52 protein-coding genes and 2 pseudogenes (2 of these 54 cut by a window edge) are annotated in these 57671 nt (G+C 64.3%); 29 read left to right on the top strand and 25 right to left on the bottom strand.

From position 1 onward, the window contains the following. The 3 genes from WKW80_RS16545 to WKW80_RS16555 form a co-directional block, all read left to right on the top strand. Positions 1-584, top strand: the 3' portion of a protein-coding gene (locus tag WKW80_RS16545; protein ID WP_340364661.1) for a cytochrome b/b6 domain-containing protein. 43 nt of this gene lie to the left of the window's left edge; the window shows 584 of its 627 coding nt (coding positions 44-627); its start codon lies beyond the left edge, outside the window; its stop codon occupies positions 582-584. After that, positions 581-1381: a molybdopterin-binding protein gene (locus tag WKW80_RS16550; RefSeq protein WP_340364662.1), complete on the top strand. Its 801-nt coding sequence runs from the start codon at positions 581-583 to the stop codon at positions 1379-1381. The genes WKW80_RS16545 and WKW80_RS16550 overlap by 4 nt, the downstream gene beginning before the upstream one ends. Positions 1382-1468: 87 nt before the next feature. Beyond that, positions 1469-1723 (top strand): pentapeptide MXKDX repeat protein, encoded by a 255-nt coding sequence (locus WKW80_RS16555; RefSeq protein WP_340364663.1) that lies wholly within the window; start codon positions 1469-1471, stop codon positions 1721-1723. 151 nt (positions 1724-1874) lie between these two features. Here the strand turns inward: WKW80_RS16555 and WKW80_RS37320 are convergent. Next, a pseudogene (locus WKW80_RS37320) lies at positions 1875-2183 on the bottom strand (substrate-binding domain-containing protein); the annotation flags it as partial. 57 nt (positions 2184-2240) lie between these two features. On the opposite strand from WKW80_RS37320, the gene WKW80_RS16560 reads away from it, so the two are divergent. Then, positions 2241-2876 carry an antibiotic biosynthesis monooxygenase gene (locus WKW80_RS16560; RefSeq protein WP_340364664.1) on the top strand — a complete coding sequence of 212 codons (636 nt, stop codon included), beginning with the start codon at positions 2241-2243 and terminating at the stop codon, positions 2874-2876. Between the two features lie 206 nt (positions 2877-3082). Beyond that, positions 3083-3748, top strand: coding sequence for a M48 family metalloprotease (locus WKW80_RS16565; protein ID WP_340364665.1), 666 nt, complete (start codon positions 3083-3085; stop codon positions 3746-3748). Between the two features lie 149 nt (positions 3749-3897). On the opposite strand, the gene WKW80_RS16570 is transcribed toward WKW80_RS16565, so the two are convergent. Both WKW80_RS16570 and WKW80_RS16575 read right to left on the bottom strand, forming a co-directional pair. Continuing rightward, the gene (locus tag WKW80_RS16570; protein WP_340364666.1) at positions 3898-4242 is read right to left on the bottom strand and encodes a hypothetical protein; all 345 of its coding nucleotides are present in this window, start codon (positions 4240-4242) and stop codon (positions 3898-3900) included. 36 nt (positions 4243-4278) lie between these two features. Next, on the bottom strand, positions 4279-5001 hold the full coding sequence (locus WKW80_RS16575; RefSeq protein ID WP_340364667.1) for a hypothetical protein: 723 nt from the start codon (positions 4999-5001) through the stop codon (positions 4279-4281). Between the two features lie 117 nt (positions 5002-5118). Here WKW80_RS16575 and WKW80_RS16580 point away from each other — a divergent pair, with 117 nt between their 5' ends. Next, positions 5119-6774, top strand: coding sequence for an ATP-binding protein (locus WKW80_RS16580; RefSeq protein ID WP_340364668.1), 1656 nt, complete (start codon positions 5119-5121; stop codon positions 6772-6774). Between the two features lie 273 nt (positions 6775-7047). Further along, entirely contained in the window at positions 7048-7263 is a 216-nt protein-coding gene (locus tag WKW80_RS16585; RefSeq protein ID WP_340364807.1) for an AsnC family transcriptional regulator, read from the top strand. Positions 7264-7511: 248 nt separating this feature from the next. On the opposite strand, the gene WKW80_RS16590 is transcribed toward WKW80_RS16585, so the two are convergent. The 6 genes from WKW80_RS16590 to WKW80_RS16615 all read right to left on the bottom strand — a co-directional run bounded on the left by WKW80_RS16590 (position 7512) and on the right by WKW80_RS16615 (position 12527). Next, positions 7512-7883, bottom strand: coding sequence for a hypothetical protein (locus WKW80_RS16590; RefSeq protein WP_340364669.1), 372 nt, complete (start codon positions 7881-7883; stop codon positions 7512-7514). A gap of 129 nt (positions 7884-8012) precedes the next feature. After that, the gene (locus tag WKW80_RS16595; protein WP_340364670.1) at positions 8013-9167 is read right to left on the bottom strand and encodes an ABC transporter substrate-binding protein; all 1155 of its coding nucleotides are present in this window, start codon (positions 9165-9167) and stop codon (positions 8013-8015) included. A gap of 82 nt (positions 9168-9249) precedes the next feature. Continuing rightward, positions 9250-9588, bottom strand: a complete 339-nt coding sequence (locus tag WKW80_RS16600) for a non-heme iron oxygenase ferredoxin subunit (protein ID WP_340364671.1) — start codon at positions 9586-9588, stop codon at positions 9250-9252. Between the two features lie 8 nt (positions 9589-9596). Next, entirely contained in the window at positions 9597-10067 is a 471-nt protein-coding gene (locus tag WKW80_RS16605; RefSeq protein ID WP_340364672.1) for an aromatic-ring-hydroxylating dioxygenase subunit beta, read from the bottom strand. Positions 10068-10069: 2 nt separating this feature from the next. Further along, on the bottom strand, positions 10070-11314 hold the full coding sequence (locus tag WKW80_RS16610) for an aromatic ring-hydroxylating oxygenase subunit alpha (protein WP_340364673.1): 1245 nt from the start codon (positions 11312-11314) through the stop codon (positions 10070-10072). 67 nt (positions 11315-11381) lie between these two features. Next, complete coding sequence (locus tag WKW80_RS16615) at positions 11382-12527, bottom strand: NAD(P)/FAD-dependent oxidoreductase (RefSeq protein ID WP_340364674.1); 1146 nt, start codon at positions 12525-12527, stop codon at positions 11382-11384. 114 nt (positions 12528-12641) lie between these two features. Between WKW80_RS16615 and WKW80_RS16620 the strand changes: the two genes are divergently transcribed. Both WKW80_RS16620 and WKW80_RS16625 read left to right on the top strand, forming a co-directional pair. Beyond that, complete coding sequence (locus tag WKW80_RS16620) at positions 12642-13559, top strand: LysR family transcriptional regulator (protein WP_340364675.1); 918 nt, start codon at positions 12642-12644, stop codon at positions 13557-13559. A 318-nt stretch (positions 13560-13877) separates the two neighbouring features. Beyond that, entirely contained in the window at positions 13878-15119 is a 1242-nt protein-coding gene (locus WKW80_RS16625; RefSeq protein WP_340364676.1) for a D-alanyl-D-alanine carboxypeptidase family protein, read from the top strand. A 305-nt stretch (positions 15120-15424) separates the two neighbouring features. Here the strand turns inward: WKW80_RS16625 and WKW80_RS16630 are convergent, their stop codons facing one another. After that, positions 15425-19015: an indolepyruvate ferredoxin oxidoreductase family protein gene (locus WKW80_RS16630; protein ID WP_340364677.1), complete on the bottom strand. Its 3591-nt coding sequence runs from the start codon at positions 19013-19015 to the stop codon at positions 15425-15427. Positions 19016-19106: 91 nt separating this feature from the next. Here WKW80_RS16630 and WKW80_RS16635 point away from each other — a divergent pair, with 91 nt between their 5' ends. After that, positions 19107-19604: an Lrp/AsnC family transcriptional regulator gene (locus tag WKW80_RS16635; RefSeq protein ID WP_340364808.1), complete on the top strand. Its 498-nt coding sequence runs from the start codon at positions 19107-19109 to the stop codon at positions 19602-19604. 208 nt (positions 19605-19812) lie between these two features. Here WKW80_RS16635 and WKW80_RS16640 read toward each other — a convergent pair whose 3' ends face one another. Both WKW80_RS16640 and WKW80_RS16645 read right to left on the bottom strand, forming a co-directional pair. Then, entirely contained in the window at positions 19813-20025 is a 213-nt protein-coding gene (locus tag WKW80_RS16640; RefSeq protein ID WP_479694157.1) for a cation efflux transmembrane domain-containing protein, read from the bottom strand. Between the two features lie 281 nt (positions 20026-20306). Next, entirely contained in the window at positions 20307-20783 is a 477-nt protein-coding gene (locus WKW80_RS16645; RefSeq protein WP_340364809.1) for a DUF3606 domain-containing protein, read from the bottom strand. A gap of 181 nt (positions 20784-20964) precedes the next feature. Here WKW80_RS16645 and WKW80_RS16650 point away from each other — a divergent pair, with 181 nt between their 5' ends. The 4 genes from WKW80_RS16650 (at position 20965) to WKW80_RS16665 (ending at position 24235) form a co-directional block, all read left to right on the top strand. Beyond that, entirely contained in the window at positions 20965-22053 is a 1089-nt protein-coding gene (locus WKW80_RS16650) for a cyanophycinase (RefSeq protein WP_340364679.1), read from the top strand. A gap of 60 nt (positions 22054-22113) precedes the next feature. Beyond that, positions 22114-22788, top strand: coding sequence for a UdgX family uracil-DNA binding protein (locus WKW80_RS16655; protein ID WP_340364680.1), 675 nt, complete (start codon positions 22114-22116; stop codon positions 22786-22788). A 174-nt stretch (positions 22789-22962) separates the two neighbouring features. Next, on the top strand, positions 22963-23580 hold the full coding sequence (locus WKW80_RS16660; RefSeq protein WP_340364681.1) for a LexA family protein: 618 nt from the start codon (positions 22963-22965) through the stop codon (positions 23578-23580). A gap of 364 nt (positions 23581-23944) precedes the next feature. After that, positions 23945-24235, top strand: coding sequence for a hypothetical protein (locus tag WKW80_RS16665; RefSeq protein WP_340364682.1), 291 nt, complete (start codon positions 23945-23947; stop codon positions 24233-24235). A gap of 232 nt (positions 24236-24467) precedes the next feature. Here the strand turns inward: WKW80_RS16665 and sorU are convergent, their stop codons facing one another. From sorU to WKW80_RS16680, 3 genes are all read right to left on the bottom strand, one after another. Next, positions 24468-24800, bottom strand: a complete 333-nt coding sequence (gene sorU / locus WKW80_RS16670; protein ID WP_422822917.1) for a SorU family sulfite dehydrogenase c-type cytochrome subunit — start codon at positions 24798-24800, stop codon at positions 24468-24470. A gap of 17 nt (positions 24801-24817) precedes the next feature. Then, positions 24818-26062, bottom strand: coding sequence for a SorT family sulfite dehydrogenase catalytic subunit (gene sorT, locus WKW80_RS16675; RefSeq protein WP_340364683.1), 1245 nt, complete (start codon positions 26060-26062; stop codon positions 24818-24820). Positions 26063-26190: 128 nt separating this feature from the next. Next, positions 26191-27288, bottom strand: a complete 1098-nt coding sequence (locus WKW80_RS16680; RefSeq protein ID WP_340364684.1) for a rhodanese-like domain-containing protein — start codon at positions 27286-27288, stop codon at positions 26191-26193. 574 nt (positions 27289-27862) lie between these two features. Here WKW80_RS16680 and WKW80_RS16685 point away from each other — a divergent pair. Beyond that, a complete protein-coding gene (locus tag WKW80_RS16685) occupies positions 27863-28483 on the top strand; it encodes a GAF domain-containing protein (protein ID WP_340364685.1) in 621 nt (206 codons plus the stop codon). Between the two features lie 44 nt (positions 28484-28527). After that, positions 28528-28593 (top strand): annotated as a pseudogene (locus WKW80_RS37325) (transposase domain-containing protein); the annotation flags it as partial. Positions 28594-28640: 47 nt separating this feature from the next. Here WKW80_RS37325 and WKW80_RS16695 read toward each other — a convergent pair. From WKW80_RS16695 to WKW80_RS16710, 4 genes are all read right to left on the bottom strand, one after another. Continuing rightward, the gene (locus WKW80_RS16695; RefSeq protein ID WP_340364686.1) at positions 28641-29708 is read right to left on the bottom strand and encodes a Cj0069 family protein; all 1068 of its coding nucleotides are present in this window, start codon (positions 29706-29708) and stop codon (positions 28641-28643) included. A 28-nt stretch (positions 29709-29736) separates the two neighbouring features. After that, on the bottom strand, positions 29737-30753 hold the full coding sequence (locus WKW80_RS16700) for a DMT family transporter (protein WP_340364687.1): 1017 nt from the start codon (positions 30751-30753) through the stop codon (positions 29737-29739). A 386-nt stretch (positions 30754-31139) separates the two neighbouring features. Continuing rightward, complete coding sequence (locus WKW80_RS16705; RefSeq protein ID WP_340364688.1) at positions 31140-32027, bottom strand: LysR family transcriptional regulator; 888 nt, start codon at positions 32025-32027, stop codon at positions 31140-31142. 50 nt (positions 32028-32077) lie between these two features. Then, on the bottom strand, positions 32078-33454 hold the full coding sequence (locus WKW80_RS16710) for an L-dopachrome tautomerase-related protein (RefSeq protein WP_340364689.1): 1377 nt from the start codon (positions 33452-33454) through the stop codon (positions 32078-32080). Positions 33455-33668: 214 nt separating this feature from the next. Here WKW80_RS16710 and WKW80_RS16715 point away from each other — a divergent pair, with 214 nt between their 5' ends. After that, complete coding sequence (locus WKW80_RS16715) at positions 33669-34862, top strand: ABC transporter substrate-binding protein (RefSeq protein ID WP_340364811.1); 1194 nt, start codon at positions 33669-33671, stop codon at positions 34860-34862. Between the two features lie 208 nt (positions 34863-35070). Here the strand turns inward: WKW80_RS16715 and WKW80_RS16720 are convergent, their stop codons facing one another. After that, a complete protein-coding gene (locus WKW80_RS16720; protein ID WP_340364690.1) occupies positions 35071-35247 on the bottom strand; it encodes a hypothetical protein in 177 nt (58 codons plus the stop codon). Positions 35248-35699: 452 nt separating this feature from the next. Here WKW80_RS16720 and WKW80_RS16725 point away from each other — a divergent pair, with 452 nt between their 5' ends. Continuing rightward, complete coding sequence (locus WKW80_RS16725) at positions 35700-36653, top strand: AEC family transporter (RefSeq protein ID WP_340364691.1); 954 nt, start codon at positions 35700-35702, stop codon at positions 36651-36653. 15 nt (positions 36654-36668) lie between these two features. Here the strand turns inward: WKW80_RS16725 and WKW80_RS16730 are convergent, their stop codons facing one another. Genes WKW80_RS16730 through WKW80_RS16740 form a run of 3 tightly spaced genes read right to left on the bottom strand, consistent with a single transcriptional unit; the run spans position 36669 to position 40609 of the window. Continuing rightward, positions 36669-38765, bottom strand: coding sequence for an acetate--CoA ligase family protein (locus WKW80_RS16730; RefSeq protein WP_340364812.1), 2097 nt, complete (start codon positions 38763-38765; stop codon positions 36669-36671). A 23-nt stretch (positions 38766-38788) separates the two neighbouring features. Further along, a complete protein-coding gene (locus WKW80_RS16735) occupies positions 38789-39592 on the bottom strand; it encodes an enoyl-CoA hydratase/isomerase family protein (RefSeq protein ID WP_340364692.1) in 804 nt (267 codons plus the stop codon). An 18-nt stretch (positions 39593-39610) separates the two neighbouring features. Further along, positions 39611-40609 carry a tripartite tricarboxylate transporter substrate binding protein gene (locus WKW80_RS16740; protein WP_340364693.1) on the bottom strand — a complete coding sequence of 333 codons (999 nt, stop codon included), beginning with the start codon at positions 40607-40609 and terminating at the stop codon, positions 39611-39613. Between the two features lie 175 nt (positions 40610-40784). Between WKW80_RS16740 and WKW80_RS16745 the strand changes: the two genes are divergently transcribed. The 11 genes from WKW80_RS16745 (at position 40785) to WKW80_RS16795 (ending at position 54623) form a co-directional block, all read left to right on the top strand. Next, on the top strand, positions 40785-41576 hold the full coding sequence (locus tag WKW80_RS16745; RefSeq protein ID WP_340364694.1) for an IclR family transcriptional regulator: 792 nt from the start codon (positions 40785-40787) through the stop codon (positions 41574-41576). An 844-nt stretch (positions 41577-42420) separates the two neighbouring features. After that, positions 42421-42816 (top strand): type 2 periplasmic-binding domain-containing protein, encoded by a 396-nt coding sequence (locus tag WKW80_RS16750; protein ID WP_340364695.1) that lies wholly within the window; start codon positions 42421-42423, stop codon positions 42814-42816. Between the two features lie 258 nt (positions 42817-43074). After that, entirely contained in the window at positions 43075-45192 is a 2118-nt protein-coding gene (locus WKW80_RS16755; protein WP_422822920.1) for a type VI secretion system Vgr family protein, read from the top strand. Positions 45193-45208: 16 nt separating this feature from the next. Continuing rightward, a complete protein-coding gene (locus WKW80_RS16760) occupies positions 45209-46318 on the top strand; it encodes a DUF2169 family type VI secretion system accessory protein (protein WP_340364696.1) in 1110 nt (369 codons plus the stop codon). Further along, positions 46315-47421: a DUF2169 family type VI secretion system accessory protein gene (locus WKW80_RS16765; RefSeq protein ID WP_340364697.1), complete on the top strand. Its 1107-nt coding sequence runs from the start codon at positions 46315-46317 to the stop codon at positions 47419-47421. Before WKW80_RS16760 ends, WKW80_RS16765 begins: the two co-directional genes overlap by 4 nt. A gap of 5 nt (positions 47422-47426) precedes the next feature. Continuing rightward, entirely contained in the window at positions 47427-47834 is a 408-nt protein-coding gene (locus tag WKW80_RS16770; RefSeq protein ID WP_340364698.1) for a hypothetical protein, read from the top strand. A 15-nt stretch (positions 47835-47849) separates the two neighbouring features. Next, the gene (locus WKW80_RS16775; protein ID WP_340364699.1) at positions 47850-48665 is read left to right on the top strand and encodes a hypothetical protein; all 816 of its coding nucleotides are present in this window, start codon (positions 47850-47852) and stop codon (positions 48663-48665) included. A 3-nt stretch (positions 48666-48668) separates the two neighbouring features. Continuing rightward, positions 48669-52130 (top strand): RHS repeat-associated core domain-containing protein, encoded by a 3462-nt coding sequence (locus WKW80_RS16780; protein WP_340364700.1) that lies wholly within the window; start codon positions 48669-48671, stop codon positions 52128-52130. A 25-nt stretch (positions 52131-52155) separates the two neighbouring features. After that, complete coding sequence (locus tag WKW80_RS16785) at positions 52156-52734, top strand: hypothetical protein (RefSeq protein WP_340364701.1); 579 nt, start codon at positions 52156-52158, stop codon at positions 52732-52734. Between the two features lie 21 nt (positions 52735-52755). After that, positions 52756-53931 carry a cysteine desulfurase family protein gene (locus WKW80_RS16790; protein ID WP_340364702.1) on the top strand — a complete coding sequence of 392 codons (1176 nt, stop codon included), beginning with the start codon at positions 52756-52758 and terminating at the stop codon, positions 53929-53931. Next, entirely contained in the window at positions 53928-54623 is a 696-nt protein-coding gene (locus tag WKW80_RS16795; protein WP_340364703.1) for a hypothetical protein, read from the top strand. The genes WKW80_RS16790 and WKW80_RS16795 overlap by 4 nt, the downstream gene beginning before the upstream one ends. A 498-nt stretch (positions 54624-55121) precedes the next feature. On the opposite strand, the gene WKW80_RS16800 is transcribed toward WKW80_RS16795, so the two are convergent. Beyond that, positions 55122-57293, bottom strand: a complete 2172-nt coding sequence (locus WKW80_RS16800; protein WP_340364704.1) for an ATP-binding protein — start codon at positions 57291-57293, stop codon at positions 55122-55124. Between the two features lie 102 nt (positions 57294-57395). Then, positions 57396-57671 carry the 3' portion of a circadian clock KaiB family protein gene (locus tag WKW80_RS16805; protein WP_340364705.1) on the bottom strand. The gene runs 60 nt beyond the window's last position, so only the last 276 of its 336 coding nucleotides appear in the window; its start codon lies beyond the right edge, outside the window; the stop codon is at positions 57396-57398.

Consider the following 57671-nt stretch of genomic DNA (forward strand, 5'->3'; position numbering starts at 1 on the left):
CGCTGTGGATGCGCATCACCCATTGGCTCAACGCCCTCGCGGTGCTGGTGCTGGTCACCAGCGGCTGGCGAATCTACGACGCTTCGCCGCTTTTCGACTTCGAATTTCCCGCCTCCATCACACTGGGTGGTTGGCTGGGAGGTGCGCTGCAATGGCACTTCGCCGCGATGTGGCTGCTGGCGATCAACGGCCTGATCTACCTCGCGCTCAATGTGGCGAGCGGACGGCTCTGGCGCAAGTTCTTCCCGCTGTCACTCGCCGGCATCTGGCGCGATGCGCTTGCGGCTCTGCGCGGCAAGCTGTCGCACGATGACCCGCGGCGCTACAACCACGTGCAGCGCCTGGCGTACCTGTTCGTGATGGTTGACATCGCGGTGCTCGTTCTCTCGGGCCTGGTGCTCTGGAAGTCGGTCCAGTTTGCGGGCCTGCGCGAACTGCTCGGCGGCTACGAGTTCGCTCGCCGCATCCATTTTTGCGCGATGGCCGCGCTCGTCGCCTTCGTGGCCGTCCACCTCGTGATGGTGGCGCTGGTCCCCCGCACGTTGCTCACGATGCTGAGCAGTCACGGCAAGGAAGCAACGTGAAAATCTTCAAGCGCCCCTCCATGGCAACTCTGGCCGACGTGGACACTGACGCGGCCCTGGCCGAGGCACGCAAGCTGATCGGACGCCGCATCGAGCAACCTGCGCGTCGCGCCTTCCTTCAGCGCTCGCTGACGCTGGGCGGTCTTTCCCTGCTGAGCGGCTGCAGCATCAGCGACAACGCGACGGTCGAGGCAGCCCTCATGCGCATCTCGCGCTTCAACGATGCCGCCCAGGCCTGGATCTTCGACCCGACCAGGCTTGCGCCGACCTATCCGGACGCGATGATCACACGGCCGTTTCCGTTCAATGCGTTCTACGGCGAGGATGAAGTCCGCGAAGTGGCGGAGGCCGGCTACCGGCTCGAAGTCACCGGCCTCGTCGCCGACAAGCGAAGCTGGACACTGGCGGATCTGCGCGCGATGCCGCAGCAAGACCAGGTCACGCGCCATATCTGCGTTGAAGGATGGAGTGCGATCGGCAAATGGGGCGGCGTTCCTTTCGCCGATTTCCTGCGCAGGATCGGCGCCGACACGAGTGCCAGGTACGTCGGCTTCAAGTGCGCCGACGACTACTACACCAGCATCGACATGCCGACGGCACTGCACCCGCAGACCCTTCTCACGCTCACTTACGACGGCCAGCCGCTTCCTCCGAAGTACGGATTTCCGATGAAGCTGCGCATGCCCACCAAGCTGGGCTACAAGAACCCGAAGCACATCCGGGCGATTTTCGTCACCAACACGTACCCTGGCGGTTACTGGGAAGACCAGGGCTACAACTGGTTCGGCGGCAGTTGAGTCAGTCTCGACTCGGCGCTGTTGAAAACGCGCGGCCGTGTTCTCTCGAACCGTGCCATCGAAACTTCCACTCACAAGGACACTGAAATGAACAAGCTCACCGCAACGCTCCTCGCCGCCTTCATGGCGGTCGGCTCCGCATCGACATTCGCCGCCGACGACATGAGCAAGGACTCCATGTCGAAAGATGCCATGGGCAAGGGTGGCGCCATGGCCAAGGACGGCATGAAGAAGGATTCAATGGCGAAGGACGGCATGTCCAAGGACGGAATGAAGAAGGATTCGATGTCGAAGGACGGCATGGCCAAGGACGGCATGGCGAAGGACGAGATGAAGAAGTAGTCGCCGGCGCGCTCCAGCGAGATCTACCAGGATTCTGTTCAATCTGTCGCGCCCGTGCTCGCGGGCATGAACCCGATTCTCGCGAGGATGGACCGCCGGCCGCGCGCGCAGCCGCGCGTCCATGCGGCACCGTATGGCTGGTCGAGCTCCGGACAACGAGGGTGGGCATCAGCAGCCGGGTGGATGGCAGGACATCGGGACTGCGAAGGCTCTCGACGAACAGTTGCGCCGCATGCCGACCCATCTGCTCGACCGCGACTTTCACGATCGTAAGCGGCGGCGACACCAGGTCCGCGAAAGGCATGTCGTTGTGCCCGACCAGTGACATCTCGCGCGGCACGTCGATGCCAGCCGTGCGCAGGGTGTCCAGCGCGCAGAAGGCGATGAGGTCGTTGGCGGCAAGGATCGCGAGCCGACGCCGTGCGACCAAAGACGTCGTCGATCCGAGCGGCGGCGACACGACGCGGCAGAATGGTCCATCCCGCCCTCCATCTGATCGCGCCGAGGAGTTCTTCCCGTGGAATCCGAGAAACCCACCGTGTCGTTCGACCAGCGCGACTCATCGCTTCGAAGCGCCTCGCTCGCCGAGGTGTCGGCCCGCAGCCTTCCCCGGCCCGAGAGTGTGACAGTGGTCATCAAGCACCACGTGCGCGCGCAGGCCGTTGCGGACTATGAGCAATGGCTCAAGCGCATAGTGCCCATCGCGCAACGGTTCCCGGGACATCGCGGAGTGCACGTCATCCATCCTGTGCCGGGCTCGACGCTCTACACGGTGACGGTTCGGTTCGACACGCTGCAACATGCGGAGGACTGGTTTCAGTCGGCCGCGCGGCAGAGTCTGGTCAATGAGGTGATGCCGTTCCTCGCAAGCGACGAGCAACGCCAGACGGTGACGGGGCTGGAGTTCTGGTTCCACCCGGAGCCCGGGCAGAAGCCGGCCAAGCGCTTCAAGCAGTTCCTGCTGACACTCTCGGTGATCTTTCCCCTCACCATGCTGGTTCCCGTTCCCGTTCAATGGCTGGTGCGGCAGCAGCCCTGGCTCGGCAACACCATCCTGGAGCACCTGGTGATCGCGGCGATCATCGTGGGGCTGATGACCTACGTCCTCATGCCGCGCGTCACCCGGCTGGCCGCGCATTGGCTGTACGAATGAAAGATCGGCGTCGGCGTGGGACAGCTCTGCCGGCGTGGGCAGGCGCTTCTCGGCAAACTGGTGTTCGTCGAAGCCGCCCACCACGCGCAGCCATTGTGGGGCCGGTGTGATCGCAGTCCGGCGTCCAGTGGCCAGCCAGTGGCTGGCATGTTTGTTGCAGCGCAACACAAAGGGCCTCTGCGACTGGAGCGCCCCGGAGTGTGCCCATGCGATGGTTGCTGATGATGTGGATGGTCCTAGCCTGTGGCGCGGCTCGCAGCGATGAGGAACGCCCGACGCCGGATATCGTTGGTGTGTTGCAGATCTCGCAACAGAAGCAACTCGACGCCCTGACGCCGGCCGATGCCACGAGCGCGCGGGCCGTGAAGGTGCGCGAGTCATTCGAAAAGCTTTTGCGCAGCCTTCACAATCCCGTCCTCTCCCAGGTCGAGCTACGCGTCGTGCGCGACGATATCCTGAGCGAGACGCTGCAAGGCCGCATCGTGGTGGCCAATGTCGGCTTGGCAGATCTGCCGGAAGGCGAGCGGGTCTTCATTCTGGCGCACGAACTGGGACACGTGATGCTTGACCACTGGTCGCAGATGGGCCTGCTTTACGCGAAATGGGTGCCGGGCCCCGTCGTGCAGCAGCACACTGACGCCATTGCGGACCGCCTGGGCCGTGACGCATCGGCACTGGCCCATCGTCAGGAATTCGAAGCCGACGCCTTTGCCCTGAGCACGCTGCGCGCCTTGGGCCTGCCGGATCAGCATGTCGTCGCGGCCTTCATGGATCTGGGCTGGCGCAACGACACCGCGACGCACCCCGGCACGCGCAAGCGCCTCGCAGCCTTGCGCGCCCTGGCGCCCGACTGGCGTACGGTGCAGCCTTGAGCGTCGCTGCCCTGGTCCGACACCGCGGAAATTCCACGTATCTACCCGGCCATTGCATCGCCGAAAGGGCGCAGGTTTCGCAGGTGGTCATGCGGCACCGCCTGGGCGACGAGGTCGGTCGGTCATTTCGCGGACCCTATTGATCAACATCAAGCCCGGGCCCGGCGAAACAGGTGGATGAGCGCTCCGACGCCAGCCAACGTCACCAACGTGCTGAGAAAGTCGATCCCACCCATGTCTTTGAACCGGCTCGTTTGAATGTCCTGGCGCACCGGCTCGGCCGTGGCCCGGGCGAACGGGCTGTAGAGCGCGCCACCAGCGCTACCTTCGCCCTCGGCGCGAGGCGTCGCCAAGGACTCCTTCGACCCGCTATCGACGACCAAGGCGCCGCGGGCACGCTCATCGTTGACGGCTCGCGTCGTCATGGGAAAGGAAGCGGCCCTGGCAGGTTGCACCATTGCGGTGAATGCCGCGAGGGCCAGCGGGATCAGCACGCCGTGTCTCATGCCCTGACTTTCGAATGGGGTGCACTATCGCGACGACACCGGCACGACGTCAAGGTCGTAAGTGACGTTCACATTGATGTTGAAGTCGGGAATTGCCGCCGTGAAGTGCAACAGGTGCTTTCCTGCCTTCAGCCCTTCGATTTTTGCGTAGTAGCCGTCGTCGACGGATGGCGAAAAGACGCCCGGTGGTTGGCCGTGGGGGAGAGGCAGCTGGGGATCGTTGCACGGCTCGACAAAGATGTTGTCCGCGGGCAAGGCGCTCACGAACGGGACCGAAGTCACTCTGCGCGTTCCGCGCAGCGCGATGCTGTCGAGCGTCAAGGTCGTCTTCGTAACCTTATCGATGAAACCTGCGTTGTTGACTCGCATGAACGCAACTGAGTACGGCCCGGTTTGCCCGCAGGCATTTGGCGTATTCACTTGCACGCTGTTCACGATCGGGAAAAAGAGAGTGACACCTTCCGGCACGGAGCAATGGCGCGTGACGGCAGTGAAATCAAATAGTGTCGGGCCGGCGAGAAACCAGATGGACCCTCGTTGTCCAACCATGCAATTGGCGCCTGAGAGATCCTTTAGCGGATTGACGCCTGTCGGTATGGAGAGCGCCCACTGCCACCACTGCGCAGTCAACTCCCGAATTGGTGGATCGTCATCGTCGTCGTTGCCATTGGCGATGCCGATGGCCGGCGCCATCACCATCGATGCGGCCGCGAGGACTTGCAATGCACGTCGGACTCCGTTGTTCATGCTGAACTCCTTTGCGTTGGGGTTGAGGCCGAGCGACCCTCCACGGGGCGCTGCACAGACTTCGTCACAGCGCGATGCACTCGCGCGGTGCGCGTTGCAAGCCGCATCTCGCCTCCCATGACTCACTCTGCTCCCCCACGCCATTTGCGGTCTTCAAAACTTCTCAAATCTTCTATAGGATCACGCACCCCAACGCCGGCCACGAGTTGCCTCGAACAAGCACAGCCCGGCGGCTGCATCACCGCAGCGTGGGCCCTCGGAGGGGAACCTTTGTTACTCGGTCACCGATTCGGCCCGTTCGAAGTCCGTCCTGCGCAACGACTGTTGCTCAAGAACGGCCTGCCGATGGTGATTGGCGCGCGCGCCTTCGATGTGCTCGCCGTGCTGATCGAGCAGCGCGACCGCGTCGTGACCAAGCTCGAACTGTTCGATCGTGCATGGCCCGGCTTGATCGTCGAGGAGAACAATCTCGCGACACAGGTGTCGTCGCTTCGGAAGTTGCTGGGTGCGACCGCCATCGCCACCATTCCGGGTCGCGGCTACCGTTTCGTGGCGCCGGTCGTCGATCGGACAGCGGATGATGAAGCGCCAACCCTGGCAGGCGACATGACGGATGCGTCCTTCGCGCATTTCCCCGGCAACCTCGCCGCCGAGTTACCGCCGCTGTACGGACGCGACGACGACCTGGGCGCGATGCGCGCGTTCATCGATGCCCACAGGCTGGTCACGATCGTCGGCCCCTGCGGTATCGGCAAGACACGCCTGGCCCAAGCAGCGGCCCATTCCTTGCGCCAACGTTTTCGCGACGGGGTTTGGCTGGTCGAACTGGCCCCGTTGGCGGATGGCGCCTTGCTGCCGAGCCGTGTGGCGCTCGCGTTGGGTATCACGCTCAGCGGTATGCGCGAGCCATTCGACGAACTCGTCGCGGCGCTTGAACCTCGGCACATGCTGCTGGTCCTCGACAACTGTGAGTATCTGGCCGCCGGTGTCGCGGCACTGTCACAAGCGCTGCTCGATCGCGCGCCGGGCGCGCGACTGCTGGTGACCAGCCAGTCGCCGCTCGGCCTGCCGGCCGAATGGCTGCTGCGACTGGCGCCGCTAGCGCTGCCGCCGTCGCTGGACGCCGCGCGGGCACTCGACTTCGGCGCTGTGCGGCTGCTCAGCGAGCGCGTGACCGCGCTGGACAGGCACTTCACGCTCGATGCGCACAACATCGCCGCGATGGTCGAGATCTGTCGCCAGCTCGATGGATTGCCGTTGGCGATAGAACTGGCGGCGGCACGCATACCACTGCTCGGTGTGCAAGGCGTGCAGGCTCGCCTCGCACATCGCTTCCAGATCCTCACGTCGGGCCTGTGCTGTCGCCCCGAGCGCCATCGCACGCTGCGCGCCGCGCTCGAGTGGAGCCATGGCCTGCTGTCCCACGAGGAGCGGATCGTGTTTCGGCGACTCGGCATGTTCAGCGGCGCTTGCACGATAGAGGCCGCGATACACATGGCCAGCGATGAGCACCTCGATGAATGGGTCGTGCTCGAGACGCTGGGACGACTCGTCGACAGGTCGCTCGTGGTAGCCGACGAAGGCGAGCGACCATGCTTGCGCCTGCTTCAGAGCATGCGCGCCTACGCGATCGTGAAGCTGGCCGAGGCCGGCGAACTGTTTGCACTTCGACGCCGGCACGCCGAATACTTTGCGGATTCCTCATCGGGCGGGCAAGGCGATGCGCGGACCTCACTTGGCCTTCGCGTGGCGGCCGGGCCGATGCGCAGTTGAAGATGCACGCAACCAACCCTGCACGCGCCCTCGGCCGTTCCTGCGCCTGCTGGCACGGCTGGCATTGGGCATCGCCGCGCTCGGCGCTGCGCTGGTCGCGCCGTCTGGGCCCAAGCCCAAGACGTCTTGCGACTACGACCTCATCGCCAACCCGGCCGAGCCGTTGGCTCCTTGAGCACTGCGACGTCGCGCTGTACCGCATCGAGCTGGGCCTGCGTGCGGAATAGCTGCAGCGTGCCTGCATTATTGCGGCGCGCTCAGGCTACACGCCGGGTGCGAAGCAAAACGCCTGACCTCGACCGAACCGACCGCAAAATCCTGGACATCCTGCAGCGCGATGGCCGCATTTCGATCGCTGAGCCACTGGGCCGGCTCCTGTGCGTCGATCCCACGACGCAAGTCATTCGCGGAAGGCAGGATGTGCCAAAGCGGCCTCGATGGGCACTTGTTCCCTGGCATCGAATGCTGGCATCGCACGCAAGAAGTTGAGCGTTCGAGTCGTCCTGTCTCGCTGGACTACAGGACGTTGAGCGCACAGCGCAGACCCCAACGACGGCGCAGCGCCTCCGATTCCGACGGATCGCGGCGTCCGGGCCCGGTTGACAGGAATGCGAAGGAGCAAAGGACTCAGGGGCTCTGCCTGGCCGTTCAGGGGTACGAATGGCGTGCAAGCGTTGGACTCGGCGACTTTGAACAGGGCGGGCCTCTGAGTAGATGTTGCATCGGCGTTCCAGAACTCAAACAACCAAGGCGGGGTCGACCATTCGGACGCGGTGATCCACGTAGTAGCCCCCGTACTCCGTGTAGCGCAAGAACACGCTGCGGCATGTGCTGCACGCGTACACGTCGCTCCGGTTGAAGGGGAACCACGAGACGGCTATCGGCGCGCCGGCCGACTCGTACCGGGTGCCATCAGGGTGAAATTCCTCGAAAGTGGGTTCATCGATGTCCGGGGGGCGCAGCGTGCCGACCTGCCGCACCCCGGCAGGCCAGCGCTCGTCCGTGATGCTTTCCCAAGATCCCGACTGCAGCACCTTGCAACTGCATTGCAGGGCTTCGGACTTGATCTTCTGCGAACTCAAGTCGCGCAACTTCGCAGCATCTATCATGGATTGGCGTCCGTCTGGTTTCAGTCAGCCACCCATTGTGACGCGCCGCGCTTCTCAGACGGACCCGCGTCAGTTCTTCAAGCCAGGGGTCAGGGCGCGGTACTGCAGTTCGGTGCGGTTCAGCCCGGCCTAGTTCACGATTCCGACCTTGTCGTTTTCAATCTTCACAAGGTAGGTGTTCGGCGTACTTTGCCCGCTTTCGCGCCCTTGCGGCCCGACCTTCTCGAACTTGATCCTGCCCGTCAGGCCGGCTATGTCGATGTCCCACAGCGCGGCGCGAATCTTCTCTGGGTCGGCTGCGCCGGCCTTGGCGATCGCCGCGGCGATCGTGCGGATACCGTCGTAGCCGCGGAAGCCCTCGGTCAGGCCCGCCTTGTCGTAGTTGCGCTTGCTCCACTCCGCGACGAAGGCCCTGGCCGTTGCCGGATCGGCGGACGCGTCGGGCACCCACGGCGCGAACATCATGTTGTGCATGGTGCCGGCGGCGGCCGAGCCTGCGTGCTCGATCAACTGGTCCGGGCTTTGCGAGCCGCCCAACGTGATGATCTGGCGCTTCAGGCCCAGCGATTGAATCTGCTTGAGCACCAAGGTGAGTTGCTCGACGGCGGTCGTCACGAACAACGTGTCGGCATCGGTGCCTTTGAGTTGCGACAGCTGCGAAGTCATGTCCTGCGCCGTGGCGTCCATCGTCACCACGCGGCCGACCTTCACGCCCTTGCCCTCCAGCATGCGTTGAAAGGACTCGGCCGAGCCGCGCCCCCAGTCGTTGTTCACGACCAGCAGGTCCGCCTTCCTGATGTTCAGCGGACCGACATGGCGGGCGAAGCTCTTGGCCTCCATGTCGTTGGTCGGGCAGATGCGGAACACATAGGGATTGCCGGACGTGGTGATCTTGTCGGCCCCCGAAGTTTCGACAACCATCGGCACCTTGTATTCCATCAGCTTGGGCATGGCGGCCAGCGTATAGGTCGAACTCCAGGCGCCGAGGATCACAGGAACCTTGTCGCGCACGATCAGCTTCTCGGTGGCGTTGGCCGCTTCGGTAGGGTTGCTCTTGCTGTCTTCGATGACCAGCTGAACCTTGGCGCCATTGATTCCGCCCTTCGCATTGATCTCGTCGGCAGCGATCCTTGCACCGTCGGTGACGAAGTTTCCGGACGCGGCCACAACGCCGGTGAGCGGCTGGTTGACGCCGATCTTGATGACGTTGGACTGAGCCGCGGCGGCAACGGAAAAACATGCGGCCGCGACGAGCAGATTGAGTTTGAGCCAGCTTTCCTTCATCTTTGTCTCCTTGGGGTGGGTTGATTCGTCCGCTGGGATACGGGCGCATTCAAGCTATCGATCCAGGCAACGCGGGGGCCTCTCAGGGTGTAGCCTGCACTTTCACAAGAATGTCCTTGCCGACGATCCTGACCGGATACACCGCGACCGCCTGGGTGGCCGGCCGGCAAGTGGCAAGGCCCGTGCGTATGTCGAAGCGCGCCTGATGCAGCGGGCATTCGATCTCGCAGCCCTCCAGGTAGCCCTCGGAGAGATGCGCATGCTCGTGCGAGCAGATGTCGTGGGTGGCGTACACCTCGCCTTCGACCCGGTAGAGCGCAATGGGGCGGCCGCCGGCGCGGACGCCGGTGACCTCGCCCTCCGCCACGTCATCCACACCGGCAGCACGCTCCCAATGCGAATCCAGTACTTCATGTTCCATGCCTGACCTCAGATCGGATAGACGATCGAATTCGGGACCAGCTCCCCGTCGAAGACGCAGATGCGCTCCTTGAACTTCATGCGGCCGTTCTCGGTGACGATGGTGTCGATGTAGCGTCCCGTGTTGAACACCTCGGAGAAGGCGTCGAGCTTGGTGCGCAGCACGACATAATTGGCTTGTGCGCGGATTGCTCCGTTTTCGGCACCAAGGATCTTCGGAATACCCACCACGTGGCGCTGCAGGTAGGGCGCGTGGTAGATCGTCTCGTTCATGCCGTACACGCGGTCCTTCAGCATGGCCTTGCTCTCGAGCGCCAGCGCGGACATCTGCATGCCGGCGTCGAAGTTCTCGCGCGACACGACGCGGTACATGCACTCGTCAGTAAAGAAGTCGGGCCATTCTTCGTACCTGGTGTCGTCCACGCACCGGACATAGTCGGTGTACAGGTCTTGAACGGCGAAGCGAATCGTTGCATCCATCGTCAGATCTCCATGACCTTTCGGTAGTACTCGTACATGCCGCGGATCAGGGTCTCCGAGATATGGGTGTCGGTGTCCGCAATCTCACGACCGCCCAGTTCGCACAGGGACTCGGCTTCCAGGTTCTGGGTCATTCCTTCTTCCACCAGGCCGATGATCTCGCTGTCGTCCACCGACACGAATCCGGCCGGACCGAAGAGATTGGCCTGGCGCAGGCGGCGCTGGTTCATCTCCGCCGAATCGTCGGCAAAACCGAGATGGGTCCAGATGTAGTCGAAGTTGCGCGGGCCGCGCGGGATGACCTGGCGCACCGCGACCGAGTTGATCTGCTGCTGCATGATCACGCTCGGAAAGATGCTCTGGATGACAGCTGTCGGACCGTCCCACCAGGCTTCTTCTTCGACGTCGAGAAAGCGGCCGTCGTTGAGCTCCATGTTCTCGCGGTAGCTGCCGATGCCGGAAGTCGCCTCGCCCTTGCCGCCCTGGTTCCGCTTGGTGACCATGGCCGAATGACGATGCTCGGCGTCCATGACGTTCGCCGATTCATTGTCGGCTCGCCACAGGCCGTAGTTGACGAACCAGGTGTGCAGCAGGCCCGGGTGGTAGCAGTCCTTGAGGTTCTCGTGGATCAGCTTCCAGTTGCCCGGCACGCGCTGACGGTTGTAGCCGAGGACCTTCAATTCGCGGCCGTTGAACACACGCTCGAAATACTTGAGCATGGTCGGACCGAGGAACTCCTTGAAGTCCGGCACCTCCGGGTGAAAGCTGGCGAAGATCACGCCGTTGTGCACCGCGACGTGCAGCTTGGTCAAGCCGTGGTTCTCGCGCTTGAAGTCGAGCGGCATGCCGCCCTTGCCCTTGATTCCGCGCAAGAAGGGCACACCCTGCAGGTTGCCCTTGAGGTCATAGCTCCACTGGTGGTACGGGCACACGAAGTCCTTGCGGTTGCCGGAATGCGTCTGGCAGAACTGTGCGCCGCGGTGGGCGCAGCGGTTTTCGACCACGTTGATGCTGCCATCCTCGTCGCGCACCACGATCACGGACCGCTCCCCGATCCAACTGCGCTTGTAGTCGCCGGTGCCGGGTATCTCGGCCGTCAAGGCAACGTAGCTCCAGTGCGGTCCATTGAAGATCCGCTCCTGTTCGCGCCGGTAGATCTCCTCGTCGGTGTAGAGCCAGAACGGCATCCGGGACGAGCCGGGCTCGCGCCACCGGCGCAGAAACGAAATCGGGCGGGTTTCGCTCATCGTGTGATCCTTTCAGTGCTTCGGCACATGCCGGCGTCTGGTCGGCGGGATGGGGGACAAAACTGGATCAGGCCAAGAGCATCGGCATCGCCTGCGCCAGCACGATCGCGCGTTCGGTGTGCGCGCCGTTCAGCGCGAAGCCGCGCAACAGGCCGGCGGTGTCGTGAAACAGCGATTGCACGCCCGCGTCGTCGGACTCGGTGTCCCAGGCGCCGTGCACGCCGATCGGCGGCGGGCACACGATGGATGGACATGCCGGGGTCTTCACGATGACCGGCATCGCCGCATAGCGCACGACCGAGGCGTCGCCCGTGAGATTGGCGGCCACTACCTTGGCGGCCGGTCCGATGGGTGCGATGTACGGCAGCCACAGCCCGTGCACCTCGGCGCAGTCGCCCAGCGCGTAGACGTGCGGGTCGCTGGTGCGCAAGGCGGCATCCACGCTGATGCCGTGCGCCACCGCCAGACCGGCTTCGCGTGCCAGCAGGGTGCGTGGCCGCAGGCCGATCGCGGACAGGACGATATCGGCATCGAAGGACTCCCCATCGGTGCAGCGGATTTGCACCCCTTCATCACGGCCTTCGATGGCCTGCACCCCGGTGCCGAGATGCCACTCGACACCGGCCAGCTGCAGCGCGGCGTGCATGTACACGCCGTTCGGGCTTGGCAGCAGGCGACTGAGCGGCGCGTCGGCGATGTCGATGACCTTGACGTGGAAACCGGCATCCACCAGATCGTTGGCGAATTCGCAGCCGATGAGGCCCGCACCGAGAATGGCGACCACCTTCTTGCCGTTGGCTGCTTCGCGAAAGCGCCGGTAGTCGCAGAGGTCATTGACCGTGAACACATGTGCGAGCGAAGCTGCGTCCAGTGGCATGCGCACCGGCTCCGCGCCCAATGCCAGCACCAGTTTGTCGTAGACCAACTCGCCTTTCGAGGTGTCAAGAGTGCGGGACGCGAGATCGAGACACTCCGCGCGTGCGCCGGTCAGCACCTCGCCTTTGAACTGCACGGCCATGCCCTCGGCGGTGCGTGAACTCAGTTCGGAAACGGGGGCGCCGAGCCGGAAAGCCTCGGACAGTGTGGGCTTCGAATAGAAGTGGCCGTCGTCCGCCGTCACCACCACCAGTCGAGCCGCCCGGTCGCGCTTGCGCACTTCACGAGCGACCGAATAACCGGCGAGTCCGCTACCGACGATGACGATGGACTCCATGCGATTCTCCAGGCGGCAGTACCTATTTCATTCGGTCGGACAGCGTGCTTCGGGCTGTCCTTGGCCAAAATGTAGTAGCCGGCATACCATACGTAAATCGCAAGGAATCGATGCATGGTATTCAAGAAAACAGATATTCTCGATCTGGATCTGAAACTGCTCGTCGCGTTCGAGGCCGTGCTATTGCAGCGCAACGTCACTGCGGCCGCTCAGAGCATCGGGCTGAGCCAGCCCGCGATGAGCACCTGCCTCGGCAAGCTGCGCAAGGTGTTGAACGATCCGCTTTTCGTGCGGACCTCGCGCGGCATGGAGCCCACGCCCTTCGCGACGGATCTCGTGGACCCGATCCGCCATGCGCTGCACCTGATACGCCAGACCCTGAACCGCGACAAGCATTTCGATGCGGCGACGTCGACGCGCACCTTCCGGATCATCATGACGGACATCGGCGAACGAGTCTTCCTGCCTGCGCTGCTGAAGCGCCTGAGCGAAGTAGCGCCGGGCGTGAACCTGCGGACAGTCCAACTGCCGGTGAAGGAAATGCGGGAGGCGCTCGAATCGAGCGAAATGGACCTGGCGGTCGGCTTTATTCCCGACCTGGCGGCAGGCTACTACCAGCAGTTGCTCTTCAAGCGATCCTATGTTTGCGTGGCGCGCGCCGACCATCCGCATATCGGCGATACGCTGAGCCTCAAGCAGTTCCTGGCGGCCTCGCACGCGATCGTGTTGGCGCCCGGGACGGGACACGATGTGGTGGAGCGCGTGCTGATCGAAAAGGGCTACACGCGTCGTGTGGCGCTGCAGGTGACGCATTTTCTGGCGATCCCGCTGATCATTGCCAACTCCGACCTGGTGGTGACCATCCCGGCCATGCTGGCCGAGTCCTATCTGCCGATCAACAACATACGGATACTGCCGTCACCATTGAAGATGCCGGTCTACGACATCAAGCAGTACTGGCACGAGCGCTTTCATGACGATCCGGCCAACCGCTGGCTGCGCGAGACCTTTTATGCTTTGTTCAGGGACTGAGCGACCACGTGCGGCTGGCGGGTACGGCGCGGGCAATCGAAACAATGCGATGGGTGGACAATAGATCCCCGATGGGCGTCGCAGCGTCGGCGCTGTGAAGGATCGCGAGGTGGTGGGCAGGACGGCGCCGCCGGAACGCCGGGCCGTCGAAGCAGATGTCGGTCGCGATCTGCTCCAACCCCGGCCTCCTCGGATCAGGCCGCTTCCAGGAATCTGGGATAGTTGGCTGAACTCGCCCTTGCAATCTTCGATCCGCTACGTACGACCGAAAATCGGCGCTTGATCCGTCACAATTTCAGTTCTGCCTCCTGAACTCCAATGCAACTCAAAACTTTCTCCCTCGTCCCGCTCGTCCTCGCACTCGCCGCGGGCACCATGGTGCCCAACTCGGTGTCCTTTGCGGCCTCCCCTGCCGCCAAGCCTGCAACCCAAAAGAAGCCCACGGCCGACGCGCCTGCCTCGGCGCCAGTTGCTGGACAGACCGCTGTTGCCGGCGGTGCGCCGACTCTCCCCGCAAAGGCGTGGCTGTTGATGGACTTCGACTCTGGCGAGGTGCTCGCCTCGGCCAACCCCGACGAACCGCTGCCGCCCGCGTCGCTGACCAAGATGATGACCAGTTTCCTGGTCGAACAGGCAATTCGCTCGGGCAAGCTCAAGAAGGACGACCTTGTTTCGGTCAGTCAGAACGCCTGGTGCCGTGGCTCGAGCACCGAGTCGTGCATGTACCTGCCGCTCAACAGCCAGGCCACGGTGATCGACATCCTGCGCGGCATCATCATCCAGTCGGGCAATGACGCGTCCAAGGCGATCGCCGAGCATATGGCCGGCTCCGAAGAGGGCTTTGCCAAGCTCATGAATGCCGAAGCAAAGCGCCTCGGGATGACGCACACGCATTTCGTGAACGCGACGGGCCTGCCCGACCCGGAGCACAAGGCGTCTGCGCGGGACCTCGCGATCCTGGCGCGCGCAATCATCCGCGACAGCGCCGACTACTACCCGATCTACGCCGAGCGCGAGTTCAAATACAACGGCATCAAGCAGGGAAATCGCAATGCCCTGCTCTACACCGATCCGACGGTCGACGGACTGAAGACCGGCCACACGCAGGAAGCGGGCTACTGTCTCGTCACTTCGTCCAAGCGCAACGGGATGCGCCTGATCACCGTGATCCTCAACACCAACAGCGCGCAGGCGCGTGCCGACGAGACGCGCGTGCTACTCGGGTGGGGCTTCGGCAATTTCGAGAAGGCCACCCCCATTCAGCCCAACACGGTGGTAACGACTGCCAAAGTCAACTTTGGCAAGGCCGACACTGTTGCCGTGGCTCTGGGTTCGCCATGGACGGTGACCGTGCCGCGCGGCCAGCAAGTGCAGACCTCGGTGCAGGTCAAGCCTGACCTGGAAGCGCCGGTGGCCAAGGGTGCGGTGATCGGCAAGGTGGTCGCCAGCTCGAACGGCAAGCCGGTAGGAGAAGCGCCGCTGCTTGCGCAGGTCGATGTGGAACGCGCGGGCTTCATGCTGCGTATGTGGCAACACGCGCTCAAGTTGATTGGCAAATGAATGATGGCAACACGTGAGGTGCCGTGATCTCGCGTGCTGCCGCGTCGCGTCGTACTTCAGAACGCCCGGTTCCCGGTTGGTAGATGGTGGCGGGACATTCGGGCGCCATTCCTCGACCTATGGGCACGCATGAGCTCGAGGCCGATTTGGCCCAGATGCCGATTGCGAGATGGATGAGCAGCCACGCATGACTCGACACGGTCGGCTTCGGCCGGGTCGAGGGTCTGACAGTCGAGAACTGGATGAGGCAAGCGAAAAACGACATGCAGCATCATGCAGGGACGCGCCGTGTTTCGCGAACGCTCTCAGCCCGACACCACGGCAATTCCACGTATCTGCCCCGCCTTTGCCTCGCCGACAGGCCGCGGGTAGCGCCCTGGCGAGAAGCGGTGCAGCAGCTCGGCCTCGCGGCCACGCGCCATCGCGAGGTTGGCCAGCTTCACGTGCCCGTATCCGCGGATCGTCATCGGCACGGCCGCAATCTGTGCCGCGAGCTTCTGGTTGACCGGTGACAGTTCCGCCATCAACTCGTCGAGACGCGCTTCGAACTGGACGATCAGCGAGCGCTCCAGCCGGCGTTCTTCCGTGTGGCCGAACAGGTCGAAGGCGGTGCCGCGCAAGGCCTTGCCGCGGGCCAGCCATTTCATCGCCGGCAGCATCCAGGCGCCGAGGCGGATCTTGACCGGGGGCTGCCCGTTCTTCGGCCGCGACAGGAACGGCGGCGCCATGTGGAACTCAAGCCGGATGTCGCCCTCGAACTGCTCGGCCAGCTTCTCGCGAAAGCTGCCATCGGTGTAGAGGCGCGCCACTTCGTACTCGTCCTTGTAGCTCATGAGCTTGAGCAGGCTGCGCGCCGCGTTGCGGGTGACCGGCAGGCTCGCATCGCCGCCCGCCAATGCCGACTCGCGTTCGAGCAGGCGGCGAAGGCGCGTTTCATAGCGGCGCGCCCAGGCCTCGTTCTGGTAGCCGGTCAGGCGAGCCACCGCATCCGCAATGAGCGCGCGGGGTGACTCGTCCTGCGGCGCCGACGTGGCGGCGCTGCGCAGCGCCTCGATTGCGCTTGAATTGCCGGCAGCCAGCCGGCCCAGCGAGAAGGCCATCAGGTTCGACGCAACAGCCACGCCGTTGAGTTCGACCGCACGTGTGAGCGATTCGAGCCCGAGAGGGATGAGCCCACGCTGCCATGCAAAGCCCATCGCCAGGACGTTCGATGCCTGCGTGTCTCCCAGGAATTCCTCGGCCAGCGTCTGCGCATCGAAGGTCTCGATCTGCTCGCTGCCTGCGACAAAGCGCATCTTCTCGAGCAGCAGTTCGACCTTCAGGTCGGCATCCGGGTTGCGCAGCGATTCCGCAACCGGAATCTCGTGCGTGTTCGCCAGGATGCGCGTGCGACCGTGGCGTACCGTCTGCAACGCATCGGGCGAGGCGCCGACCACGACGTCGCAGGCGAGGATTGCATCGGCCTGCTGCGTGTCGATGCGCACCTGGTTCAGCCGTTCGGGCCGGTCGGCGAGCCGCACGAAGCTCAGCACCGCGCCGCCCTTCTGCGCAAAGCCCATGAAGTCCAGCACGCTGGCCGACATGCCCTCGAGGTGCGCCGCCATCGCGATCACCGCGCCGACCGTCACGACGCCGGTGCCACCGACGCCGGTGACGAGCAGGTCGTAGGGTGCATCCCACGCGCGCGCAGCGGGCAACGGCAATGCGGACACGTGCTGCAGGAACGCATCACGACCCGCGGCCAGCGCACCGCTCTTCTTGCGCAGCGTGCCGCCGGTGACGCCGACAAAGCTGGGGCAGAAGCCCTTCGCGCAGGAGTAGTCCTTGTTGCAACTCGTCTGGTCGATCTTGCGCTTGCGGCCGAGCCCGGTTTCATGCGGCAGCACCGCGACGCAATTGCTTTGCACCGAGCAGTCGCCGCAGCCTTCGCAGACGGCCTCGTTGATGAACAGGCGCCTGGGCGGATCGGGCATCTCGCCCTTCTTGCGGCGGCGGCGCTTCTCGGCGGCGCAGGTCTGCTCGTAGATCAGCACCGTCACGCCCGGCACTTCGCGCAGGCGCCGCTGCACGGCGTCGAGTTCGCTGCGGTCATGGAACTCTGTGCCTGCCGGGAACTTGCCCTTGATGGCGTCGTACTTGTCGATCGCATCGCTCACGACAACCACCTGCTTCACGCCTTCGGATTCCACCTGGCGCGCAATCGCATCGACACTGATCTCGCCGTCCACCGGTTGCCCGCCGGTCATGGCCACGGCGTCGTTGAACAGGATCTTGTAGGTGAGCGTGGCCTTCGCCGCCACGGCCTGGCGGATCGCGAGGTAGCCCGAGTGGTAGTAGGTGCCGTCGCCGAGGTTCTGGAACACATGCGGCGTGCGCGTGAACATCGAATGCGAGACCCAGTCGACGCCCTCGCCGCCCATCTGGATCAGCCCGGCCGTGCTGCGGTCCATCCAGTTGGCCATGAAGTGGCAACCGATGCCGGCGCGTGCGGTCGACCCCTGCGGAACCCTGGTGCTGGTGTTGTGCGGGCAACCGGCGCAGAAATATGGCAGTCGCTTGACCGAGTCGCCGCCATTGCTCAGCAACTCTGGCGGTGTGAAATCGCGCACGTGCTGGAAGTGGTCGCCGAGATCGGCGTTGTCCGGGAAGTGCACCGACAGCCAATGCGCCACCAGTTCGATCAGCCGCGAGGGCCGCAATTCGCCGAGCGCCGACACCAGCGGCCGGCCGTCGCGATCGTGCTTGCCGACCAGCACCGGCCGCGCATCCGGCGGTGCGTTGTAGAAAAGGTCGCGCAACTGCGTCTCGACGATCGCGCCCTTCTCCTCGATGACGAGGATCTCGTCGAGCCCCTGCGCAAACGCGCGCATGCGCGTCTGCTCGATCGGAAAGCTCAGGCCCACCTTGTAGAGCCGCACCCCCACGCGCGCAAGGCTCTCGGGTGTCACCTCCAGCCGGCGCAGCACCTCCATCAAATCGAAGTGCGCCTTGCCGCAGGTCACGATGCCGACGGTGGCCTGCGCGCTCTCGATGACGTGGCGGTCGATGCTGTTGATGCGCGCGAAGGCGGCCACGGCCTGCAGCTTGTCGACGAGGCGCGATTCGATCTGCAGCGACGGCAGGTCGGGCCAGCGGTAGTGCAGGCCGTCGGCCGGCGCGCGATGGCCGGTGTCGGCACGAACGGTTTCGGCATCGGCCCAGGCCGCGACGCGCGCGTTGACCCGGTCCAGGTCCACGGTGCCCGCGCTCTCCACCACCTCGGACAGCGCGGCCATGCCGACCCATGCGCCGCAGAAGCGCGACAGTTCATAGCCATACAGGCCGAACTCCAGGTACTCGGCCACGCATGCGGGCTGCAGCACCGGCATGCTCCACGCCATGAAGGCATGGTCGCTCTGGTGCGGCATCGAGGACGAAACGCAACCATGGTCATCGCCGGCCACCACCAGCACGCCGCCATGCGGCGACGAACCGTAGGCATTGCCGTGCTTGAGTGCATCGCCGGCGCGGTCGACGCCCGGCCCCTTGCCGTACCACATCGCGAACACGCCCTCGACGGTGCGCTCGGGATCGGACTCCACGCGTTGCGTACCCAGCACCTGCGTGGCCGCGAGTTCCTCGTTGATCGCGGGGACGAAGCGGATGCCCGCATCGTTGAAGCGCGCGCCCGCCTTCCAGATGGCCTGGTCGACCATGCCGAGTGGCGAACCGCGATAGCCGCTGACGAAGCCCTGGGTGTGCAGTCCGCGGGCCCGGTCGCGCTGGCGTTGCATCAGGAGCACGCGCACCAGGGCTTGCGTTCCCGTCAGGTAGATGGCGCCCGAATGGGCCCAGAGGCCGTCCGATAGCTTGTAGTCGGCGCGTTGCAGAGAGAGCGAAGTTGCAGGAGCATTCATGCAGGGATTGTTCTTCGCGGTGGCGAGGAATATCCTCTCCAATGCACCCAAATCTACCCTGCTTTCGAGAATATTTTTCTCAAACCAAGCTATGAACGACGATTCTGTTCCTCTCGACAATCACTCGTTGCAGATCCTCTTCGAATTGCAGCGAGACGCTCGCCAAACTGTCCAGCAGATCGCCGACAAGGTCGGCCTGTCGTCGACGCCGTGCTGGCGCCGCATCAAGGAAATGGAGGCGTCGGGCGTGATCCGTGGCTACACGGTTGTCGTCGATCGCGAGAAGGTCGGCCTCAACCTCGCAGCGGTGACGGAGGTCAATCTCGATCGCCACCATGAATCGAAGGTGCGCGACTTCGAGAAGGCCGTGGAGGCCAGCCCGCAGATCGTGCGCTGCGTGTCGGCGACCGGTCCGGCCGACTACATCCTCACGGTGCTGGTGCCGGACATCAAGCACTACGAGCGCTTCCTGCACACCACCCTGTTCGAACAGGCCGGCGTCACGCACGTGCGCTCGGCGATCGTGCTGCGGGAAGTCAAGCACGGGGGCAGTCTGCCGATCAATCTGGGCGCGACCAGCCGCGCTTGAATTGAAACACCCCCGAAGCGCCTGCGGCGCCTCCCCCTCGAAGGGGGCGCTCCCGGCGGCCCGGCAAAGCCGGTTCCGGGGGTGCCCACGAACAGACCTCGCCGTGCTCGTCCTGGCTCGAGGGGGCGCACCCGGCGGCCCGGCGAAGCCGGGTCCGGGGGCCCACGAACAGACTTTGCCTGCTCGTCCTGGTTTCATGCGTCGCGGGTCACGCGATGCCCTTTTGCTTGAGGAACTGCCGCAGCGCGTTCCCAAGGCTCGTGCCCTCGATCAATGCCGCCGCTGCCAGCGCGATGTAGTTCCACGTCGCGTCCATCCATTCGACCGGATGCAGCAGGTGCTGCACGCCTTCGTAGAACGACACGCCGCCGCCAAGCCCGAAGATCAGCACCGCGACGATCAGTCCCCAGAATTGCCTCACCCGCCGTTTTTGCGCGATGCCGCGCGGGAACTGGAGCAACTGGCCCAGGTGGCGTTGGCGCTTGGCTACCGCCTGGTGCGCCACAGCCTCTGCATCAGCTACGCGGACAACGTGCCGGTCTGGCGCTACTGCGTGATCGCCCCGGACCGAACCCGCTCCACCTCGCCTGCTCGTGTGGCCTCACGAGCTTTCTTGATCAAACGAGGTGCCCCAACGGGCGCACTTGCAGTTGTGTCGCTCGTCGCCCTGCCGGGACTCCCAATGGTCACCTGGATCGCACCTCACCGCTTGGACGACCCCGAGGCCTTCAGGTATTCGCGCACTTTCCTTGCCGAGTTGCCAACCTTGCTGACGGCGAAGCGCAATTCAGCTTCAGTGGTGCCGAACGTGTTGCACCACGTGCGAACCTCGTTCGGCATTTCCAGGGAGATCGGTTTTCGGTCCAATCCTGTCTTGGTGAAATCGTGGTACATCGTGGGCTCCCGACAACTGCGCTCTGGACTAATGCGGCGCATGAAAATTGTCGAGAGCATCTTCCAACTTGGCATCAGAGTTTCCGCGCATATTGCTGACGGCGAATGGCCTACGACCAAAGTTCTCTTCCTGTTCAAAGCGCCAATGACGCGGGAAAGCGGTCGGGCGGAACCCGGCCGCGATATTGGGGGAAAAAGGGAAGCAAGCGTCACCTGTTGGTGGACGGGTCGTGGCATCCCGTTGTCGTTCATCGTGACTGCGGCCAGCGTCAATGACATCACCATGTTCGAAATGTCCAATCTGCGTTCGGCTTGGAGAGCGAATGGGTTCGCCCCATGGCATGGCGGCGCCTTGGCAGCCCGGCGTCAGCTATCGCTGCGGGACAGTCACGCTGTCCATTGACATCCCACAGGCCCTCCAACAAGATGCCCCGGCGCCTGTGGCGGCGCCGAGGAGAAGTTGAAGATGCACGCAAAGAACCCTGCACGCGGCCCTCGGCCGGTCCTGCGCCTGCTGGCGCGGCTGGCATTGGGCATCGCCGCGCTCGGCGCTGCGCTGGTCGCGTCGTCTGGGCCCAAGCCCAAGACGTCTTACGACTACTACCTCACCGGCAACCCGGCCGATGCGGCATCGTCGCAGCCACCGCGCTCGCCCTCGACGCTGCTGATGGGTGGTGGCCTCGACATCGACGCGGCGTTTCGATGGATGATCGACAAGGGCGGCGGCGGCGACTTCGTCGTTATCCGCGCGACCGGCGCCGACGGCTACAACCAATACGTCTATGCGATGGGCGGCGTCGATTCGGTCGAGTCGCTCGTGATCCCTTCGGTCGAGGCGGCCAACGACCCCTTCGTCGTCGACCATGTGCGCAAGGCCGAAGCCCTGTTCATCGCGGGTGGCGACCAGAGCGACTACATCGAGTTCTGGAAGGGCACCGCGCTCGACGACGCGATCCGAGACCTCGTCCGCCGCAACGTGCCGATCGGCGGCACCAGTGCCGGGCTGGCGGTGCTGGGGCAATTCGACTTCGCCGCACTGAAGGGCTCGGTGACCTCGGCCGCCGCATTGGCCAACCCCTACAACCACCGCATGACGCTCGACCGGGATTTCCTCACTGCCGCCGCGATGACCGGCGTCATCACCGACTCGCATCTCGACGAGCGCGACCGCATGGGTCGGCTGCTGGCTTTCCTGGCGCGTCTCACCAACCCCGGCGACGGCTGGATCAGCGTCGACTCAGCGCGCGCCATCGGGGTCGATCCATCGACCGCGGTGGCGATCGACAAGGGCGTCGCAACCCGGGTGGCCGATCGCGACGCGAAAGGCGTCGACCTCGGCGGATCGGTGTACTTCCTGCGGCCGTCTGTCGCGCCGATGGTGTGCGCGCCGCGCCAGCCGCTGACCTTTCGCAACGTGCTGGTCGAGCGGCTGTCGGGCGCGGGGTCGTTCCACGTCAAGAACTGGACCGGCGTCGGCGGCGCGACGACGCGCTACGACCTGTCGGCCGAAGCGGGTGTACTGATCTCTTCGCAGCCGGGAGACGGGATCTACTGAGGGGCGATTCCTTGGCAGCCGCCGTGTCCCCGGTCGCCCCTGCTGGTGCCGCGTGCCGACATGCGCGAGGACCTCGGGGGCCGATTCCAACTTCGAGCCACGCGGCGCTCCACGATGAAGAAGCCTGAATCACCGCCGACCCGACCGCGTTCGATCGAAGCGCTGCGCAAAGCGACAGACGCCTGTCGCGAATGCCCGCTGGGCGCCAATGCAACGCAGTCGGTCATGGGCGAGGGTCCGCTTAACGCGGTGCTGATGGTGGTGGGCGAGCAGCCGGGCGACAAGGAGGATCTGACGGGCCGGCCTTTCGTGGGGCCGGCGGGCGGGCTATTCGATCGCGCCATTGCCGAGCTCGGCTGGAACCGCGAAAGGCTCTATGTCACCAACGCGGTCAAGCACTTCAAATTCGAATTGCGCGGCAAGCGCCGCATGCACAAGACTCCGGCGCAACGCGAGATCGATGCCTGTCACCATTGGCTTGAAGAGGAGATCGCGCGAGTAAAGCCAAAGGCCTTCCTCGCGCTCGGCGCGACCGCTGCGCGCACCCTGCTGCAGCGGCCGGTGGCGGTGATGCGCGAACGGGGGCATTGGCAGGAGGACGTCGCCGGCCGGCGCGTGCTGGTCACGCTGCATCCCTCGGCGCTGCTGCGAGGCGATCCCGAACAGCGTGAGGCCGCATGGGCGAACTGGCTCGAGGATCTGTCGGTCGCGTCAGACTTGCTGTTGTCACGTTGAACATCGCTTCTGCCAGGGCGAGCGCCGTGATTCGATACCTTCGACACCGCCCCACAGGTCCTGCGGCGACTACCCAGGAAGCCATGATGGCTCACGGCCCAAACGCTTGGAATCGCCGACAGAATCGCTATCATGGAATCAATTTCTATCCGCAGCAGCGCCTAACCTTGGGCTGTGAGCACGCACAACCTGATCCGCGAAGGACGCAAACGTCTCAACATGAGCGAGCAGCAGTTTGCTGACGCGCTGGGGGTGAGTCGTGGCGCTGTACAGCAATGGGAAAAACCTGGAGGCACGGCGCCCAAGCGAACCAATCAGGCGAGAGTCGCCAGGCTCCTCGGCATCTCGATTGCGGAACTGGTGTCGGGCGTTTCCGCTGGCAGCCGCGGGGCCGACATGCGCGGTGAGGTGCCGCTTGTCTCCGAGGTCGAGGCAGGCAACTACACCGTCATCGACAACTTCAAGCCGAAGAAGCAATTCGAGACCGTCCCGGTCAGCGTGCCGATCCAGCGCCATACCTATGCATTGCGCGTGCATGGCGACAGCATGGTCAGCGAGGTCGGGGATTCCTTTCCACCCGGTTCCATCCTGGTCGTAGAGCCGGAGATGACGCCCGAGCCGGGCGACTATGTCATTGCGCTCAACGAAGCAAACGAAACGACGTTCAAGCAACTCGTGAAGGACGGCGGCGACTTCTATCTCAAGCCACTCAATACGCGCTATCCCATCAAGCCGCTCGACGGAGCACGGGTGATCGGTGTCGTCCGGGAATTCACCAAGCGATTCCGATAAAGACAGGGTCAAGAGGTCGCGCCCTATTGATAGATTTTGGCAGCAGTGCTAAGTTTTCTATCCGCCCTTTCGCGGCACCTGCGTCGGGTGAGCGAGGGTCGGTCGTAGAAGGATGGAAGACGATGGGACTTGCACGATCGCATGCAAGGCTCCGTTGGGAAATTTCGTGTGAGCGCCTGCGAAACGCATTGGCGCCGCCCAATGGGGCACCGGCAGCAACAGCCGACGAGCGAGCCATTGCCTTGCGAGCAGTGAAGGATTCCTTGAACGCGCTGGACAAGTCGTTCGGCATCACCGCATTCGCGGGCGACGGTGGCACGGACCCGCGAGAACTGGAAGCTGCGGAACAAGACCAGGACGAACCATGAACTGCGAAGCTGTCCATTGCTTCGATACGGCGACGGTCCGGTTCGCCATCTATCCCGACGGACTGGATGGACCGCGCATCCTCGGCGAGATCACGGAGGACGCCTTGCGGGATTTGTTCGGGGCGCGTGGCGGCCCTGACAGTCTTTTGGAGGCATGCGAGAGACACTTCGAGTTGATCGCGGCCACTGCCGTAATCCGACATCGCCTCAAGCCCAGGCAATCGATCAAACTTGAAACGATGGACTTTACATACCCCATCGATGACGTGGCAATCCAGGGCATCTGAGGCGGGCGCAAGGCCTGGAATGCCTCACCACCGATGGACACTTCCAAGCTCTCCCGCGCCCACTGCATGGCCCGGCTTGCAACCCGCCTCGGCGGCACCTCGACTATTGATTGGCCATGAAGCCTGCGCACTGCGGTGCGGCTGATGCTCGGCACGCGCCGTCCACATCTTCGAAGCGCCGCGAGCAACCGCCGCGGCCAGGATTGGGCTGTTGCGGCAACGAAGCAAAAGTCTAAGGTGCAGTCCCGACAGACTTGCTGACGTATCGGGTCAGCAGCTGGATCTGCGCGTCGCTCAACGACTTGAAGGCCGGCATCGGCCCCATGCCGTTGCGTACAGCCTTTTCGATGCGCTCGGCATCGGGACGCAGATCATCCAGGTCCGGCCCGACTGCGCCTGTCGCGCCAGCATCCTTCAGCGCATGGCAAAGCGCGCAAGCCGGCGCCGGCGGCGCTCCGACGGAAAAGAGCTTTCGCCCTTCCTCCATGTCCGCGCCTTTCTGCTGAGCGCTTGCATGCTCCGCCGCCTGCGAGCCCGCAAGAAACATGACAGCGCCGACGATCAAGCCCCGCCTTCGGCCCCTCATGCTACGGTCACGGTGACTGCGTGGTCGCGCCAGCTTGAGTTCAGGTAGCCGGCCTTGTTCTCGACGCGGTTCTCGACCTGAACGTTGCCCTTCACATCGGTGATCCGGCTCATCAGGACGTGGCTCCCTGGAGAAAGCTTGACCGGCAGTTCGAATTCCCGCCATGCGTAGCGGCCGAGATCGGGACCCACCAGCTTGGCGCGGTTCCATGACACACCACCGTCGGTAGAGACGTCGACGCTGCGCACCGCGTTGACTCCCCCGAAAGCGACACCCTGGATCGTGAGCTCGCCTGCATGGCCCCCCTGCAAGCCCGGATTGTCTGCGAGCGGAGAGTTGATCCAGGACTTCGGAGGCATCTGCCACACGGACGGATCTGTGGGACGCATCGAAGCTTCCGAGGCAGCGGTCATCCGGTAGTCGGTCTGCTGTATCGACGCGTCGCTCTCCTGCGCGGTGAAGGCCAGGTGCTTCACGTATTTCACGCTGTTGACGCCCGTGAAGCCCGGGACGATCAAGCGCAGGGGCCCTCCGTGCGCAAGCGGGATGGGTTCTCCGTTGAGCTCCCAAGCGAGGATCGCATCTTCCATTGCCGCGATCGGCACGCTGCGCTCGACGCGGGCCTTCGGATCGATGCCGGCGGCAAGCACTTCGCCGCCGGTGCCAGTCATGAACTTCATGCCTTGGCGCACCCCTCCCAGCGAATGCGCGAGTTCGCGCACCGGCACGCCGGACCACATGACACAACCGGCGGCACCAACCTGCCAGGGGGTCCCGCTCGGCTTGGACGGGAACATGCCGCGCCCATTGCCGCTGCATTGAAGGACCATGGTCAACGTTTCGCTCCTCATCGCCTTCAGTTCGGCCAACGTGAACGACCGCGGCGTGCGAACGCCGTCGATCGAGACGACCCACGCGTCGGGCTTCGCCACGATGTCTGGCGAGGGCGGATTCAGGTTGTTGCGAACGTAGAGGTGTGCCACGGCAGTGACTGCACCGGTACCGGCCGCCCCGCGGCGCATCTCGATCGTGTTCGCACTGTGAACGATCATTGAACCGGCGTCCTTGAACGCCGCATAAGAGGGCAACGGACGCACGGCCGGAGCGGTTTGTGCAAAAGCAGTACCTAGCGGCAGCGTCGATGCCACGAGCGCTGACGCCGACTGGGCAAGCATGGCGCGACGCGCCAGGTCTGGGCGAACGGCCGCCGAATCAGGAATGCGATCGAAGATGGAGCTCATGGGCGGTCAGGTCCTCTTGGAAAGTTGGAAAGCTGCGCCTTGCACAGGGAGCGGCATCGTAGCCGGAATGACGCGACGGTTTCAACGGCGCGCGCGTTTCGGTTTCGGCAAACAGCGCCGCGTCTGCCCTATTGCGCGGCGGCGACGCTCGCAGCGGCGCCCGCCCCAGTCTCAATCTTCATGCCGGCCTGTCGCCACTCGGGGACACCGCCCCTGAACCAGTAGACACGGGTATAGCCCGCCTTGATCGCGGCGATGCTCGCCTTGTGGCTCTTCCAGCATTCCGGCCCATTGCAGCCGAAAATCAGTGGCGCATTCTTGTCTGCCCCAAGCGAGGCGATGTCGAAGTTGTCGACGCTGGCGTCGTAGTCGGGTTCCTTGGTCGACTTTTCGACATAGGGAATCAGCGTCGCGCCCGGGACGTGGCCCGCGTTGTATTCGAGATCGTTGCGAGTGTCGATGTAGCGTGCCCGGTGGACTGCCAGCATCGAGGCGACGGTCTGCGCATCCACCACTGTCGCTCCAGCAAGCGCGCGAGGCGTGAAGTAGCCAAGCGTCGAGACGTAGGCGTAGTCTCCTGCTTCGACACGGACCACCTTGGGCGCAGGCGCCGCATTGGCGACCGTTGCTGGCTGGCTCTGCATGGTCTCGGCGAGGTCGGCCCGCAGGGCGTCCGGCATCAGCTTGGCCACGTCCCTTATCGCGATGCCCATTCCGGGCGCAGTCTGCGTCTGGAAAATGACCTTGACCTTGGTCCCGACGGAAAGCCATCGGTCGACCGTGGCGCGCTCGACGCCCACGACGTCGCAGCGCTTCATCTGCAGACAGACCAGCAGCGCGTCCTGGTAGCGTGAGGTGTAGACATCCTTGAAGTGCCGCTGGATGGTCGTGTTGGCCGCGACCGTCTCCCCGCGCAGCAGATAGGTCACGAGACTGTCCTGCTGCGGCAGACCGAGGTGCGCTCCCTTGGCCTGATCGAATGTCGAGATTGCACTATCGGACAGCGTGACCAGCACGGCCTGGGAGCGCATGTCGACTCCAGCGACCGGAACGTAGCCGTAGCGCAAGGCCGCGCCGATCAGGTGGGCAGGTCCAACGACCACGTCGGGAACGCGGGCGCGCGTGGAACCCAAGTCGCCGGCCATCTCCTTGGTGTCCAGCACGGCGAAGTCGCCATAGCGCTGCTTGCGCAGCGCCTGCTCGACTGCGCCGCGCCATATGAGCATCGTGGCGGTGCGCGACTGTTCGCCCTGATCGCCCGCATTGACCAGTATCTTCAGGCCTGCCGCGGATGCAGACGGGGTGACCGGGGACGGCGAGGCAGCGATGGCCGCACTCGAAAGTCCAAATGCCGCAGCGGCTGCGGCTGCGGCTGCGCAGCTGACGCCGGCGTGCGATCGGACGACGCCCCGGTCGCAGGACAAACTTGATGTCGAAAGACCAAACATATGCTTCGCCTACTTCCTATGACAAGATGTATCAACAAGTATGGAGATACGTGCGTGTCACGGGCAGGCGCGCGCAGAACTATTTGGCAATTCTGGACAGAAAATTTCCGCGCATTAATTCAAAAGAATTCAATTCTTCCAAGATAAAGCTTGGACCCTCGTTTTCGGGAGAGAACCATGGCGCTACGCGGGCGGCATTGAGGAGGTCGAGGGCTCCTATCCCTCCATCTCGCCCCGCTAATAATCTACTAAGCTCCCGTGCGCGCAGAATTTTCAGCCAACAAGCTTGCGCGACGCGGTGATTGGAGCGTCAAGACGGCCCGCGACTCGGGGGGGCCGCTGGGTAATGGATATGTCTTTATTGGATGGACAGGAATTGATGGTGTTGCACGACTTGGACTACACACCCGATGCGCTTGACGTGCGCATCAGCGAGCTGCTGGTGGCGACCGCCGACGGCTGCGATGAACTGATCGATCAATCCGTCGGCGAAGTGCTGCGCCTGCTGCGCGAGCACCTGCAGATGGACGTGGTGTTCGTCTCCGAATTTGTCGGCGGACGACGCGTCTTCAGGCGGGTCGAGGCCAAGCCGGCCAGCCGCGTGATCGAGGTGGGCGAATCGTCGCCTCTGGAAGAATCGTTCTGCCAGTATGTTGTCGAGGGACGGTTGCCCCGCCTGATGAACGACGTGGCCACGCATCCGAGCTTTGCGGACCTGCCGCCCACGCCCTTCCCTATCGGCGCGCACCTCAGCACGCCGATCGTGCTGGATGACGGCCGCGTCTACGGCACGCTGTGCTGCTTCAGCTTTGCACCCAACGAATCGCTGACGCAGCGCGACCTGCGCAAGCTTGAACTCTCGGCCCAACTCGCAGCCAAGAAGCTCAACGAGCAACGCGCGAAAACGACCGAGAAAGTCACCGCGGATTGGCAACTCGAGCCGAAAGGCGACGCGCCGCAACGCAGGCGCTGAGTTCGTCGCAGCGGCATTGCGAGCGGGCAAGCACCACGGCCATCATGCGCCTCGTCCAGTCGACCAAGCTCAATGGTCATGACCCGTATGCCTGCATCCGCGACGTGCTTGAGCGGCTGCCCTCTCAACCAGCGGGTCGCGCCGAGGAACGCCTACCTCACTGCCGGCGCCCGTCGGTCTTAGCCTGGACCCGCCCCCCTGCCTTCAAGTTCGCGGACATGGCCGCCACGAGCGGGCCGATCGCCGACGGCGGAAACGGCGACACGCTGCTGACGTTTATCTCGCACAGGACGTAGCGCTCCGGCTCAGTGGGTGTCGGCTCCCCGAACATGAAGTCGCAGTCCCACAGCATCGGTAGTTGCTCGTACGGAAGCCCTACGCGTTGCCTCAGCAGTTCGACCCACCGTGTCTCGAGCATTCGCCTGAGATACTGAAACTGCGGCAGGTCCGCCGCGTGGTACAGGCGCGGACCGACCGGCGGCGGGGGCTCGTCGCCGCGCGCAGGGCACAGCGCATTGATCGCCTGAAGGCCGAAGCCGGCCACCCGGTCCCCGACGAGATAGGCGCGCACCATTCCGTCCACCAGGCGAGGCTGCCATGTCTGGTCGATCATGTGCCCGCCGTTCGCGGGCTCGAAGTACGGCGCAAGACGCTGCAGCAGAGCCGGCATCCCCATGACTTCTTCTTCGCTGCCGCGCTGGGCATGCCGAACACGCAGTTGTGGCGATTCCGCGATGGCCTCGACCCGCCATACCCCGATGCCACTGGAGCCGCGGTACTGCTTGAGTACGCGGGCGCCCCCGCGCAGCCGTCCGGGCAGTTCCTCCGCCAGTTGATCGAGCGTATCGACACGCACCGCATCACTGCCGAAAGGCAGGTCGCAGACCTCCACAAGCACGTCTTTCGTGCCCATCCGCAGGATGGCGTCCGGGTGCGTGCTCACCAGGACACCGGCCTGCGCCAGGTCCCGCAGCATCGCGTCCAGCCGGTCTCGCCGCCGCCCACCCTCCATTGGGTTGCACCAGACAAGCACCCCGTCAAGACGGCGCAACTGCATGGCCACTTCATCCGCGAAGTCGTCGTGGTAGACGGCAGGCTCGGCGGATATGCCCGCCGCCCCGAAGGCGTCGAACAAGGCGACGAATCGGCTCTCGCCCGGGTCGGCGCGGTCTCGCATCGCACGGTCACCGGGGTAGAGCAACGCTACGGAAATCTGACGTGCCACAGGCATCTCCTCGGAGGGGGCGGACTGCTCAGTGCAAGTGCATGTGATGCACGTCCGGTACGTGCGCGTGGCCGTGCCGAATCGGTTTGTGTACGTGGGGGTGGCTGTGCGGACCAACCGGCATGGAATCGTGCACATGGTCATGATGGCCGTCATCGTGGGTATGGGCATGCTCATGCGCCTGCATTTCGTGCAGGTGTTCGTGCGCGTGAGCCTCGGCCAGGTGAACCACGACGCCGGCCATCATGAGCACTGCCCCGATCGCCGTACCCCAGCCGCCGGTACGGTCCCCCAATGCAATGGCGATGGCCGCGCCGATGAAAGGTGCGAACGCGAAGACCGAGCCGGTGCGGGCGGCGCCAAAGGCACGTTGAGCCAGGAGGTAGAAGCGCAGGCTGAGGCCGTAGCCCGTGGCCCCCACGGCAAGCAGCCCGGCAAAGGCACCCCAGGGTGGCAACTGCTCGCCAAACAGCAGGGCCAGCACCATCGAGCCGGCCGCGCCGAGCACTGCCTTGCCCAGCACCACCTGGCCCGGATCGCGGTCGGCCAAGCCGCGCGACAGAGTGTTATCCACGCCCCAAGCCGCGGTTGCCACCACCACGGCCAGCAGGCCCGGCAGATGCGTCTGGCCGCCGCCGCGTTCCTGGTCCAGCACCAGCAGCACCCCGCCGGCCAACAGGAAAAGCATGGCGGTCCACACCCGCCGGTCCATGACTTCCCGGTAGAGCAGGCGTGCCAGCAAGGCGGTGAACAGCGCTTCCATGGTCAACATCAAGGTGGCGCCGGTGCCCCCCGTATGTTGCAGGCCCCAAGCCAGGGCGACGGGCCCGACGAGCGCGCCGAAGGCCGCCATGGCCACGATGCGCGGAAGATCGGCGCGGGTCAACTGCGCCTCGCGCTCCGCCGGGCGCCGCAGCAGGCCGCCGACCAGGGCGGCGCCCGCGTAGAGGCAGGCGGCTGTGGTGAATGGGCCCGCGCGCTGGCCGAAGAACTGCAACAGCGGCGTGCTGGCACCAAACAGCAGGGCCGCCAGCAGGGCCAGCAAGCCACCGCGTAGCGCCGGCAGGGATATGGATTCGGTAGGCCGCACGATGCTGCTCCTTTTTCTCGATTTTCCCCCGAGGGCGATGCATCGGAATTGCGGAATTCAATCCCGCAAGGACAATGGGGCAGCAGCGGTTCGCGGACTCCTGCGATGAACGCGCAGAACCCGCATGCCTGCTTGACGGACGTGCTGGAGCGGTTGCCGACTGAGCCCGTCATCCGGGATTTGATTGCCGCATCGCCGGAAGCCTGCAGTCGGCCCGGCCACGTGCGCCTGGACTCCGCGGGGGCTGCATCCAACGGGCATCCAACCTGCTGGCATCAACTCTCTTCGCATCGCGGGCTCCGCCATGCCTTCGACTATCGTCGCGGAAAGCTTCCGAGCCCCTACAGCCCTGTGAACCGCCGGGCCAGGTGGTCGACCATTGCGCGAACTCGGGTCGGCACGTGGCGCCCGCTTGGCATGACCGCACTGATCGGCACCGCCTCGCCTTCGTAGTCCCCGAGCAAGCGAACCAACCGTCCTTCCCGAAGATCAGCCGCAACGTCGACGCTGGCCTTGTAGGCGACGCCTTCGCCTCTTACGGCCCACTGGCGCACCAGCAGGGAGTCTGCGCACAGGGCGGGCTTGACGACAACGGTCTCGCAAGCGCCTTGCGGTGAAACAAAGCTCCATTGGACCTTGGGCTGATCGCGCGACAGCCATGCAAGGCAGCGATGGTTTGAAAGGTCGGCCGGGCACAGCAGCGGCGCTGATCGCTCCAGGTACTTCGGAGAGGCGACGAGAACGCGGTGCGACCGAACCAGCAAGCGACTGACCATCGACGAGTCTCTCAATTCACCGTATCTGACTGCAATGTCCACTGCTTCACGCGGCAGATCGTGCATCCGGTCACCGACACGCAGGGTCACCACAAGCCGCGGATGCATCCTTGTGTAGTCGCCGATCCAGGCCGCCAAGAACTGGGCGCTGGTGTCCGTGGGGGCGGCAATATGGATGCGACCTTCGACCGCACGGGCGTCTTGGCGAAGGAGGCTTTGTCCAAGCGTCCAGGCCGAGGTCATCGTGTCGCAGGTCTGCAGGAAGCGCTCTCCCTCCGGGGTCAGGTGCAGCGCCCGGGTCGTGCGTTCGACGAGGCGCACGCCGAGTTCTTCCTCGATTCGCTTGAGCCTTGCACTGACCGAGGCGGGCGACTGATCCAACTGCCGGGCGGCCTCGCTCAACGACTGTGCGTGTGCGACACGAAGGAACAGCCTGAGATCATCAAGGTGCATGATCCATTATGCGGCCCCCCCCCCGCAGCCGCCGCGCCCTCGATCGAAGCTCAGGAGCCCGGTGTTCCCGGTGCCTCCGGCCGGAACCGATAGATCCGGTAGGGAGGCCCATTGTTCGGCTTGCCGGTCGGGGTCGCGTTGCTCTGGAACGCGCCGGTCTGGATCAATTGCGCAGCGCCGGAGTACATGAAGCCGTCCGAGATATACGTCACGCCATCCGGCCAGATCATGTCGGGGTTTGAAACGTATCTGCGATATTCCCGCGTATCCGCCGGGATGATGCCGATAGCGTGGTTGCCGACTTCGGTCAGATAGAGATTGTTCTTTGCGTCGATGGTCAGTCCGCCGTTGTAGGGCTTGTTCGCATAGAACTCGATCCGGGCGGACAACTGCGCATCGCTGAGACTCGTGTCCAGCAGATCGGTCATGCGCACCCTGTACATCTCGTAGCCGCTGAGCGGTGCAAAGTACAGCCACTCCTGGCGGTGATCCAGGGCAATGCCATCGACCCCCACCCGCAGCCCCCAGGACGCTGCGGATTGGCCTGCCTGCGCCCTCCATCGGATCGGGTCCGTGTTCGGTGCCATGTGCGGATCGCCTTGCAGCAATCGGCGGCTCTTGCCCGTCGCGATGTCGCTGACGACCAGGGCAGCATTGCTGCCCACGCCGTTCGAGGCTTCGCCGATTGCCTCGTCCGCATCAACCAGCACGCCGTGCTTCAGATCGATCGCGAAGTCGTTGTGCTGAGATTGCGGAATGGTCACCGCGTCGAGATCGATCACCTTGTGCAGCTTGTTCGACTTGGTGTCCCAGCCCACGTACTTGGCATGCAGCGCGGCCGGCCTGGGATGCGCCGGATCCGCTCGGTCGGTCGATTTAGCGGAATCGAGAATCCACAGGATTCCGTTCGCATCCGCATGGAAGCCGAGGACCCAGTCGATACAGAAGTCGTACCGGCCATTGACCGGCGGCAGGAAGCTGCCATCGGCATTCCGGCAGCTCTGCAGCAGCCCTGAGCCTGCAGGAGGATATGGCGTGCTCGACTTGCGATCCGCGTTCAGCGTCGCGACCTGCACCGAAGTCGGCGTCAGGTAGAAGGGGTGGTATCCGATGATCAGTTGGCCGTTCTTCATCTGAGTGATGGCGGCAATCCCTGACTGGCTCAGTTCCGCGTAGACCTCCAGGCTTCCCTGGCCCGTTGGACTGTCGTGGGTGTCTGCACCGTACGCCATGAATGGCGAGGCCATTGCCAGGGCGAACGCGATGGCAGCCGCAGATCCGAGAGGCATTCTCATAGGCATTGTTGTCTCCGTCGTTGTCTTGGCGGCTTGCGCCGGGCGCCTGAACCGATCAGGCCCGTCGAAATGTTGATCCCGGACACTGGACACCGCAATGCCAATGCCGAGAAAACAGTTGTTGGAAATCATTGAAGGTGGCGAACCGGAGCGGCGCCCCGAACGCGCATCGATGACGCGGCGACACGCCTGGACGTGGCGGCTTCAAGATTTTCTTGAAGGTGTTTTCGCATCGTTGGACTTGCCGGACCCTCAGGCACCGAACACGATCACTCCGGAATCCCATTCATCAACAACGGAGACAGAAATGACGATCATCCTTCACCGGCTACGGGCTGGTCCGGCGATGTGGTGCGCGCTGTCCGTAAGCGTGTCGCTCCTCGTCGGCAGCACAAGTGCACTGGCGGCAGATCCGATCAAGATCGCGGTGTCCGGGCCCTTCACCGGGGGGTCGTCGTCGATGGGCGTCAGCATGCGCGATGGCGTGCGCCTCGCGATCGACGAGATCAACAAGAGCGGCGGCGTGCTCGGCCGCCCGATCATCGCGGTCGAGCGCGACGACGAGGCGAAGAACGAGCGCGGCGTGCAGATCGCGCAGGAGATGATCAACAAGGAGAAGGTCGTCGCCGCGGTCGGCTACGTCAACACCGGCGTCGCACTGGCGTCGCAGCGCTTCTACCAGGAAGCGAAGATCCCGGTGATGAACAACGTCGCGACCGGTTCGGTGATCACGCACCAGTTCAACACGGAACCCGAGAACTATGTCTTTCGCAACGCCGCGCACGACAGCATCCAGGCGCCAATGATCGTCGAGGAGGCCATCACGCGCCGCGGCTTCCGGAAGGTCGCCATCCTCGCCGATTCGACCAATTACGGCCAACTGGGCCGCGAGGATCTGGAAAAGGCGCTGAAGGCCAAAGGCGTCACGCCAGTGGTAGTCGAGAAGTTCAACATCAAGGACGCGGACATGACGCCGCAGTTGCTCAAGGCCAGGGAGGCCGGCGCTGAAGCGGTCTTGACCTATGGAATCGGACCCGAGCTGGCGCAGATCGCCAACGGCATGGCCAAGCTCGGCTGGAAGGTGCCGATGATCGGCAGCTGGAGCCTCTCGATGGCCAACTACATCGACAATGCCGGGCCCAACGGAGAAGGCGCACGCATGCCCCAGACCTTCATCCAGGAATCGACGAACCCGAAGCGCGAGGCTTTCATCGCCAGCTACCTGAAGACCTACAAGCCGAAGAACGACCGCATCGATTCGCCGGTGTCGGCCGCGCAGGGCTACGACTCGATCTACTTGCTGGCTGCCGCGATCAATCAGGCCGGCGGCACCGAGGGGTCGAAGATCAAGGCCGCGCTGGAGGACCTCCGGACGCCGGTCGATGGAATCGTCATGACATATGTGCGGCCGTTCTCCAGCAACGACCATGAAGCCATCACGGCGAGCATTCCGGTGTTCGGCGAAGTCAAGGGCGGGCGCGTCATCTATGCCTACCCGGAAGACCGGAAGAAGGCGTCAGTCGTCCAGGCCAGGAAGTAAGCGGGGGCACGTCCTCGCCGAGCTCGTCTTCAGCGGCGTCGCGCTGGGGATGATTCACGCCGCTGGCGCCACGCGCGCCGGAGGGCCGTCCGGCCGCCTTCTGCCGGCGCGAAACTCAACGAGCCGGGACGCGCTGTCGAAGTCGCGTGCTTCCCGAGCAACTGCCTGCAGACCGCGCCCGAGTCGCTTCAGGCAGCCTCTACCGCAGCTATCGCGTCGTGGCCAGCGCATCCGCCATGTATGAATCGAGGTCAGTGATGGGATGCCAATTGTCCCAGGGACAGCATTGCGACGAGGTCTGTCGCACTTGCTTTTCAGGTCTGTCGCCGACGCAACGTTCTTCATCACTCGCGCACAGCGCGACGGTATCCATGCGATTCTTCATCAGTGTCTCCTCAGTTCAAGAAAATTGCACGCACGACGTGCCTTCGGGCTCTATGTGCCAACTTGCCGCATCACGTCGCTGAATGGCTGCGCATCTCCTGATTGGGGATTGAGCAGTTGGGTTGACTTTAGGGATTGCGATGCTCCGGCACTTCGCAATGCGCGTCGTGAATTTCGCTTCTCATGCCAGGATATGGCGCGCCGCACGCCCAGGACCCAGCCAGCGTTGAGCAGCAGGCGACCCCGCATATGCGTTGAATGAGCGATACGGGCGAAGCCTTCGCGTGGTGGGGTGGCGTGCGCCGGACACCCGCTCGGTCATCGGGCGCATGAACATCCCACTGGTTTGAAACGACAATAAACATCACACCGATGCCTCAGGTACGCTGCATGAAACGAGGCGGGCGCTTTTCGACTCCTTTTCCATGAAGCGGCCGCCGCCGCGCACACGCGATGCTGCAAACCCTGGCCATCACCGGCCCGATCTACCTCGTCATCGCGCTCGGTTTTCTGGCCGGGCGCTTCGGCATCTTCAGCAAGCTGGACATGCGCGTGCTCGGCACCTACGTCGTCAGGTTCGCGCTTCCGGCGCTGGTGTTCACGGCCCTCTCGCAGCGCCCGGTGAGCGAGGTCATGAACGGGCGCTATGTCCTGGGCTATGCCGTCGGCTCGCTGACCGTGATGTTGGCCGCATTCGGCTGGGGCTGGCGCTGGCAGGGCAAGAGCTTCACCTTGAGCGCGCTGTGCGGGCTCGGCGTGTCGAGCTCGAACAGCGGATTCATCGGCTACCCGATCGCCATCCTGGTGGCCGGCCCAGCCTCCGCGGCGGTGGGCCTGGCGATGTGCATGCTGGTGGAGAACCTGCTGATGATTCCGCTCACGCTGGTGATGGCGGACAGCGGCCACGCGGGCGGTGGCAGGTGGTATCGCATCCTCGTGCAGTCGCTGATCCAACTCGCCCGCAACCCGGTGATCCTGGCAATCGTGGGCGGCTTCGTCGTGTCGCTGACCGGGATCCCGATCACCGGCGTGCTGGCGCGCACGATCAACATGCTGGCAATGTCGTCGGCGGCGGTGTCCCTTTTCGTCATCGGAGGCACGCTGGTCGGATTGAAGACCAAGGGCATGCGGCGCGACGTGACGGCCATCGCCCTCGGCAAGCTGATGCTGCACCCGCTGGCGGTCGGGCTGATGATGTGGCTCGTGCCGCCGGACGATCACACCCTTCGTGCCGCGGCCGTGGTTTTCGCCGCCACGCCAATGCTCAGCATCTATCCGATTCTGGCGCAGAAGTACGGCTTCGAGGACATGTGCGCCGCGGCGCTGTTGCTCGCGACCGTGCTGTCGTTCCTGACGATCAGCGTCATCCTGTGGTTGCTGGGGCCGATCCTGGGCTGGGCCGCGTGACGCGGCGCTACGCGCTCAGCCGGCCAGGACGACGACGCCGTCGGCGGCGCGCACGCCCTGCCCCTTGGGCAGGACGAAGATCGGGTTGATCTCGGCCTCGACGAGGCGATCCCCCAGCTGTGCCGCCATCTCCGAGAAAGCGACGATGGTGCCCACCAGTGCTTCGACGTCGGCCTTTGGCCGGCCACGGAAGCCGTTCAGCAGCGGCCAGGTCTTGAGGTCCTGCGCCATGCCGAGCGCTTCCTCGGGGCTCAAGCCGCCTTCTGAAGGCAACAGACGCATCGTGGTGTCCTTGAAGAGTTCAGCGGTCACCCCGCCCATTCCCAACAGGATCGCCGTACCCAGCACGTCGTGATGTACGCCCAGGATCAGCTCTGTTCCACCACTCACCATTTCCTGCACCAGGAAACGCTGCGGCCGCTCGCCGGTCTTGGCTTCGACCTCGGAGGCCATCGCCTGCAGGCGCGTGCCCACCGTCCCTGGCGCGAGGTTGACGGCAACACCGCCCACGTCGCTTTTGTGCGTGATCTCCGCAGACAGGATCTTCAGCACGACGCGCCCCCCCAGTTCATGCGCCGCGGCTTCCGCCTGCGCTGCAGTCGTCACCTCCACTTCGCGTGCGCAGGGTACGCCGAAGCGGGTGAAGAGCTGTTTGGCCTGCGCTTCGTCGAGGGAGCCGGCCGGCAGGTTGTCGACGTCCACCGTCTCTCTGAAAATGTTCGCCGGCGCAAGCGCCTGCCAGCGGTCGACCCTGAGCATGGCGCCGAGCGCTGCGGTGCAGCTCTCCGCGTCGGTAAAGGCGGGCACGCCACGCTGCGTGAGCAGCGCACCGACTTCGGGTGCGTGCGGGCTGACGTAGGCGATCACCGGCTTGTCGGAGCCGGGCAGGCAGTCTTCGATGGCGCCGGCCATCAGTTCGGGCATGGCCAGGCCGGACGATCCAACAATGATCGCGAGCGCGTCATAGCCGGGGCTCTTGAGGAGGACGTTGATGGCACCGCGCAAGAGGTCCGGCTGCAGGCCGGCCAACGTCACGTCGATGGGGTTGCGATCCAGCACGGCGTGGTCGCCCGTCTGCAACGCGCGCAGGGCCTCGGCCGTTGCGGCATCGGGAGCAGGCGTCTCGAAGCCCTGCATGCCCAGGTCGTCCGAGACCAGCGTGCCGGCCCCGCCGGTGGAGGTCAGGATGGCGATGCGTGGGCCGCGCAGCTTGCGGCCGGTAGCTAGCGCCACGGGGATGTCGAGCAGGTCACCAAAGCTCTGGGCGCGGATGACGCCCACTTGCCGGAACAAGGCGTCGTACATGCTGTCGGCACCGGCCATTGCGCCGGTATGCGACACAGCAGCCTTGGCGCCCGCCTCGGACCGACCGATCTTGAACGCGACCACCGGCTTGCCTGCACTCGCTGCCTTGAGCGCAGCGGCACGGAACTTTTCTGGGTTACGCACGGTTTCGATGTACAGCGCGATGACCTTGGTGGCATCGTCCTCGACCAGGTGGTCGATGAAGTCGGACAGTTCCAGGTCGACTTCGTTGCTGGTCGAGATCAGCTTGGACAGGCCAATGCCGCGCGCCGCCGCCCGTGAGAGCAGAGAGCCCAGGATGCCGCCGCTTTGCGACACCACGCCAATGCCGCCCGCGGGGAAGTGGTCCATCTCGAGCGCGCCGCTCGCGGACAGCACGATGTTGTCCGTGAGATTGACCAGGCCGATCGTGTTGGGCCCCAGGATGCGCATGTCGCCGGCCGCCTCGATCAGCTGTTGCTGGCGACGCGCGCCCTGCTCTCCCGTCTCGGTGTAGCCGCTCGCAAGGACGATCGCAGCGGCCGTCCCGCGTGCGGCCAGATCGCGTACCACTTGGTGCGCGCGTTCGGCACCGAGCAGCACGATGCCGACATCGGGGTTGTCCGGCAGCGAGGCAATGTCCGGATAGCAGGTCAATCCATTGATCGAATCGACCCGCGGATTGACCGGGTAGATGTCCCCTGTGAAGCCGTGCTTCTGCAGATAGGCAACGGGACGACCCGCGGTCTTGCTGGCGTCGGCCGATGCGCCGATCACCGCGACGCTGCGCGGCTTGAGAAGCCTGCCGATGGCATTCCTGGCAGTCATCGCATGGATGTCGATCATGTCGTTCATTGCGCCGACTCCTTCTTCGTGTCGCTCTTGGCCAGGAACGCCATCACCGATTCACGGTGTTCGGTGCTCGTGTAGCAGATGCCCTGGGCCTGGCTGCCCTGCGCGAACACCTGATGCGCGGAAAGCTCGAAGGTCTGATTGAGAATGGTCTTGCCCAGCGCGAGCGCGGTGGAAGAGCCCTTGCTCATCTCCGCAGCCCAACGCTGCGCGTCCGCGACCAGGTTGTCCGCATCGGAAGCTCGATCGGCGATGCCCAGGCGCAGAGCCTCTTCCATCCCGACCTGGCGACCGCTGAAGATCAACTCCTTGGCCTTTGACAGGCCCACGCGGCGCGGCAGGAAGTACATGCCGCCGCCGTCGGGAACGATGCCGCGATTGATGTATGACCAAGTGAAGCTGGCGGCATCGGAGGCGATGATGAAATCGCATGCCAGTGCCGTGTCGGCTCCGAGGCCCGAAGCCGCGCCATTGACGGCGGCGATGGTGGGCTTGGGCATGGTGTGCAACAGCGACTGGGTGTGGTGCACGCGCTGCTGGCGACTCCAGCCGTTGAAGCCCACCTCGCCGGCCGGCGCCTGCAAGCGGCGTTCCATGCCGGCCACGTCGCCGCCGGCGCAGAAGCCTTTGCCGCGACCGGTCAGCACCAGCGCGCGGATGCTTTTGACATGCGCCACGTGCTCAAGTGCAGCGATGAATTCGCAGCGCATTCCATCGCTCATGGCATTGCGCTTCTCGGGACGGTTCAACCACAGCGTGGCAATGCCGTCGGCAACTTCGAGTTGGATCAAATTGGAGTTCATTGGAGGGGTCCTGCTCATTCAATCGGTCGTGATGTGGTTTTCCTTGACCACCTTGCGCCAGCGCGCCTCCTCGCCCTTGGCGTACTTGTCGAAGTCCTCCGGCGATCCGCCGTTGATCACGAGCCCTTCGCTTTCCACCCGCTTCTTGAACGCGTCGGTCTGGATGGCTCTTTTGGCAGTCGCATTCAGCTTTGCGATGACATCGGCAGGCGTGCCGGCCGGTACATAGAGGCCATACCAGCTGTCGGCGACGTAGCCGGGTATCCCGCTCTCCGCGATGGTCGGAACCTTGGCAAGCGACGGTGAAGGCGAGCGCGTCGCCGTCGTCACGGCGAGGGCACGCAGCTTGCCGCTTTCGACAAAGTTGCTGACGGCCGCTGCCGTGGCAAACATGACATCGACCTGCCCGCCGAGCAAGTCGGTGATTGCCGGCCCTGCACCGCGATACGGGATGTGCGTCATGTCCGTCTTGGTCAGATTCTTGAATAGCTCGCCGGCCAAATGGGCAGAAGTGCCCGCACCTTGCGATGCGAAGGAGACCTTGCCGGGCTTGGCCTTTGCCGCGGCGATGACGTCGGCCACGGATTTGTAGGGGCTGTCGGCGCGCACGACGAGCACGTTGGGCGACACGCCGACGAGGATGACAGGGGCAAAGCCCTTCTCGTAGTTGTAGGGCAGCTTGGCTTGCAGGCTCGGATTCACCACATGCGCGACGGTCGCCATCACGAGGGTATAGCCGTCAGGCGCGCTCTTGGCGACGGCATCGGTTCCGATGATGGTTCCCGCGCCGGGTCTGTTGTCGATGATGACCGGCTGGCCCAGCTCCTTGCCCATGGTGATGCCCATGGTGCGAGCGACAAGATCGGTGCCGCCGCCGGGCGCGAATGGCACGACGATCTTGATGGGCTTGTCGGGAAAGGCCGCGCTCGCCGGCGTGGCGACAAGGAAGCTGGCTGCGCAAGCGCAGGACAGGAGAGCGGCCAGCTTGGCGCGGGCCAAGGTCAGGATGTTCTGCATGGATTTGTCTCCGGGTTGAAGGATGAAGTGCAAAGGGCTCTCGATGGCAGCGCTCCTGCGCTTGCTCTCATCGACAGACCGAGCTTAGGGAAAGAAGCCGTGGAGCACACCCCCCGATTTCCACTCCTTGGAATTGGTGCTACGGTGGAGACCATTGGCCTCCTACTTGACTCCAATGCCATCCTCTTCAAACCCCGCGACACGACGCAAACACCACGAAGAGCCGCTGCTCAACAGATCGCTGGTTCGGGGCGTCGACATCCTGAGGGCGTTTCGTCCGGGCGCCGACCTGCTGGGCAACGGCGAGATCGCAGAAAGAACGGGTCTTTCCCGAGCGACTGTCAGCCGACTCACCCAGACGCTGGTCGAGACGGGTCTGATCGAGCACGACCGCAGTCAGCGCGCATACCGGCTTGCAGCGCCCGTATTGAGCCTTGCACATGCCATGCGGGCCGGGTCCCCGGTGCTGAACGCGGTCGCCCCGTTGATGCGCACATTGGCCGAGAAGATGCGGATCAATGTCGGACTGGCAGTGGCGGACCGCGACGAGATGGTCTACCTCGAGTCGGTGCGCTACAACCGGCGCGTTGCGCTGAGGAACGTGGTGGCTGGTCAGCGCGTGCCCATGGAACTCACGTCGCTCGGCCGCGCCTACCTTGCTGTCGCACAGGAATCCGAGCGCAAGGCGCTGCTTGCCCGGTTCCGAGCCCGGCGCAAGGGCGATTGGAGCCGATTGAGGGAAGACATCAAGGCCGCAGCGCAAAGTGTCGAACAACGTGGCTACTGTGTCGCTTCGTGGCAGGCGGAGGTGATTGCCGTCGCAACGCCGTTGATGCTCTCCTCAGGCCAGATATACATCCTCAATGCAAGCGTAACCACCGCCGCGAGCATCCAGGAGATCGAGAAGGAACTGAGCAGTCCGTTGCTGGCGTTGCGCGAAAAGGCCAGCGCCATGCTCGGGATCTGAAGGCCCTTTGGGCGGCCTTGAATGGGCGATTGCGCTTTTCCTGCAATGTCGCAATTGGCTCTTCGTGGCCTGCGCAACAACTCGGATTCGCTGCCCAATCACGGACGGCGCTACCGCAGGCCGGCGCAACTTCAGCGCGTTCGCGAGTAGCGCGGCAAACCCGCTTGTCGACAGGCGGATGTCAATGTCTCAGTTGATGCGTTCATCGAGAGAACAGCACATGGCACCGTTACCCAGCGGTGGCGATGCGCAAGCAAGGCGCGCTGCCGATCGGACATGGGGTCGGGTGCAGCGGCCCGGCCCACGGTGCCGTCACGGCTCTACGAGGCAGAACGGCCGACCCTCGACACGCGCCCAAACGCAAGCTCGCAGGCACGCGACGACGATATCCCTTCGGACTGCCCGTGGCACACTCTTCACCAAGATGAGCATGATGTTCCCCTGCGCCGCAGGTTAGTATCGGCGCGCTATAGATTTTATAGCGCCCAGCTCTTTCTCACAGGGCATTTCAGCTGAACTCGGCCTCGAATTTGTCTTGACGATGCGCTTGAGCAACACGTCGCGCGAATCTCGCAGCGCAAGGCACCGGGCACCGATCGATGGACTCGACCCAAGGGCATCGCCGGCGCAGAATTGGCGATTCCGCTGCGTTCGAACGAGGAGAGGGCGATGAATTCGAAGCAGGTCACCCGGCGCCGCTGGAACGCCTGGATCGGCGCGAGCCTGGCGATCACTGCACTGCCATCCGGGGCGCGCGCGGACGAATTTCCGTCCAGAGCACGGCTCCAGCCTGGGTCAGCCCGTGATTGTCGATAACAAGCCGGGGGGCGGCGGCGTCATTGGGATGAGCGAGGTCACGCGGCTTCCAGCCGGTGGCTATACGCTGGTATTCCCATCCATCCTTGCCGTCACCAATCCCGCGCTAATGCGGGACTATTCGCTGGATACGCTGCGCGACTTTGCGCCGTTGACGGTGGTGGGTTTCATCCCTCACGCTCGCGGCTTCGACGTGCACGGCTGGTACGGACTTCTCTTGAAAGCGGGCACGCCCCCGCAGGTGATGGATCGGCGCTATGCGGAGGTCAAGGGTGCGCTCGACACGCAGGAGGTAGGCGAAGTATTCCGCGCGCAGGATATCGAGCCAGGAGGAATGACACCGGCGGAGTTCACGATGCTGGTCCGCGAAGACTTGGCCATGTGGAAGCGCACGATTGTGCAACTCGACATCACGCTGCAGTAGGCGGGCGTTCTTCATGCGCATGCTCAGTCCGGACGTCTGCCTTTGATGGGCGCGCCCCGTAGTGAGATAAGACTCGCATTGCCGGCGGCTGTCATCCACCCGCGAGAGTACGGCCATCGGCGGATGACATCGGGGCTATAGACCGTTGCGCTTCGACACCCCACAGTGCCCTCATGTGCTTGCGTCGGCACAAGGGGAACGAAAGCTGTGGCGGCTGAATTTCAGATCAAGAGCGAATCGCCTGTTGCGTCGGACTTGATGTTCTGGAGCGTGGCAGGGCATGAAGGGCTCTCTCGCGCGTCGTTCTATGAACTGACGGTGCTGTCCGAGAGCAGTTCCATCGCGGCCAAGGATATCCTCGGCCACGCATTCGACGTAGTCATCAAGTTCCAGGACAGCGAGAGCGCGGGCCATGAGCGCCATTGCCACGGTCACGCGACGCGCTTCATCCGCCTGAACAGCGTCGGGCGTTACTTCGAATACCGAATCACTTTGCGCTCGTGGTTCTGGCTTCTCACCAAGAGGACCAACTCGCGCATCCTGCAAGACAAGGCGGTGCTTGCGGTAATGGACGAGGTGCTCGAGGACAGCCCCATCAAGCGTCTCAAGAAACTCACGTCGAAGAACGTGATCGGCACGCACAAGCCGCACACCTATTGCGTGCAGTACCAGGAGAGCGACCATGCCTTCCTGTCGCGCCTGCTCGAAGAGGAAGGCATCTACTATTGGTTCGACGCGCACGATGCGGCGGGCGCGATGCACCTGTCTGACGCGATCGACCTGGCGCACGACAAGCTTCCGGCCGGGGGCACCCTGAATTTCGAGCCGCACGGCACCAGCGAGGCGCGCTACAACGAGGTCACGCGGTGGGCCAGCATGCGCCAGTTCGACAGCGGCAAGTTCGCCTCGCGCGACAACGACTTCAAGGTCGTCAGCAAGAAGCTCTGCGCCGACAAGGGCGACCCCGACTCGCACGAACTTGCCGACCTCGAGGCGTTCGAATTTCCCGGTGGCTACATCGATGGCGACGACACCGACAGCCTCGCCTCCGTGCGGGTCGACGAGCTGGTCGGCCGGCGCCAGCGGCATTGGGCCTTCACGCGCTGGCCCGACGTGGCTGTCGGCAAGCGCTTCGAATTCAAGGGTGATGCAGGCGGCGCACGTGACGGCGAGTACGTCATCGCCGGTTGCACCTTCGTTGCCAGCCACCCGGGCTACGAAGGGCTCAAGCCGACGGATGCCACGCGCTCGCTCGTCGCCGTGCTGCATGAAGTGCTGGACGACGATGCCGTCAATGCCGATTCGCGCGGGGCGTTCGCAGACCTGATCAACGAATTGCCGGAGCTGCGCGCAGGGGTCCCGGGCACCAGCGCCTTCCTGCTCACGGTGTTGCCCATCGACATGCACTGGCGTCCCCCGCGGCTGACGCCGCGAGCCCGCATGCCGGGGCCGCAGTGCGCCATCGTCGTCGGCAAGTCCGGCGAGGAGATCTGGACCGACCAATACGGTCGCGTCAAGGTGCAGTTCCACTGGGACCGCTATGGCAAGCGCGATGAGAACAGCTCGTGCTGGATCCGCGTGTCGCAGCCCTGGGCCGGCAAGGGCTGGGGCTCCGTGTCGATCCCGCGCATCGGACAGGAGGTGATCGTCGATTTCCTCGAAGGGGACCCCGACCAGCCGATCATCGTCGGGCGCTTCTACAACGGCGAAAGCATGCCACCCTACAACTTGCCGGGCGATGCGGTCGTCAGTGGCCTGAAGACCAACACGCACAAGGGCAAGGGCTACAACGAGATGTCGATGAACGACACGGCCGGCAAGGAGGGCATCACGATCCACGGGCAGTACGACATGAACACCACCGTGGAGCACGACCAGACCAGCACGATCAAGAACGACAAGACCAACACGGTCAAGAACAAGTTCACCGAGACCATCACCAGCGACACGAAGATCACTGTCGAGAGCGGCACCTACACCCACGACGTCGCGGGCAATGCGGCCAGCTACCATGTTAAGGGGCCGCTGATGGAGAGCTACGACAGCATCCAGACGACGGTCGTCAAGAACAACATCACCACGGTTTCGACGGGCGGCGCCATTGCCATCGCGTCGGATACGCAGCACATCTACATCCATGCGGCGACCAGCATCCAGCTGCACGTCGGCGCCAGCATGATCTGGATGGACAGCGGCGGCCAGATCAAGATCAAGGGCGTGAACGTGGCGATCGAGGGCTCGTCCATCGTCACGATCAAGGGCGGCATCGTGCATTCCGAGGCCGAGAACGAAAACCAGACCACCGGCGCCATCGTGCTGTCGCAAGCCAAGGGCAGCAACACGATCGTCGGCAACATGGTCATGCTGAACCCGTGACCGGAAGGCGGTGCGCATGGCCGAATCCCTGCTCCAACGCGATTCGGGCATGGTGCAGATCGTCGCTGGCCGCACGCGTTCGGGTGAGTGCACCTTCAGCGTGCTGGTCAAGCGCAGCTACCGCATCGTGCATGGCCGCGCCGCCGTGCGCAGCGAACGCGATGCGCCGCTGCGCCTGATCGACCAGTACTACGACGGCGGCGACCCGGAATGGTCGGTGGTCGAGCACGAGTACGACATGGCGCCGGCCAAGGCGGCCACCGATGTCGTCGTCATCGGCAAGGCGCACGCGCCGGAGGGCCAGCCCGTGCAAGCCATGTCGGTGGGCGTGCGCGTCGGCACGCAGCAGAAGGTGCTGCGCGTGACCGGCGACCGGCGCTGCATCTGGCGTGCCGACGAAGTGCCCTTGTTCTCCGAGCCCGAGCCGTTCGTGGAAATGGAGATCCGCTACGACCGTGCCTATGGTGGGCGCGACACGGTGAGCGACCCGAACTTGCCCTTCTACTACCCGCGCAACGACATGGGCCGCGGCGTTGCGCTGCGCAACCTGCGCGAAGTGATCGATGGCCTCGCGCTGCCGAACATCGAAGGCCCGGACGACCTGCTCACGCCCGAGCGCGTGGTGATCGATGACCCGCTGCGATGGCCAGAGCAGCCCTTGCCGCAGGGCTTCGGCTGGCGGCAGCGCACCTGGTACCCGCGCAGCGCGCTGCTCGGCTCGCTGCCGGCATTCCTGCAGCCTGGCACGGTCACGGCGGAAGAGCGCATGAAGGTGCTCCCAGCCAACCATGTCGCGCTGGCACGGCGGATGCGGCTGCCGCCGTTCGAGGCGCAGTTCCTCAACGGCGCGTCGCTCGGCCTGGTCATTCCGACGCTGAAGGCCGACGAGACGATCTGCCTGCGCGGCCTTGCGCAGGCCGGCGCGCTCGATTTCCAGCTCCCGGGCGAGACACCGCGCATCGGCCTCGACACGGGCGCCGGCGGGCAGCCGTTGCAGACCCGTCTTCACACCGTCAGCATCCGGCCCGACGACCTGGCGCTCGACATGGTGTGGGCCGGCGTCATGACTTTCGGCCCCGCGTCAAGACTCGCAGCAATCCGCACGCTGGAGGCGCACGTGCAATGAATGCCGACACCGCCACTGCCATCGACGGCCGCTACGTCGTGCTTCCGGGCCAGACGCCGGAGGGCGGCGAGATCCTCAGCGTGCTGCTGAAGCGAACCTATGCCATCGAGCATTGCCGCGAATGCGCGCGCGCCGGCGAAGACCAGCCGATCACGAGCGGTGAAGTGTTCTGGGACACGCCGATGAACTCGACCGTGCGCTTCGAGAGCGACTTCGCCCCCTGGAAGCCACAGACCGACGTGGTGTTCATCGCGCGCGCCTGGGCCCCGGAAGGCGAACCGGTGCAACGCTGCAACGTGAGCGTGCAAGTCGGCGAGCGGTTGAAGGTGATCCAGGTCACTGGCGATCGCCGTGCATTGTTCGTCGACAAGGACAGCGACCCGGTCTTCACCGACCCCGAGCCCTTCACCGACATGGGCCTGCGCTACGAGCGTGCGTACGGCGGCATCGACGTGTTCAGCGACAAGTCCACGTTGTACCCGTACCCGCGCAATCCGATGGGCAGTGGCTTCGTGGTGCTGAACACGAAGGAATCGGTGGACCAGATGCTGCTGCCCAATCTCGAAGATCCTGCCGATCCGCTCACGCCGCAGCGCCTGTGCATCGGCGAGTTCGCGCGCTGGACCGACCAGCCGATGCCGATGGGCTTCGGCTGGGTGCCGAAGACGAGCCAGCCGCGCAGCCTTCTCGCCGGCATCCTGCCCGCCGACCGCGCCGTCGAACAGCAGATGCGCGCCGCCTACGCGCAGCTCGTGCCTGCGGACCAGCGCGAGGCCTATGTGCAGAACGGTCTGCCCGACATGGACTTCCGCTTCTTCAACGGCGCTTCGGCGGGCCTTGCGTTCCCGTACCTGCAAGGCGGCGAAGTGGTGCGCACCGAGAACTTGTCGCCCGAAGGCCGGCTCGCCTTCAGGCTGCCGACGGACCGCCCGCGCATCGGGCTGGACATCGGCTGCGGCATCGAGGCGCCCGAGGTGGTCTTGCACACCGTACAGATCCGCCTGGAGGAGCGCGAGGTCGACCTGGTGTGGCGTGCCGCCGTGCCCTACCCGGGCCGCGACTGGCTGCCGCAGATGCGCAAGTTCGAGGTCTTCGTGGAGTGACGGCAATGACCCGTCCCGCGAACGACAAGCCCATGACGCCTTTCGCCGCGAACCCGTTCATCTTCATCTTCAGCGCGGTGCTGCTGGTGTTCGTGCTGGGGTACTACGCATGGGGCGCGCTGGACCATCTCGGCCTGGCTGAACAACAGGCCAGCGCGACGGTGGTCGACAAGCACTACAACGCGCCGGGCGAAACCTACCGCACGACCATCGCGGGCGGCCGGGCCTGGACGCAGGTCGACCCGACCCCCGACACCCACGTCCTTGCGCTGGACGTCGCCGGGCAGGAGCGCACGGTTGCCATCGTCGGCAAGGACATGTACGAGTGGCTGGAACACGGCGACAGGGTCACCGTGCGGATGCACCGCACGCGCCTGACGCGGCGGCTCGAAGTGATCGAAGTCACGCGCTGACGCAAGGAGGCCGCGATGCTCTTCCCCGCCGCCAAGATGACCGACATGGTGATCGGCCTCGACTTCCACGCCGTCATCATCCCTCCCGCGCCGGCACCGATCCCGATGGTGCCGCACCCCTACTTCGGTCCGATCTACCTTTGGATGACGCCGACGTTCCCGACCTGCAACGTGCTGATCAACGGCATGCCTGCCGTCACGGCGGGCGGGATGGGGTACTTCGTGCACATCCCGATGGGCTTGCCCGCACCGCCGTCGGTGCTGAACCTGGCTTACTGGACGCGCTATCTCACCAACATCCCGAAGGCGTTGATGCTGGTGGCGCTGACGCTGCTGGCCAACCTGGCGATCGCGGGCATCTCGTCGATGTTCGTCAAGCCCGACTCGGCCACCGGCCAGTTCGTGAAAGACGTGACCGGCGTCGACACCTCGAGCTGGAGCGGCGTGTGGGACACGATCAAGGGCAGTTTCGCTGCGTACACGAAGTGGCAGACCTGGGTCAAGCTGCTGATGCCGCCGGTACCGTACCCCGGCGGGCAGGGATCGGCCGCGATCGGCAGCCCCAACGTCACCGTCAACGGCGGGCCGCTCGGCTTCGTGTGCCCTTTGATGGCGACTTCGTGCAGCGACCTGCCGATCGTGCCCAACGCGGCGACGGTGGGGTTCAGCAACGTGATGGTGGGGGTGAGCCCGGCGGCCATGGTGCGGGCGCTGGCGGTGAATGCGGCGCAGGGTGCGGTCAGCGCGGGCGTTGCGAAAGGGGTGGAGAAGTTCAACCAACGTGGCAGCCGGCAAGGCGAAGAGAGTTGCGGCTGCAAACCGCAAGGTTGACGCATGCCAATCGACATCGCATCGGGAAACTTTTCTACGGAGTTCGTGGACATCGACATTCCGGGCAAGGTCGCGCTGACCTGGTCGCGTTCCTACAGCGTCGCCTCCATCGGCAATCCCCCCGGCGCGTTGGGAAGGGCGTGGACACATTGCTATGCGGCCACCCTGACGCGATTCCCGGGAGGCTTCAGGTTTGTCAATTCGACAGGCGGTGTCGAGTTGGTCGCCGACCCGAACGGCAGCGTGGAAGGTGGCGGGCTCGTCCGGCATCTGGGGGCCTTCCTGGAAATCTTCATGCACGACGGCCGCTACGTCGTCCAAACCTGGAACGTCGACAGCGGCGTCATCCGGCGCCATGTCTTCAGCCCCGGCGAGGAGGGACTGTCGATGCCGCTGGCCAGCCTCGAGAACGTGAGCGGGATGGGGCTGGACCTTCAATGGAACGAAGGCGGCCAATTGCTCCATGTGCACCAACGGCTGGAGAAGCGGCAACTGGTTCCGACCTATGACGAATCGGGATTGATCGTCGGACTGTCCGTGCAGTCGCCGGACGATGGACTTCGCGTCGCGACGACCTACGAATACGATGCAGAACGCCGCCTGGCCGCCGTATACGATGCCGCCGGGTTCGCGGATCGCCTGGCGTACGACGACAAGCACCGGATCACGCGCGAGGTCTACAAGGATGGCGGCGTGTTCCGCAACCGCTACGACGCGAAGGGTCGTTGTGTCCTGCGGACTGGCCTGGCGCACTTCGACGAGAAGCGCATGCGCTACCTCGACGCGGTGCGCATGACCGAGGTGACCGACAGCTACGGCGCTTGCACGCGATTCCAATATCTTCCAACGGGGCAAGTCATATCGGAATGGGGGCCGGAGGGCGAGCACTCCCGCCTGCGATATGACGAACACGGGCGCATCGTTTCGCGCAGCAATGCACTGGAGGCGACCACACAGCATTTCTACGATGCGTCGGGAAACCGGGACCGGATCGTCGATGCCCTCGGACACACCCACCAGCTCACCTTCAACGCCCACCATCAGGCCATCGCGCTCACGGATCCCAGAGGACAGCTGTGGACTTGGGACTACGACGAGCGGCAGCAGATGGTTCGTGCGGTCGACCCGCTGATGGCGGTCTGGATCTACACGCACGACGCGAGCGGCAATCTGATCGAGATCGAGAATCCCGAGGGCCGAGTCCGACGATTCGGCTACGTTGACGGCGTGCGGACCCGCCAGACCGACTGGGCTTCGCAGGTCACGGAACTGGCGTACGACGGCTGGGGCCGCCTCGTCGCCCGCACGGACCCGCTGATGCACACCACCCGCTACACCTACGACCAGGTTGGCAACCTGGTCGACGTCGAGCGACCGGACGGGTCCCACATGCAAGCCGCCTACGACGCGGGCGCCAACGTGGTCCGTTTTTCGAACGAAGCCCAGCGCGTCTGGACCTACCAGTGGAGTTCCTGCCAGCGCATGGTCAGAAGCGTCGATCCGAACGGGAATGCAACGGACTTTGCCTGGGGCACGGAGCCCGATCGATTGGTCGCCGTCAGAAACCAGCGGGGGGAGACACATCGCTTCGTGCACGACCTGAGTGGCCGCTGCGTCGAGGAAATCGGTTTTGACGAACGGCGCATCAGCTACACCTTCGACGCGGCTGGCTGGTGTGTCGGGCGGATCAACGGAATGGGCGAGTCTGTCGCAATCCATCGAGACCTGCTGGGCCAAATCGTCGGGCAGACACTGCCCGGCGGCGAAGCGCTTTCGTTCGTGTATGACCCGATGGGCGAGATCGTGCAGGCGGACAGTCCGGATTGCGTGGTGCGCCTTGAACGCGATGCGGCCGGTCGGTTGCTGCGGGAAGTGCAACAGACAGCGACTGGCGAGCACTGGGTGGCGCACACCCTGGATGCGATGGGCGAGGCGATCGCCACGTCGACCGATCTCGGCCTGCAGATGGACCATCAACTCGACGAAAACAGCCGCTGGATCGGTTTGCGTGTCGCGCAGGAACATGTGTTCGAGTTTTGGCGCGACGCCTGTGGCAACGAGACCGCTCGCAGCCTGCCCGGAGGCATTCGACTCGAACAGCGCTACGACAGGCTGAATCGATTGGTGGCGCAACGCGCGCGGCTGCCCGCGCACCCACCGCAAGGCCCATCCCTCCAGCCTGCGCGAGCCGATGAGATCCTGGTGGATCGCACCTACGCGCGCGACCCCACCGGCCTCGTGTGGGGCATCGTCAACGCGCCGGCCCCCGGGGTCGAATACGAATACGACCCGGCCGAGCAGTTGTTGAAGGCCAGCCGGGGGAGCGAAACCGAGCGCTTCCGCTACGACCCTTGCGGAAACATTGTCGAAATGACGGACATCACGATGGACTACCTGCCCGGCAATCGCCTGCTGCGCCGGGGCGATACGCAATACCAGCATGACGCGGAGGGCCGGCTCATTGGCAAGATCGAGGGAACCGGCACCGATGCACCGCGCGCGTGGAGCTATCGCTGGAACGCACTCGACCAACTGGTCGGGTTGACCCGGCCGGACGGCGCGACGTGGGCCTACGCGTACGACGCCTTCGGTCGCCGTGTCGGAAAATCCGGTCCCGAACAGTCGTGGGCTTTCGTCTACGACGGGCCGACGCCGATCCACGAAATGCGGACCTCCGACGGACACCTGACAAGCTGGATATTTGGTCCGGGCCGGTTCACACCATTGGCCAGGCAGGAAGACGGGAAGCTGTTCGCGGTGATTGCGGACCACCTGGGCACGCCGACCGAGTTGATCGACCTGGGCGACCATTCGGTGTCGCGGTGCCTGCTTTCCGCCTATGGCCAGACCCTCGGGGCATCCGGTGTGCCCTTCCGGTTTCAAGGCCAGTACTTCGACGAGGAATCCGGCCTGCACTACAACAGGTTTCGCTACTACGACCCCGCAACGGCGCGCTTCGTCAGCCCCGACCCGACGGGTCTGCAAGGCGGCTACAACCTCTACCAGTACGCGCCGAATCCGGTGGCATGGATCGACCCCTGGGGACTCTGCCGCCGCGGCAACCAGGCGACACAAGATCACATGGACGACGTACGGGACCGGTTCCTGGCTGAAAATCCCGGCTTCGAATTGGTGGCAGGCGGGCGGCTGCCGACGAGTGGCACCAACCTTCCGGAACAGTACCTGCCGCCACTGACGCCTGGCACCGGCAGGAAAGGAAGCTCCTTCGTGGACATGCGCTTCGTCAATCCCGATACAGGCCAGGTCGTGCATGTGCAGACCGTCGATCCGCAGGCAAGCGGCCCCAGTGGCATGACCCCGCGCGAAGCGACGAACGCAGATCGCATCAGCCGGCAGGATCCGACCGCCACCGTGGTGACCGTGAACAAGGGCAGCACCCCGCCGCCCGGTTCGCTCGACGTCAATGGAATGAACACCGGCGCGGGCGTAGTCAACAACAGGTAATCGACCTTGGAGAGACGGGAACGAAATGGCCGCCAGAAAACCCCAGTTGCAGATCTTCATGACAACCCGCGACGAAGCCGCCTTGTCGGAGCGCATCCGGATGCTCCGGCCGCAAGTGGTTTTCATCGACCCGTCAACGTGGTCCAGCAGTGCTATCCCGGTGGCCCGCGGCAGCATCGATGCATGCGCCGCACCGTTCGTCCTCATGCTGGACGAATCAGTCTTGACGCTGGCCGAGTACGGCCGGCGGTTCTTCCGGCCGCACCCCAGCGGCGTCGGGTACTCCGGCGCAACCGGCGGCCTGGGGATCGTGATGATGGGGCGCTGCCGGGAGCCTGCGTATGCGCCTGGCAGCCTGGGCAGCGGCAGGGTGGCGGCGGGTTTCGAATCGGACGACGACGGAACCGAGGCGTTTGCCAAGGCCGTGATGAACGTCGTCAAGAAGGGTGGCAGGAAAGTCCATTTTCTCGATCCCGCGACGGGCGCCGTGCTTGACAAGCCCATGCCTGGTTATTGGGCCTGGCCGGATGCGGCGCAGGTCTACGACGGCCGCGATGGCCGCTACTTGCGGCCCGACGCCATCAATCGCATGGTGGCTGGATAGCACTTCAATGCGGACCGACCCATGGCTGTCTACCTCGACTACAACGCGACGACGCCAATCGATCCCGAAGCTGCGCAGGTAGTGGCCGCCTGCCTGCAGTCCAACTTCGGCAACCCGTCCAGCCGCGATCATCGATTCGGCTGGGATGCCGCCGAGGCACTCGAGGATGCACGTGACGACATCGCGGACTGCGTCGGCGCAACCCCGCGCGGCCTCGTCTTCACCAGTGGCGCAACAGAAAGCCTGAACACCGCGCTGCGCGGTTTCGTGGGCTTCGACGGCTGGGCGGGCAAGAAGATCCTTGTCGGCGCAAGCGAGCACAGCGCGGTGCTCGAGACTTGCCACTGGCTGTCCCGTCGCACGGGCGTCGAAGTGGAATTGCTGGCGGTGGATGCGCAAGGGCGACTCGACCTGCAGCGATTGCGAGACACCTTGCGCGCCGAAGGCGGAGCCAAATCCGTCCTCGTTGCGTTGATGGCGGCGAACAACGAGACAGGCGTGCTGCACCCGGTGAAGCAAATCGCAGCCATCGTTCATGACGCGGGTGCCATCTTGTTGTGCGACCTGACACAGGCCGTTGGAAAGGTCGAAGTGGATCTGACCTCGGCGGGCATCGACCTGGCCGCGTTTTGCGCCCACAAGGTGTACGGCCCCAAGGGGGTCGGCGCGCTGTGGATCAGCCCTCGCCTGGAGGAAAGGGACATGCGGTGGCAGTTCGAACCCCTGCTGCTGGGTGGCCCTCAGGAGTCGTCCCGGCGCGGCGGTACCGTGAATGTTGCTGGAGCGCTGGGTTTTGCGCGCGCATGCCGCAATACGATCGACGTGCTGCCAGTCGACCGGCCGCGCATCCAGGCACTGCGCAATCATTTCGAAGCCGTTGTGCTCGAGGCGATCCCCGGCGCCCAGGTGAACTGCCTGCACTCGCCGCGACTGCCCAACACAACCAGCCTGTGCATTCGCGGCGTGAGCGCGCGGGCACTCGTTCGCGACATGCCTGATGTCGCCGTCTCGACCGGGTCCGCGTGCGCAAGCGCTCGGCGTGAGCCGAGTCACGTTCTGCGTGCCATCGGACTGTCGGAACTGGAGGCCGACGCTTGCCTGCGGGTATCGCTCGGCCGTCCAACCGTGATTGGCGATATCGAATGCGCTCTGGCACAAATCGCAGCAAGCGTCCGTCGCCTCCGTGTCGCCGCATGACGCAAGGCCGTGTTTGCGAATCCTGCGATGTCGCCATCGCGTTGACGCGGGACGCCATCGCCGCGCGCGCAATTCAATACAGGCGTCTGGTCATTGTGTTGGTCGTGACCTGCTTGCCAACGCTGGTTTATGCAGTCGTGTGGCGCGAATGGCGTGCGACGGCGGTGCTGATCCTGGTCCCCGGCGCCGTCCTGCTCTTTTGCGCCACGGACGCTCTCGTGGTCCAGCGCTGGCGCAAGGCAATCATGGACGGTTGGGGTGCAGGTCTCTTGCAACTGGACCTCGTCGTACGGACTTTGCGGCTGGTGCCTGGACTGCCCGACCGAACGCTCAATGCAATGCTGGCGACCTTGCCGAGTCCACGGGATGCGGAAATTCCGTCACCAGTTCGACTCGAATTGGCGCACATCCAAGCGTTGATCGACAGAAGCGCGTGCGAGCAAATGATCAGCCGGGCGCTGTGGCCGGCCATCGCCGTCGGCGTCGTGTTCATCGCGACTGCGGCGAACTGTCCGCTCGTGCTGCTCGGTTTGATCGCGCCGCCCTTGTTGGCCCTGTCGGTCAAACGGCGCCACCGGCAGCGCGTGCAGGGGATGGCGGTCTTGCTCGCGCAGGCATGCCGGAAATCAGGCGTTGATCCAGACGTCGGCAGCGTGTTGATGGCCAGCCTGGACTGGCAAGGTCTCTCCTAGCCCCGGCGCCGGCGCAGCCGCCAAGCGAACGGCCGCCCTGGCATCGGCTTTCAACAGATCGGTTCGACCGGCAAGCGTTCCACGAGCAGTTCAACAAGGAAGTGGTCCGGTTCTTCGGTTCTTCCGAGCCGAGCTGAGATGAAACACTCCCGAAGCGCCTGCGGCGCTTCCGCGTCAAGTCCCCTCAAGGGGGCGATACCAGCGTCCCGGCGAAGCCGGTTCCGCGGTATTCCTGGCATTTGACGACGCCAGTTTCATGCGTCGCGGGTCACGCGATAGGGTGATGGAAAACTGAAATGAGAATGGCCCCTGCCGGTTGCCCGACTTCAGTCGACACGTCGATGGCTGATGCCCGGTCAACTCGAGAATGAACGCCTTGTTGGAGCCGCCGATGCTCATCCCCCGAAGTACTCATTGACGTCCAGCAGGAACTGTCGCGCCGTGAACCGGTCTTTCATCGTCCGGGATTCGGCACGAGTCGCGAAGACCTCGAGGCGATCAACGACCACCAATCATCGTGCGCACTTTGCTCGCAAGCGATGTGATTTCGAAGGGCTTCGTCATCACTTCCATCCCCGGCTCCAGCAACCCATTTCCCACCGCGGCGTTTTGCGCGTAGCCGGTGATGAAAAGGACCTTCAGGTCAGGGCGGGCTTGCCGCGCGGCATCGGCTACTTGCCTTCCGTTGAGCCCGCCCGGCAAGCCGACGTCGGTGACCAGCAGATCGATGCGCTGGATGGTCTGCAGCGCACGTAGTCCGGCTGGCCCGTCGTTCGCGGCGAGGACCTTGTAGCCAGCCTCCTCCAGGACCTCCACCAGCAGCAACCGGATCGTCTGCTCGTCTTCAATGACAAGCACGCGCTCACCATCGCCGTGTTCGAACGCTTCCATGCCCTGGGCTGCATCGTCCTCGACTGCTGCACCGACGTAGCGTGGCAGGTAGAGGCACATGGTCGTGCCTTTTCCGACCTCGGAATACACCCGGACCTGTCCGCCCGATTGCCGCACGAAACCGTAGACCATGGACAGCCCGAGACCCGTGCCCTGGCCTGTCGGTTTGGTCGTGAAGAACGGATCGAAGATGTGCTCGATCACAGCGGCAGGCATGCCCGCGCCGGTGTCCGTCACGCACAGGGAAACGTACTGGCCAGCCGGCAGGCCGTAGTCGGCGGCCGCTCGTGTATCCAGCCATTTGTTCGAGGTTTCCACAGTCAGATGCCCACCCGTCGGTAGCATCGCATCGCGCGCGTTGATGCACAAATTGAGGAGAGAGTTCTCCAGTTGCGACGGATCGATCTTCGTGGTCCACAGCCCGCCCGCACCCACCATCTCGACGTGGATATCGGGCCCGACCGTGCGGCGAAGCAAGTCCTCGAGTCCGTTGATGAGGCGATTGAGATCGGTTGGTCTGGGATCCAAAGTCTGACGCCGGGCGAAAGCCAGCAGTCGCTGGGTCAGTGCGGCTGCACGCTTGAGTGAATCCTGCCCCATGCCGATGTAACGATCGACCTGGTCGAATTTGCCCTGTCGAAGACGTGCCTGCAGAACCTGGAGGCTCGCGCTCACGCCGCCCAGCAAGTTGTTGAAGTCGTGTGCGATGCCGCCGGTCAACTGCCCCACAGCCTCCATCTTCTGCGCCTGGCGCAAGGCTTCCTCCGTGGCCATGAGTTCGCGCGTGCGCTCGGCGACAGCCGCCTCGAGATTTTCATTCGCCTCGCGCAGGCGCTGCTCACTGAGCAGCAATGCATGGGCGTTGCGTGCGCGCTCCGCCACCGCACGGGTGCGTTCGGCCAGCTCCCGGATCAATGCCTGCTCCTCGGTTGTCCATTGGCGTGCGACTGCATGGTTGACGAACAGGATCGCTGCGAGCCGCCCCTGCTCGACGATCGGAACGTTGACGAACGAGCGGGCACTGCGCGCTTCAAGCGCTTCCGCGATGCAGGACCTGGGATTGTCACGAACGTCGTTGACGACCACTGACTCGCCGCGCATCAGATTGTCGATGAATGTCCCGTAGTCGCGCAGCCGCAACGTGCCTGCCAGCGTCTCGACACCTGGCGCGGTCCAATCCCGATCGACTGTGAATAGCTCGCCTGTGACATCCACAGTTCCGTATCCTGCCCGGCTCACGCGAAGCGTTTCGCCCAAGACGCGTGCGGCTTCGAATGCGACCACCGTGGGGTCGTCGGCATCTCTCAAGGTTTCCGAAAGCCGTGCCAGCGCTGCCTGCCGCATCTCGGCGCGTCGACGCTGGGTCACGTCGCGAATCACGGCCAGCGACCCCACCTGCTGACCCAGCGGCCCGAGAAGCGGCGACACCACGGTCTCGACATCGATGTGAGTCCCGTCTGGCAAACAATGTGCCGCCGCCGGCGCGGAAAGGTCCATCTCGAGCGATTCGTCCAGCGACCGTTGGAGACCGAACGCCTCCGTGAAAATCACGGCCATTGGCTTTCCCAGAACATCGGCCGACGCGATGCCGTAGCGCCGTTCCGCCGCCGCATTGACATACATCACGCGTTCCTGACCATCGAAGGCGAAGACAGCGTCCTCCATTTGCTCCAGGACGTCTTGCCGCAGCTTGTCGGTGGCGGCGTGCGCACTCTCCAGCGTGTAGATCGCATTGTTGACGACCAGTGCATCGACATCACCGCTGTGGATGGCGTGCAAGGTGTCTTCCAACTCTTGCAGCCGGTCGCGAAGCTCCGCGTTTTCAGCCGCAAGGCGGTTCTCGGTAGTCGACTCGGCCGACCTTGAAACCGGGTCCGTCACTCAGCCTCCCATGAGCGCGGGGAGACCCAGCGATCGCCGCAGGCGAGCGGTGTCCGACAGGTCGCCGATGAAGCGGCGCTGCGGCAATGGCGAAACGCGCAGCAGCGTCGGAGATGCGACCACCTGGTCGGCGCACGCGGTCTGCACGTGCTCCACGATGTTCATGACCGACAAACGGTGCCTTCCCGGCAGAGCCTCTTCCAGGAATCGCCGCGCATTCGAGATGGCGCGCAACGAAATCGGCGACATGCCACTGACGTAGAGCCTGAATGTTTG

This window comes from Variovorax humicola, assembly GCF_037889915.1.
Classification (GTDB): Bacteria; Pseudomonadota; Gammaproteobacteria; order Burkholderiales; family Burkholderiaceae_C; genus Variovorax; species Variovorax humicola.

Bases quoted from the DNA above. Each gene is read 5' to 3' on its own strand.
- WKW80_RS16555 (WP_340364663.1), top strand. From the start codon at position 1,469: ATGAACAAGCTCACCGCAACGCTCCTCGCCGCCTTCATGGCGGTCGGC.
- WKW80_RS16565 (WP_340364665.1), top strand. From the start codon at position 3,083: ATGCGATGGTTGCTGATGATGTGGATGGTCCTAGCCTGTGGCGCGGCT.
- WKW80_RS16575 (WP_340364667.1), bottom strand. From the start codon at position 5,001: ATGAACAACGGAGTCCGACGTGCATTGCAAGTCCTCGCGGCCGCATCG.
- WKW80_RS16580 (WP_340364668.1), top strand. From the start codon at position 5,119: ATGACTCACTCTGCTCCCCCACGCCATTTGCGGTCTTCAAAACTTCTC.
- WKW80_RS16590 (WP_340364669.1), bottom strand. From the start codon at position 7,883: ATGATAGATGCTGCGAAGTTGCGCGACTTGAGTTCGCAGAAGATCAAG.
- WKW80_RS16595 (WP_340364670.1), bottom strand. From the start codon at position 9,167: ATGAAGGAAAGCTGGCTCAAACTCAATCTGCTCGTCGCGGCCGCATGT.
- WKW80_RS16600 (WP_340364671.1), bottom strand. From the start codon at position 9,588: ATGGAACATGAAGTACTGGATTCGCATTGGGAGCGTGCTGCCGGTGTG.
- WKW80_RS16605 (WP_340364672.1), bottom strand. From the start codon at position 10,067: ATGGATGCAACGATTCGCTTCGCCGTTCAAGACCTGTACACCGACTAT.
- WKW80_RS16610 (WP_340364673.1), bottom strand. From the start codon at position 11,314: ATGAGCGAAACCCGCCCGATTTCGTTTCTGCGCCGGTGGCGCGAGCCC.
- WKW80_RS16615 (WP_340364674.1), bottom strand. From the start codon at position 12,527: ATGGAGTCCATCGTCATCGTCGGTAGCGGACTCGCCGGTTATTCGGTC.
- WKW80_RS16620 (WP_340364675.1), top strand. From the start codon at position 12,642: ATGGTATTCAAGAAAACAGATATTCTCGATCTGGATCTGAAACTGCTC.
- WKW80_RS16625 (WP_340364676.1), top strand. From the start codon at position 13,878: ATGCAACTCAAAACTTTCTCCCTCGTCCCGCTCGTCCTCGCACTCGCC.
- WKW80_RS16630 (WP_340364677.1), bottom strand. From the start codon at position 19,015: ATGAATGCTCCTGCAACTTCGCTCTCTCTGCAACGCGCCGACTACAAG.
- WKW80_RS16635 (WP_340364808.1), top strand. From the start codon at position 19,107: ATGAACGACGATTCTGTTCCTCTCGACAATCACTCGTTGCAGATCCTC.
- WKW80_RS16645 (WP_340364809.1), bottom strand. From the start codon at position 20,783: ATGGTGATGTCATTGACGCTGGCCGCAGTCACGATGAACGACAACGGG.
- WKW80_RS16650 (WP_340364679.1), top strand. From the start codon at position 20,965: ATGCACGCAAAGAACCCTGCACGCGGCCCTCGGCCGGTCCTGCGCCTG.
- WKW80_RS16655 (WP_340364680.1), top strand. From the start codon at position 22,114: ATGCGCGAGGACCTCGGGGGCCGATTCCAACTTCGAGCCACGCGGCGC.
- WKW80_RS16665 (WP_340364682.1), top strand. From the start codon at position 23,945: ATGAACTGCGAAGCTGTCCATTGCTTCGATACGGCGACGGTCCGGTTC.
- sorT (WP_340364683.1), bottom strand. From the start codon at position 26,062: ATGAGCTCCATCTTCGATCGCATTCCTGATTCGGCGGCCGTTCGCCCA.
- WKW80_RS16680 (WP_340364684.1), bottom strand. From the start codon at position 27,288: ATGCTCATATGGCGCGGCGCAGTCGAGCAGGCGCTGCGCAAGCAGCGC.
- WKW80_RS16685 (WP_340364685.1), top strand. From the start codon at position 27,863: ATGTCTTTATTGGATGGACAGGAATTGATGGTGTTGCACGACTTGGAC.
- WKW80_RS16705 (WP_340364688.1), bottom strand. From the start codon at position 32,027: ATGCACCTTGATGATCTCAGGCTGTTCCTTCGTGTCGCACACGCACAG.
- WKW80_RS16710 (WP_340364689.1), bottom strand. From the start codon at position 33,454: ATGATTTCCAACAACTGTTTTCTCGGCATTGGCATTGCGGTGTCCAGT.
- WKW80_RS16715 (WP_340364811.1), top strand. From the start codon at position 33,669: ATGTGGTGCGCGCTGTCCGTAAGCGTGTCGCTCCTCGTCGGCAGCACA.
- WKW80_RS16720 (WP_340364690.1), bottom strand. From the start codon at position 35,247: ATGAAGAATCGCATGGATACCGTCGCGCTGTGCGCGAGTGATGAAGAA.
- WKW80_RS16725 (WP_340364691.1), top strand. From the start codon at position 35,700: ATGCTGCAAACCCTGGCCATCACCGGCCCGATCTACCTCGTCATCGCG.
- WKW80_RS16730 (WP_340364812.1), bottom strand. From the start codon at position 38,765: ATGACTGCCAGGAATGCCATCGGCAGGCTTCTCAAGCCGCGCAGCGTC.
- WKW80_RS16735 (WP_340364692.1), bottom strand. From the start codon at position 39,592: ATGAACTCCAATTTGATCCAACTCGAAGTTGCCGACGGCATTGCCACG.
- WKW80_RS16740 (WP_340364693.1), bottom strand. From the start codon at position 40,609: ATGCAGAACATCCTGACCTTGGCCCGCGCCAAGCTGGCCGCTCTCCTG.
- WKW80_RS16745 (WP_340364694.1), top strand. From the start codon at position 40,785: ATGCCATCCTCTTCAAACCCCGCGACACGACGCAAACACCACGAAGAG.
- WKW80_RS16750 (WP_340364695.1), top strand. From the start codon at position 42,421: ATGAGCGAGGTCACGCGGCTTCCAGCCGGTGGCTATACGCTGGTATTC.
- WKW80_RS16755 (WP_422822920.1), top strand. From the start codon at position 43,075: ATGTTCTGGAGCGTGGCAGGGCATGAAGGGCTCTCTCGCGCGTCGTTC.
- WKW80_RS16760 (WP_340364696.1), top strand. From the start codon at position 45,209: ATGGCCGAATCCCTGCTCCAACGCGATTCGGGCATGGTGCAGATCGTC.
- WKW80_RS16765 (WP_340364697.1), top strand. From the start codon at position 46,315: ATGAATGCCGACACCGCCACTGCCATCGACGGCCGCTACGTCGTGCTT.
- WKW80_RS16770 (WP_340364698.1), top strand. From the start codon at position 47,427: ATGACCCGTCCCGCGAACGACAAGCCCATGACGCCTTTCGCCGCGAAC.
- WKW80_RS16775 (WP_340364699.1), top strand. From the start codon at position 47,850: ATGCTCTTCCCCGCCGCCAAGATGACCGACATGGTGATCGGCCTCGAC.
- WKW80_RS16780 (WP_340364700.1), top strand. From the start codon at position 48,669: ATGCCAATCGACATCGCATCGGGAAACTTTTCTACGGAGTTCGTGGAC.
- WKW80_RS16785 (WP_340364701.1), top strand. From the start codon at position 52,156: ATGGCCGCCAGAAAACCCCAGTTGCAGATCTTCATGACAACCCGCGAC.
- WKW80_RS16790 (WP_340364702.1), top strand. From the start codon at position 52,756: ATGGCTGTCTACCTCGACTACAACGCGACGACGCCAATCGATCCCGAA.
- WKW80_RS16795 (WP_340364703.1), top strand. From the start codon at position 53,928: ATGACGCAAGGCCGTGTTTGCGAATCCTGCGATGTCGCCATCGCGTTG.